Source organism: Thermoflexus sp. (genome assembly GCF_034432235.1).
GTDB lineage: Bacteria > Chloroflexota > Anaerolineae > Thermoflexales > Thermoflexaceae > Thermoflexus.
Window position 1 is genome coordinate 1 of the sequence record NZ_DAOUCJ010000052.1, and the last position, 46,109, is coordinate 46,109.

Genomic DNA, 46,109 nt, shown 5'->3' on the forward strand with positions numbered 1-46,109 from the left:
AATAAAAGGGAAGGGCAGCGAGAGGCTGTCCCAGAGAATAACGGACGAACCAGGATCCGTCCTCACCGATTTGGAGAAAACCCCGCTCCATGAGCGCAGGGAGATGCGGGGAGGGCATCGGCCGAACGGCAGGGTGGCCATGCTCCGCCAGGGCAACCGTCTCCCAGTAAACCATCTCCCCATCGATGGTGCCTGGGAGGGTGCCCGGGGTAAGCGCGAGGAAGAGCGCCGTCAGGAGAAGGGCCATCGCATGGGGAGGCGGCGCGCAGACGAGGTTCCTCCATGTCGATCGGTTCCGGCGATCAGGAGAAAGGGCGCGCATGGCGGGAGGACTGGGGGGAGGATTCCAGGGATCGGGCGGCCTCCAGCGCGGCCAGGGCCACCTCCAGCATGGAGTCATCCGGCTCGCGGGTGGTCAGCCGCTGCAGCCAGAGGTTCGGGGCTGAAAGCGCCGCCACCAGCCCCACGTGCTGATATCGCGCGCTGAGCCACAGCGCCTCATAGGAGAGGGCGGCCAGGACCGGAAGCAGGGCCAGCCGGAGGGCCAGGCGCTCGATCAGCGTAGAGGCCGGCAGGAAGGCGAAGAGGATCGCCGCGACCAGGATCACGGTGAGCAGGAAGGCCGTCCCGCAGCGGGGATGGGCGGTCGGGAAGGGGCGCGCCCCCTCGATCGTCAAGGGGACCCCTGCTTCCAGCGCATGCACCGCCTTGTGCTCCGCCCCGTGATAGGCAAACACCCGTCGGATCTCCGGATGACGCCCCACCGCAACCAGGTAGCCGAGAACCAGCCCCAGACGGAAGAGCCCCTCCAGCCCGGTCCGGATCCACGCGGAGAGCCTGAGCATCCGCTCGATCCCTTCCGCGAGAAGCGCGGGCAGCAACAGGAAGATCCCCAGCGCCAGGGCGAGGGAAGCGGCGATCGTGAGCATGGCGACGGGGCTTTCGCGGACTTCCCGGGCCTCGTTCTCCCCCGCCACGACGGTGGCGGAGAACCAGAGGGCCTCCATGCCCCAGCGCAGGGTCTCCCACAGGATGAACATCCCCCGGATGAAGGGCCAGCGCTGCCATTTCCGCCGGGGCGGAAGGGACATGGAGCGGAGAACGATCCGTCCATCGGGAGCCCGCACCGCGACCGCTATGCCAGCCGGCCCGCGGATCATCACCCCTTCCAGAACCGCCTGCCCACCGTATCGGAGGGCCGCATGAGAGATCGGCTCGCGGTTTCCCATAGCGTTTGCGATCCTCACATCACCACCCGGAGCTGGGATCCGTTTGTGGTTTTACGAACCTCGATCCGAACCGGGAAGGCGTCCTGGAACTCCTCCAGATGGGAGATGACCAGAACCGTGGAGAATTCATCCTTCACCGCGTTCAGCGCCTCGATCAGCCGTTCCCGGCCGGCCTGATCCTGGGAGCCGAATCCTTCATCCACCACCAGCAGCCGCAGCGGGGTCCCGGAGCGCCGGGCGAGCACCCGGGAGAGGGCCAGGCGGATGGCGAAATCGACGCGGAACTTCTCCCCGCCGGAGAAATTCTCATAGGGGCGCTCCTCCCCCTCATCCGAGATCAGGATGTCCAGGGTCTCCTGGACCGCGCCGCTCTTCGTTTCCCGCTGGGAACGGAATCGAACGGTGAGCCGCCCATCCGTTAACCGCTGGAGGATCCGGTTGGCCTCCTCCTCGATCTCCGGGAGGATGGTTTCGATGATCATCGCCGGGATCCCGTTCCGGCCGAAGGCAACCTGCAGATCCCGGTAAAGACCTTTCTCTTCCTCCAGCTGGACTTTTTCTTTCCGCAGCTGAACCAGCTCCTCCTCCAGGCGCTCACAGTTCTCCAGCCGCTGCTTCGCCGCGATCACCCGATCCCGGGCTTCGCGCTCGGCCCGGCGCGCCGCCTCCACCCGCCGCTGCGCCTCCGGCATGATCTTCAACCGCTCCTCCAGGGACTTCCGTTCCTCCTCCAGGCGCCCCCACTCTTCGTGCAGGCGATCCTGGCGCTCGAGCTCCACCCGGTAGATCTCCTCCAGGCGATGGAGAGCCTCTTCTTCCTGAGGGATCCGCTGCTCCGCTTCCTGAAGGCGAGGCCACTCCTGCCCGGCTTCCTCCAGCTCACGGACCCGACGACGAAGCGCATCATGGGTCTCGATGTCGTAGCCCAGGGCAGCCAGGGCGGCCTCGATTTCATGGAGGGCCGCCTGCTCCTCCGGAGCCACCCGGTCCTCCTGGAGCCGCTGCTCGATCTCCCGGAGGGCCTGTCGCTTTTCCTCCAGGCGCTCCAGCTCTCCCCGGATCTCCTGGAGCTCCGCTTCGATCTGCTCCATGCGGAGCTCCAGCCCGGAGAGCTCCTTTAGGACGCGCTCGCGCTCCTTGAGCCGGGCCTCCAGCTGGCCCTGCTCCTGATCGATCGCCTGAAGGCGCGCCTGGTTCTCCCGATAGCGATCGCCCCGACGACGGCCCTCCTGCTCCCATTCCTGCTGAAGGCGCCTTCGCTCCTCTTCCGGAAGCGGACGCCGACAGGTGGGGCATTCGGCGCCGATCTGCGCGATCGCCTGGATCCGGGCCTCGAGATCTTTCATTTCCTGATAGAGCCGTCGGTTTTCGTTCTGACGCTCCCCCCGCTCGGTCTGCAAGGCCTGCTGCTGTTCTTTCAGGGCGCGGATCTCCTCCTCCAGCGCGGGCCGCTCCTCGAGCCGCCTTCGGATGTTCGCGGCTTCTGCCTCCAGCTCCGATCGGCGCGCGGCCCGGGCGGCGATGGCCTCGATCTCCGCCTGCAGCTGCCGTCGCTCTCCCTCCAGCCGCTCCCGGGCCACCGCGATCCGTTTCTCCAGCTCCATGCGGCGTTCCCGGAGCGCATGGGCCTCCCGGGAGGCCTCCTCCATGCGCGCGAGGGCCTCCCGCGCGCGCTGCAGCTCCTCCCACGCAGCGCTGATCGCCTCCCGGCGGCTGGTCAGCTCCCGCCATCGGCCCAGGGATTCCTGAAGCCGAGCAATCTGCTCCTTCAGGCGGGCCAGATGGCCCTCGATTTCCCCCCGCTGCCCCTCCAGCTCCCGGAGCCGCTCTCGTATAGCCCGCGCCCGCTCCTCATCCCGTCGCAACGCCTCCCATTCCCGCTCCGCAGCCTCCCGCTCCTCCTGCCGGGCCAGATGCTCCGTTACGGCCTGCTGGAGGGCCGCTTCATACTCCGGTCGTCGCTGAAGCTCCTGTTCATGTTCCTCGATGCGCCATTTCAGGCCTTCCAGCTGGAGATCGATCTGACGGATCTTCTCCTTCGCCTTCTCCTCCAGCTCTGCCCATTGATCCAGCCGCAGGATCTCGGCCAGGACCTCCTTGCGCTCCGCCGGCGTCTTGGTGGTGAACTCGTCGGCGCGTCCCTGGCGGATGAAAGCCGAGTTGACAAACGTATCGAAATCGATCTGCAGGACCCGGTTGATCTCCTCCTGGGTTTCACGGACCCCGGCGCCGGAGAGGACGCGATGACGAGGCGCCAGCATCTGGAAGTCCAGCACGATGTTCCCCTTCCCCCGTCGTCGGACCCGGGTGACCCGATAGACGGCCTCCCCCAGCCGGAACGTCAGGCTCACCCGGGCCTCCTTCTCCCCCCGGTGGACCAGGTGATCCTGATCCCGATCCAGGCGGGATGTTCTGCCCCACAGCGCCCAGGTGATGGCGTCCAGCAGGCTGCTCTTGCCCGCGCCGTTCGGCCCCACCAGGGCCGCCATATGCAGGCCGGTGAAATCCAGTTCCCCCTCGCGGTAGCTCAGGAAATTCTTCAGCTCCAGCCGCACCAGCTCCATGACGCCCTCCCATACGGATCCAGGAACGGGATCCCCATCGCCCCAGATCACGCCTCGGTTTCTCTTTTCATCAGCTGTTCCGCTGCGCGGAGCAAGCGAGCGCGCCGCTCCGGATCCGGCGGCGGATCCCGGGACTCCAGGTAGCGCTCCAGCAGCTCCAGCGGGGTGAGCCGCTCGACCTCGCCCAGAGCGATACGAGTGCGGCGGGATTCCTCCCTTTCCATCTGGATGGCGGAGACGTAGAACGCGCCCGCCTTCTCCAGCTCCTCCCGCAACCTGATCTCCCGCAGTCTTTCCACCTGCTCCGGGCGGATGTGCAGGCGCACCCGCACCACAGCCTCCCGAAGGGAGGGAGCGTCACGACGGATCTGGGCGATGGCCGCCATCTCGGGATCGGAGGCGCTCCGGAGATCGATCGACAGCGTGATGAACCGACGGGCTGGGAGCTCCACGAAACGCCATTGCGTCTCCCCTCGCCGCACCTCGACCCAGCAGAACCCTTTCGGCTCCCCCTCCTCCGTGAAATCCACCCGCTCCACGCTCCCGCTATATACGATGGGAGGGGAACCGCTGCCCACCGCCTGGTGCTTATGGATGTGGCCCAGGGCCACGTAGTCGATGGCCGGGTGCTGAAACATCGATGGGGGCAAGACCACATCGTGGCCGATCATCACCTGGCGTTCGGATCCATAGACAGCCCCTTCGACGGAGAAATGTCCCGCCACCATCGTCGGCAAAGCGGGATCGATCTCGGTCTCCAGCATGCGTTGCAGGAGAAGGTGGAGGGCTTCGCGGAGTTTGTAATCCAGTTCCTCCGCGGGAAGGTTCCGCCACGCCTCATCCTTCAGGAGCCGCGCCCGCACCGGGAACGGCATGGCGATCAGCTGGAGGAGGCCCCGACGGGTCCGGATCCGATGCACCGCCTCCCGGCGCCCGACCATCAGGCGCTCCCCTTCCCGCAACAGGGGCCGGAACTCCCCGAAGATGTCCAGAGGGGTGGCCCGCTTCTCCATCCCCGGCAGGTCATGGTTGCCCACCAGCAGAAACACCGGGATCCCGGCCTCCAGCAGGCGGCGGAGGCGGGCCGCGAACTCTCTCAAATAGGTCGGGGAGGGATCCCGGTTTTTGAAGGCATCGCCGCAGAAGAGCACCAGGTCAGCCTCCCCCTCGATCGCATGCTCCACCACGCGATCGAAGGCCTGCAGGAAATCGACCACCCGCCGGTTCAGGCCGGTCTGAGGATCGATCTGACCATAGGCCTCCATGCCGATGTGCAGATCCGCGAAGTGAAGCACCCGGATCGGTTCTCCGGCCATAACGGGCTACCTCTGACGGAGCGAATACAGGGCGTGTTCCGCTTTGAAGACCACGCGAGGAATGATGCGGTTGGGCTCAAGCTGGAAAGATGGGACGCCCCCTCCCGCCTTCTTCATGAAAGGGAACACCCGGCGGTGCGGTGTGGAGTGCGGTGCCTAGGCACCGCATTCCAGAAGGCCACTTTCAGATCCGTCCTCCTCGATGACGCCACCGACGCCAGCTCCAACGGAGGACCAGGAGGCTTCCCCAGATCCCAAACAGAATAAACGTCCATCGGACTCCCGCCAGGAAGGATCCCAGGATCGCCTCGAAACCGAGGCGGTTCCTCGTAGGGGCCGATCCAGTCCCCGGAACGGGCGTAGGGGTTGGGCCCGGGGTCGCCGTGGGAGGAAGCTCAACCCGAATCGTCGGGGTCAGAACCAGCGTGCCGGTCGGTTCCGGTTCAATGGTTGGAGCGATGGCAGCGGTCGGAGTCGGAGTGGGCTGGGCGTTCGCGACCCGATATCCCGGGAAGAGGAAATCCCGATGGCCCCCTCCTTGATCCCATACGCGAATCAGGATTACATACTCCCCATCCGGGAAAAGCCGGGTATCCCACGTGGCCAGCACCGTGGGCGCATCCGCGCGGACCGGGCGACCCTGCACCAGCCAGCGCCACTCTTTGGTGAAGTCATGGGCGTCCAGGATGGCCACATCGTATTTGGCGAAACTCGGATGGGTCGCGATCCCCACGATATCCACGGTGCCCCAGAGAGGCTGATTGCGCGGGGGCGAAATCACCTGGGCCTGGAAATCACCCTGGGCCCGGGCCCGATCGAGCCCCCACAACCCCAGGAGGCCGATGAGCATCAGCCCGATCCCCCATCGTGCCGCCTTCTGGAGTGCGGTGCCTAGACACCGCATTCCAGCGCTCTTCCTGCTCCGGATCGCGATCGGATCGGGCTTCTCTGACATCGGGTCCTTCCCCTTTATCCGTGGAGCCCGCAGGTGGCACAGTGATGCGAGGAACAGGCCGCGCACCCGGTGGAGCCGACCACCATCTTCCCATCGCTGATGGCCGCGAAAAGAGAAATCAGACGGCCCGTCCGGGGGCTGCCACACTCCGTGCAGGGGGCCGGATCATCCGCCTGGGCGATCCCGCGCAGGAGCTCAAACTTCGCGCCGCAATCCCGACAGAGATATTCATAAATCGGCATGCCGAACGCCTCCCGAATCCGTTTGTCCGATTCCACTTGGAACCCGGCCACCATTTTAACCCGAACCTGGAACGAAACTGCCCGTCCTTCCCCCCACACCCCTGATCGGTTCAGCGCTCAGGCGCGCGGGGATGGGGCGGGCTCTTCCACGTGAGCCGTCGAGGGGTTGATGAGCCCCAGCGCCCGGCCGACCCGCTCAAAGATCTCCAGGCCGCGCTCCAGCTGCTCATCGGTGTGGGTGGCCATATAGGAGGTGCGCAGGAGCTGTTTCCCGGGGGGGACCGCAGGCCCCACCACGCAGTTCACGTAGACGCCCTCCTCGAATAGGGCCTTCCAGGCCAGGGCGGTCCGGATATCATCGCCGATGATGATCGGGACGATGGGGGTCTGACTGGGCCCGATATCGAAGCCCAGGCGCCGGAGCTCATAGCGCATTTTGGCGCCGATCTCGTTCACCCGCCGGATCCGCTCCGGCTCCTCCAGCATGATCTCAAGTGCCGCCAGCACGGCGGCCACATTGGGGGCAGGCAGGCTGGCACTGAAAATCAGGGAGCGGGCGTGATGCTGGATGTAATGGATCACTGGCTCATCCCCGGCGATGAAGCCGCCGATGGAGGCGAAGGATTTGCTGAAAGTGCCCATAATGAGATCCACCTGCTCCGTGAGCCCGAAATGGGCCGCTGTCCCCCGCCCGTTGGGGCCAAGCACTCCCAGGGAATGGGCATCGTCGACCATCAGCCGCGCCCCATGCTTGCGGCAGACCTCCACCAGCTGCGGCAGGGGGGCAATATCGCCGCCCATCGAATAGACGCCATCCACCACCACCAGTTTGCCAGCCTCCGGGGGCAGGGCGGCCAGCTGTCGCTCCAGGGCGGCGATGTCATTGTGGGAGAACCGTTTGGTGATCCCCATGGACATCCGGGCGCCGTCCACAATGCTGGCGTGATCCTCCTTGTCCAGGATCACGTAATCCCCCCGCCCGACTAACGCGGAGATCGTCCCCAGGTTGGTCTGGTAGCCGGTGGAGAACACCAGCGCCGCCTCCTTTCCGACGAAGGCCGCCAGGCGCTCCTCGAGCTCCCGATGCAGACGCAGCGTTCCGTTCAGGAAGCGAGAGCCAGTGCATGAGGTTCCATACCGCCTCAACGCGTCGATGGCCGCCTCTTTGACCTTCGGGTGGGTGGTCAATCCGAGGTAGTTGTTGGATCCGAACATCAGGATGCGGCGCCCCTGGTAGATCACCTCGGTCCCCTCGGTGTCATCCAGGGGGATAAAATATGGGTAGAAGCCGGCCGCCATCGCCTCTTTGGCCGTGGTGAACCTATAGCACTTCCCAAAGATATCCATCGCTCCCTCCATCCGGGTTCTCCGGTTCATGGCGCCCACCATCGGGATGAACGTTGATCGGGCATTCGGAAGAGGCAGGATACGCTTTCCCCACTCCCCGCGGCTCACAGGGAACCCGGGGCATATCCATGTAGGGCGGGTCTCCCATCCCGCGCGGGTTTTACACCCTTTCATTGTAGGGAGAGCGCTCTTGAAGTCAATCCCCGCGGCCTGTTTCGGAACGCGTCCTCATCCGGTTCACCGCCGGGGAGGGACGCAAGAGCCCGTCGCCCGATTGGAGCCGCTCACCGGGGCCGCTTCAGCGGCGAAAAAAGCCTGGCTTACGCACTTCACGAGGGATGATGCCGTTTTTGGCGTAGCGCAGGCGGTTCGCCGGCATTGTGCAGGCCCCCTCGCGGGGGCTCGGCGCGGCGTGGGGCAACTGCGAGCAGTTGCCCCGCGATATCCGTTGCGGGTCGCAGGCCAGGATTTGCCTCCCTCTCCGCCTCTCGGTTAGGATGATGAGGTAAACGATGGGGAGCACGCGCGGAGGAAAGACGCCGCAGCGTTGCGCCCGGATGGCTGCTCCCCGGACTTCCGGTTGGGGATGAGGCCGGATGCGCGGATTGCTGGATCTATCCCTGGAGGAGCTCACGGAGCTCGTAACGAGCTGGGGGGAGCCCCCTTACCGGGCCCGCCAGATCTGGGGCTGGGTCTACCGGCGTGGCGCCGCCACCTTTGAGGCGATGACCGACCTGCCCAAAGCCCTGCGCGCCCGGCTCACGGAGACCTTCACGCTCCAGACCCTGCGCCCGCTGGCCGAACGGGTCTCCCAAGATGGGTGGACCCGGAAGTGGCTCTTCGCGCTGCCGGATGGAACCGAGGTGGAGGCGGTCCTGATGGAATACACGGACCGGCGCACCGCCTGTGTCTCGACCCAGGCCGGTTGCGCGATGGGTTGCCCCTTCTGCGCCACCGGGCAGATGGGCCTGTTGCGCAACCTCACCCCCGGCGAGATCGTGGAGCAGGTCCTCTGGATCGCCCGCTGGCTGGCCGCTCACGGCGAGCGATTGACCCATGTCGTGTTCATGGGGATGGGCGAGCCTTTCGCCAACTACGCCAGCACTGCGAAAGCGCTGCGCCTGCTGATCCATCCGGACGGCCTTCATCTAGGCCAGCGCCGGATCACCGTTTCCACAGTGGGGATCGTCCCGGGCATCCGGCGGTTTGCGCGGGAAGGATGGCAGATCAACCTGGCCATCTCCCTGCACGCCGCCACCGATGAGCTGCGCAATCGACTGGTTCCCATCAACCGTGTTTATCCCCTTCGCGCATTGATGGAGGCGGTCCGCGATTACATCGAGCGAACCCGCCGACGGGTCACGTTCGAGTGGGTGATGATCCGCGGGGTCAACGACACGCCGGAACAGGCTGAGGCGCTGGTGGAATGGATCCGGGGGATGCTGGCGCATGTGAACCTGATCCCTCTGAATCCCACCCCGGGGTTCCCGGGGGAAGCCTCCCCGCCGGAGCGCGTGGAGGCTTTCCGACGCGTCCTGGAAAAGGCGGGGATCCCCTGCACCGTCCGCGTGCGACGGGGAATCGATGTGGCGGCGGGCTGCGGCCAGCTGCGGGCGGAGATCCGCGGGCGCCGTCCGCAGATCGCTGGCCCCCTTCTCCGGGAGGTGCCCGCATGAAGGAGGTCCGGATCGCGCCTTCGATCCTCTCGGCCGATTTGGCCTGCCTGGCCCGGGCGGTGGCGGAAGTGGTCGAGGCGGGGGCAGACTGGATCCACGTGGACGTGATGGACGGTCACTTCGTCCCGAACCTGACGTTCGGGATGCCGATCGTCGCGGCGCTGCGCCGCGTCACCCGGCTTCCCCTGGATGTGCATTTGATGATCGAAGCGCCGGAGCGTTACCTCGAGGCGTTCGCCCGCGCAGGGGCCGATCGCCTGATTGTGCACGTCGAGGCCTGCCCTCACCTGCACCGGGTGATCCAGGGGATTCGAGGGCTGGGCCTGCGGGCCGGCGTGGCGCTGAACCCGGCCACGCCCCTGAGCGCGCTCGAGGAGATCCTGCCCGATGTTGACCAGGTGCTGATCATGACCGTCAACCCCGGATTTGGCGGTCAGGCTTTCATCGAGCGCATGCTGGAAAAGGTGCGCCGGGCCCGGAGGATGATCGACGCCCTCGGCCGACCCATCGAACTGGAGGTGGACGGCGGGGTGGGGCCGGAGAACGCCCCGGCCCTGGTGGAAGCAGGCGCCACGGTGCTGGTCGCCGGGGCCTCGATCTTCGACGCTCCGGAAGGGCCCGCGGAAGCCCTCCGGCGCCTTCGAGAAGCGACCCAGCGCGTCCACGCTGGATGACCCGGTTCCGGGCGGAAGGCCTCTCTCCAGAACCCGGATCCCCTCGGCCGGGAGAGGACCATGGGGCTTTATGGCGCGATCGAAGCGGGCGGCACGAAATTCCTCTGCGCTGTCGGAACGGGGCCGGAGGATCTGCGAGCGGTGACCCGCATCCCGACCACGACGCCGGAAGAGACGATGGGGCGCGTGGTGGCCTTCTTCCAGGCTTTCGGGCATGAGCTTCGGGCGATCGGGGTTGGCGCTTTCGGCCCCCTCGATCTGAACCCCCGTTCCCCCACCTTCGGCACCATCCCCGCCACCCCCAAGCCGGGATGGTCCGGGGTGAATCTCTTAAAGCCCCTTCAGGAAGCCCTGCGTGTCCCCGTCTACCTGGAAACGGATGTGAACGCCGCCGCTGTCGGAGAAGGGCGATGGGGCGCGGCCCGGGGCCTGAAAACCTTCGTGTATCTGACCGTGGGGACGGGCATCGGAGGCGGCGCAGTGGTCGAGGGGCAGCTGCTGCATGGCGCGCTCCACCCGGAAATGGGGCATATCCGCATCCCGCACGACTGGGGGCGGGATCCCTTCCCCGGGGTCTGTCCGTTCCATGGGGATTGTCTGGAGGGGCTGGCCTCCGGGCCGGCGCTGGAGGCCCGATGGGGGCGACCTCCGGAATCCCTGCCCTGGGATGATCCCGCGTGGGATCTGGAGGCGGAGTATCTGGCCCTGGGCCTGCACAACATCCTCTGCGTCCTGGCCCCGGAGCGGATCATCCTGGGGGGTGGCGTGATGGAGAACCGGAGCCTGTTCCCCCGGATCCGGCAACGGGTCAGGGAGCTGTTAAATCGCTATCTCCCGATCCCGGCGTTGCAGGGAGACCTCGGGGATTACATCGTGCCTCCGGCGCTGGGCGAGCGCGCGGGGTTGCTCGGAGCGCTCGCCCTCGCCATGAGCGAGGGGGAGCCCTGATTTCTCCCCTCGGTGACGCTTTCACGAGGCCATGGCCCTCCCCCCAGCCAGGCTCCGGTCCTTACAATCCCTCGGGCCCTGTCAGCCGGCAACCCCAGATCGAGATCTCCTGGCCAGTGGGGCGAAAGCCGAAGCGCCGATAGAGGGCCTGGGAGATCCGATTCTCGATCTGGGTGTTCAGCGTGATCGGATACGCCCCCAGATCGATCAGATAGCGCAGGCTCTCGGCCAGCAACCGCGCCCCGATGGCCCGCCCCTGGTGCGCCGGGTGAACCGCCAGACGAACGATGTGCCCATGCATGCCATAGAGATCCGTGAACGCATACCCGATGATCTCGCCCTCTTCCTCCGCCACGATGAAATGGGGCACCTGACGCCACGCCCGGGTCAGGATCGTCGGACCATACCACCACATCGGCTCGAAGGCCCGCCGGTCCACTTCCGCAATCCGCGGGATGTCCGTCAGAGCCGCCCGCCGGATGTGAGCTGGGATCGCCGGGATCTCCGGGATCCGCCAGTCATCCTTCCGAAGGGTGATCACCACCGTCCGACGGGCAAAGCCCACCGCCTGATAGACAGACTCCAGCCATTCCCCGTAGGCCATCCCGACCACCTGTTCGGCACCCTGACGGGCCAGCGCGCGCGCGAAATGTGGCCAGAGCTGCCGGAACAGCGCCACGGGGTCCTCCCCATCGGCCACCGCAACGCCTCGCAGCCACGCCACGGGGCTATCGACCTGAACCCCCAGCCAGAAGGCGACGATCTGCCCCATCCGCTCCACCACCCACGCGGTGGGCGCCTCCAGCCACTCTTCCAGGGACCACCAATCCAGGGCCAGCTGCGTCCGTCGATGTCCTCGAATGAGCTGGAGGATGGCGGTTCGATCCGCCCGGGTGGCCGGGCGAGCCAGCGCCCGCAAGGATCACCTCCACGCTTGTGCGAGACCCAGTTCCTGTGGATCCGACCGCTCGCCAAAGGCGCCCTCTCCATGCCCGGGCGGATCGTTCTCCACCCGGAGGCCTGAGGGCCGGGCGTAGCGCTCCCGGCGCTCTGCTTCGATTGCTCGATCTCGGCCACGAATTCGCAGGTCGAGCCCTCCATCGCCGAACAGATCCGTTCGCGAACCCGCACCGGGCGCTGAAAAGCGACCTCCAGGAATCCCGCGACGTGGCCAGCGAGGGGGTGGCAGATCGGCTTCTTTTGCGGCCTCAGGCCCTCCGCAAGGACCGATCCCTCCACCTCGATCACAAGGGCGGGCGCTTCCCGCCGCCATCGGGCCCGCCCCCGGTTCGCGGCTTCGAAGGCGATCCGGGCGGCCTCCAGCAGATCCTCCCCTTGAAGCCCTGAGCGCTGAAGGAGCCGAGCGCCCCGGAGCCCGGCCTGTCGTCCGGCCTGATACAGAACTCCTCCGACGCCCAGCCCGGCCCGATCGATCCGCACGGATTCCCGCCGGATGGTCTCAACCTCCCGGCCGCCCACGAGGATACCGGATGCGCCACCTCCTCCTCCCGCTCCCTGGTATACTTAGGTTACCGGAGTCATGCAACCGGTGGTTGCTTGGCGTCCGGTGGAGCCTTTGCGGGGCCAGGGCGGCTTCAAAAGCCTTCCCCGGGAGGCCAGCGGCGTAGAGGAGGATGTTCCCCGCTGGTTCTGGGGGAAGGACCCCCGGCCTTCCCAAACGGAGCCGGACCGTGCATGCCCTGTTCCCAATCATCAAAAACGGTGTTTTTATGGATGAGCGCTCGACGTTCTCCGGCAGGATCCCTGGAAGACGAGCGAAGGCTGGTGGAGCGGGCCCGGCGGGATCCCGAGGCCTTCGGAGAGCTGTATCTTCGCTACGTCCGCTCGATTTACAACTACATCTTTTATCGGACCGGCGATCCCGAGGAAGCGGAGGATCTGACCAGCCGGGTCTTCCTGCAGGCGCTGCAGCATCTGCCCCGGTTCCGGGAAAGAGGCCTCCCCTTCGCGGCATGGTTGTTTCGCATCGCCCATAACCTGGTGGCCAACTGGCATCGGGATCGCCAGCGCCATCCCGTTTTCCCCCTCTCGGAGAACGGACACGAGCGGAGCGCCGAACGGGTGGAAGCCGCCCTGGAACGCCAGGAGGAACGGGAACAGCTGCTGAAGGCCATCCGACGCCTGCCGCCGGACCGGCAGCAGTTGCTGATCCTGAAGTTCGTGGAGGGGCTTTCCAACGCGGAAATCGCCCGGATCATGGGGCGAACCGAAGGGGCGATCCGGGTGCTGTATCATCGCACGCTGGAAGCGCTCCGAAAGGAGCTGACCCGGGAACGTTAGGCCATCGCAAGATCACGCCTTTCGATCGCGCTGGCCGGGTCGCTTTTCAGACACCCTCTTCCCAATGGACCGGTCATCCCCATAGAACTCTACCGGAGGATCCCATGCCGGATCTGGCCTGCTGGCTGGAGCTTCACGCCGCGCGGTTGCGGCAGGGATTTCGAGGAGAAGCGGCTTACCCGCTGCCTCCCCTGGCGTTTTCCCCTCCGGAGCGGGAGCTGTTCCAGCTCGCCGAGCGGCTGGCGGAAGCCCTGCGCCCGGTGGAGCCCCGACCGGTCTGGGTGGCCTCTCTCTATGAGCGCCTGATGGGAGAGGCCGATCGGCGGCACCGGATTCCGGACCCATCTCCATTGCGCTCCAGGTGGTGGCTGGGGGTGATGGTGGGCACCGCAGCCCTGGGCGTATGGGCCTATCGCCGGCTTCACGCCGCGCGGCCCTGACGGGATCTTCTCCCTTCATCCCCGTGGCCCGATGGACTACGGCGATCCCTTTTTCTCGCCCTCTCCCCATCAAGAGGGGTGGGGAGCGGAAACCCCGGACAGGAGGACGGAAATGTATAGCCGGATCGCGGGGTGGGGAATGGCGGTTCCCCAGCGGGTGTTAACCAGCCGGGAGCTGGCTCAGCAGTTGCACACCACCGAGGAATGGATCCTCACGCGAACAGGGATCCGGGAGCGGCGGGTGGCGGGGCCGGGCGAGACCATGTCGGACCTCTCGGTGGCCGCGGCCCGGGAGGCGATGGCCCGCGCGGGCATCCTTCCTCAGGATCTCGATCTGATCATTGTGGCGACCTCCACTCCAGATTATGTGATCCCTCCGGTCTCATCCATCATTCAGCATAAACTGAACGCCCGCTGTGGGGCCTTCACCCTGGGCGCCGGGTGCACCGGCTTCATGTATGGCCTGGCGGTGGCCCACGCCTTCATCGCCGCCGGGCTGATGCGCAACATCCTGGTCATCGGCGCGGAGATCATCAGCCGCAACATCGACTGGTCCGATCGGAACACCGCGGTGCTGTTCGGAGATGGGGCCGGGGCGATGGTCCTGCAGGCCAGTGAACTGCCCACCGGGGTGCTCTCCTTCGTTCTCGGATCCGATGGCTCGGGGGCGGAGCACCTGATCGTGCCCGGCATCTCCACCAACCACGTCATCACCGAGGAGACCATCCGGCGGAAGGGCCATCTGCTGCGCATGAACGGGCGGGAGGTGTTCAAATTCGCCACCCGGGTGCTGGGCAGGGTCGCCATCGAGGCCATCGCCCGCAGCGGTCTGGCCCCTGATGAGATCGACCTGATGATCCCCCACCAGGCCAACGAGCGCATCATCGAAGCGGCCTGCCGCGAGCTGGGGTTCCCGATGGAGAAAGTCTTCCTCAACCTGGATCGCTACGGGAACACCTCGGCGGCTTCGATCCCGATCGCCTTCGCGGAAGCCATGGCCCAGGGCCGCATCCGGGAGGGAGACAACCTCCTCCTCATCGGCTTCGGGGCCGGCCTGACATGGGCGGGGGCGGTGGTCCGTTATGGCGTGCGGCCGGAGGACCGACCGATCGCGGTGGAGAACTGGCCGGTGCGGCTGCCGGTCTCGCTCCCCGACCTCAACCGGCTGGAGCCGGTGCGCCAGGCCAAGGTGATGGCCCTGCGGGCCCGCCGCCAGATCCTGCAGACGGCGATGAGCCTCCTGTTGCCGTTCTATGCCCGAGCGCGGCGGCGACGGTGAACGCTGGCAAACAGCCAGTGCTGATCTCCTCACACGAACACCGGGGGCAGGCGCTGAATACCTGCCCCCGGTTTTTTAGAGAGTGTCTGAAAATTTAGCCTGGTGAACTATGCGCATGAAGGCGAGCCAAGCGTCTGACCATCAGGTGTATCCTGGCCGCATAAATCATCGCCTCACTGGTTTCGGGTAGGAACTCATAATCCTTGCTTAATCGACGATACTTACCCAACCAAGCAAAGGTGCGTTCAACCATCCAACGATGAGGGAGCCCATGGAACCCCTTGCTCTTCCCCGGACGGCGCACAATTTCAATCGAACAGCCACCATGTCGCTGGGCCCATTCCACCAGCGAGACGGTGTAGCCTCCATCGGCCCATATCCGGCGCAGCCGGGGCAACACCCCCCGGGCCTTCTCCAGAACCCGCCGGGCGCCCTCCCGATCCGGGATATCGGAGTGCGGTGCCTAGGCACCGCACTCCAACCACCACAACCAGGACCAGGCCCAGCGTGTCAACCAGCAAATGCCGCTTCCGTCCTTTCACCTTCTTGCCGGCGTCATAGCCTCGAGGCCCCCTTTTTCCGTCGTCTTGACCGATGGGCGATCCAGAATGGCGGCTTCCGGCTCTTACTGGCGACCTGATGCCACCCGGACTTAACGACGCAGGGCGTCATGAATCCGTTGTTAGATGCCATCCCGCCGCCATTGTGCGGTGCCTAGGCACCGCACTCCAACCGTTTGCCAAGGTGGGAAGCCGTGGGGGAGCATCCGCCACGCGCCGCCGGTGCGCAGGACGTATCAGAATCTCGCGATAGGAATGCACCCGAGGCCTTCCCCGCGGGTGGAGGGCTGAGGCAGGAGCGGCTCAATGATCCGCCACGCCGCATCCGAGAGATCCGTGGGATAGGGTTTGCGTGCCCTTTGGGCCATCATAACTGGAAGTTTATTGGATGCCTTCGCTTCAGTTAAATATTCAGACACCCTCTTAGGAGTTACGCAGTTGAGGCGAAATCCAACCCCTGTAATGGACATATATGGAGGTGATGATGAATTACCCGCCATATATTGGGGGACACACCTGCCAACTGCGTAAGTCCTAACCCTATGCTTCAGCAACACTCAAGAGGGAGACGACCGCGGCTTCTGCACCTCGCCCTCACAAAGATGGAGGAGTCCATCAACGATTGCTCCTTAATGGTAATCTGATATAAACCTGCGTTCCCCATAGCAATATGATCAAAATGGTTGTCACCACTCTGTCTATCCAGATGCGGTGATAATCAGAAGGCAGATTGCTCACCACGTGGATTAGAGACAAAGCCACAAACAGGAAGCCGAAATTTGTAACCATGAAAGCGATCGGCAGATTTTCTCGGGTGTCTCGTTCTCGTAACAATCGGAGGGAGAAGATCCCCATGCTGATTCCCGTCAGCCAAGCACCAGCCAAGTAGGCGTGGGTAGGGTTTTTGAAGAAATCATTGAGATACCGTTCCCATGTTCCAGGCGGAGGGGCAACCTGTTCCCATTGATCCCAGGGGGCGAGCACGCGCATCACCGTTAGGACGAAATACCAGAAGAGGAAGTACCAACTGATACCAGCTGACAGCAACCATAAGGGGGTCCATCGTGTTTTCCATGCCCAGTTCTTGTGATAAACGATCGCCCCTGCAATTACGATCCCTACCACTAACAGTAATATTGTTAGCAGTTGATAAGATTGCTGGACGATCATGTCTCCTTTTCCCTTCTTAAGGATAGCCTACTCGATTTTGGGCAGTGTGCATCGGGCAGCAGTAGAGCAGCTACCCGATGCACACTATTTTTCATCGAAGCTAATGATTAGGGGATAGAAACGTGGTCTGCTTTACATAATCAGGCCCTCCTGCAACATCTACAGCAGTAGTCCCCAAACATAACCTGGCTTCCTGCCAGCTATACGCGTAGCCATTTAAATTACCACCGTATGCGGCCATGAAAGTCAAGTAGACCCGCGCTGAGGTTGTAGTCCAGCGCAGTCCATCCGGATTGCGGGAATACCATTCGTACGATTGCCAGAACCAGAAGACCCAATCTGGGTCGCTGGGATCATTGTCACAAAGTGGGCTATTCCAATACGAGGATGCGAAGGTTGTGCCCGGAGGGTATCCCCAGGTTCAGATATTTTCAATATACTGGCGCCACAATTCCCCTTGAATTGCCAGGAAGGCTTCCTTTATTATTGCCAGCCTCGATTGGAGAGATTCGCGGCGAACAAATTCCAGCCAATGATGAGGCTGGGTGCCCGCTTTTAGAGCTAACAATACACCTACCTCCTGTTTCTGTCTCTCATCAAGGCGATTCCAGATCTTCTCTACCTGCGGCACGCTCAATTGCTCTTTAAAGGCAGATTCAACAAAGCGCTCTAATTCTCTCTCCGTCCACTGCTCTGGCGAAAGCGAATCCGTTGACTCTATCAGGACTGCTGCTTTGCTCGTTCGTGCGCTAATCACAAGCAGCACCACAGATAGTAAGCTGGTAAAGAGCAACTTGACCTGCATATTTCACACCTCCTATCTGAGATCCTCCCCGGCCTTTAGCCGGTGGTATCTTCACGATAACCAATTCCGTGCCCGCTGTCTACTGTAGAAATTACCAGGTTCGGACCTGTAGATTCCTACAGGTCACAGGAACCCGTGCTCCTTCGCCCAGAGCACGGCCTCCAGCCGCGAGACCACCCCCAATTTCTGCAAAATGTTCCCTACGTGGAAATCCACTGTCCGGACAGTCAGGCCGAGCTCCCGAGCGATCTCTTTGTTGCTTAACCCCTGGGCCATCCACTTCAACACCTCCCGTTCCCGCTCCGTGAGCTGGCTCCAGCGGGCCTCGGTCTCCCGGTAGCGTTGGATCCGCTGGATCTGAGACGCGGTCCAGAGGGATTCGCCACGGGCCACCTGTTGGATGGCCGAGGCGATATGCTCGAGGGGTTCTTCTTTGAGGAGGTAGCCGCAGGCTCCGGCCTCCCACATTTCGGCCAGGTAGCGGTCGCAGTCGTAAGCACTGAGGGCCAGCACGTGCACAGGCAGGCCCCGGCGTTGGATCTCCTGGGCCACCGCCGGCCCCGAGAGGCCCGGCAGCCGGCAATCCAGCACCGCCACATCGGGCTGAAGGGCCAGAATCTTCTCCAGGGCCTCTTCCCCATTTTCGGCCTCGGCGACCACGGCGATATCGGGCTGCCGGTCCAGCAGGACCCGCAGCCCGAGCCGCAGGGGGGGATGGTCATCGGCGAGAAGGACACGAACGGCCTGGGTCATAGCTCCTCCCTCCACCCCCCAGGTGACGGTCACCTCGAAGGTGACCGTCACCTGGTGTCACTTGGTCAGCAAATCCTCCAACTCCTACGCGGCGTCCACCAGACGGCCCCGACGGCGGGTCAGGCTGAAGTTCTCCCACTGGGTGTCCCCGTGAAGGTCGTTCAGGAACCAGCATAGTGCCTGAATCTGGGGCTCGCTGTTCACCATGCTCAGGGCTGAGCTCAACCAGCCTCGAGGGTAGTTCTGAGCCGGCGGGACGCCTACCGCCGGAATGAAGGTGTTGGCCGAGGTGATGTAAACGGGAAGCCCCCGGGTGGATGGATAGGCATTGATGATGTCCAGCCACTCCCGATAGATACGGAAGCCCGCCTGAGCGTCCCTCTATTCCGGCCGCGGGAGGTCGATTCGAGGTTCTAAGTGACCTCGCCCGCCCAGTTCATGGGCCTCGGGCCGGCCTGGAGCCTGAACAGCGAAGCCATCCGGGGCCACGAGGGGAATCCCAGGCGCCGCTTTCAATCGCGCCGTCTCGTCGATATATCGCACCAAGGTGTTCATGCAGTTGAGCCAAGGCACATCCAGCCGGTAAGGATAAACGCCGTTCTGGTCTATGTTCCAAGGCCGGACCGGTCCCACCAACACCCGGACGTGGGGGTTTGCAGCCCGGATCACCTGGACGCCGTTATCGGTGTGAAGGATTGGCTCGCCGTAGCCGTTGAAGATGCGGGCTACCACTCGGGGGTCACCGGACGGTCTGGGGCCATCGCGTTCTGATCCAGGCCGTTGTAGCTGCTACCCAGGATATAGGGGAAGGACCAGCCCCAGTTTGGTCGGAAGGGGAGGGGGAGTGGGAGGTAGCGGCTCGCCGACCCTCATCCGTCCCCGTTCCTGACAGCCGATGTGGCAGCTGTGATAGAAGACGATTTCCACAGGGCCGGTGGGAAGGGTGAAGCAAAAGGTCCAGGTCCACTGCTTGCCCAAGCCCGCCTTCCAGGTTTTCAGATAAATCGGAGCGCCGTTGACCGTTAAGAGGACATAGGCCCAGGGGGTGTGATCGGTGACGTGGAGGCGGACTTCGTCGCCGGGGCGGGCGAAAGGCGGGTCCAGCTGCATGCGGGGGGCCAGCAGGGCGGGAAGTAAGGGGCCGTCTCCCTCCAGCACAACGATTATGTAGCCGGAAATCGGGAGCAGGGCGCCAGCGATCGACACCAGCACCAATCCCAGAAGCCACCCCCAACGGCGTAGCCATCCCCCTACGGTCGCGAGGGCATGATCGGCAGGACGAATCGCACGCATGTCCCTGTTTCTCCCTCCGTTCGGCTGATGATCTCCAGACGGCTCCCGTGACGGCGCAGGATTTCCTCCACCAGCGCTAAGCCCAACCCGCTCCCCTCCACCTCCTGCTTGGCCGCCCGATAGAACCGACGGGTGATGTATGGCAGGTGTTCCGCCGGGATGCCCGGCCCGGTGTCCTGAACCGCGCAAAGGACCCCCTCTTCTGTCCGTCGAAGGACGATGGTGGCGCGATCGCCCGGACGGCAGTGCTTGAGGACGTTATCCAGCAGGTTCAGGAAGACCTGCAGCAGCCAGTCCGGGTCTCCCCAGACCGTGGGGAGTGGGGAGTCGGCCTCCAGGGCGAAGCGAATGTTCCGTTTCTCCGCCCGACTGGTCAGGGACAGGAGGGCCTGCTCCGCCAGGTCCACCAGGTGGATCGGGCGCCAATCGATTTCGGGAGAGGCCTCCAGGCGACCCAATTCCAGCATCAGGTGGATCATGCGGGCCAGCCTCTGAGCCTCCGCCCGAAGCAGCTGCAGGGATTGCGCTTTGGTCTCTTCGGGGATGTCGGGGAGGGAGAGGATCTCCAGGTGGGTGAGGATGGCGCCCACGGGGGTGCGCAATTCGTGGGAGAGGCCAGCAAAAAGTTGGGTTCGGGCTTCCTCGGCTTCGTACTGGGAAGTGACATCCAGCAGGAAGAGGTAATCCCACCGTCGGCCCGACATCAGCCACCAGCGGACGGCCCGGCCGGAGGGGAGGGGGAGGACCCGGTAGCGGCCCTCAGGGGCCCGGCCCCGCCGGACATCGGCGCGGTCGTCATCCAGAAGGAAATCCCACTCCACAGCGGGGATCGAACCGGAAGAGGTCCTCAGCTCCAACAGGCGGCGGGCGTACTCGTTGGCGTAGACGTATCGCTCAGCGCTCTCTAAGACGATCCATCCGAAGGGGGCGTGCTCCAGGACGGCGTTGAGGATGGCGTCAACGAAGGTTTCCGCCGCGCGCCGCCCCGCGCGACAGCGGTCCAGCCAGAGAGCCATGAGGATGAGGGCGACGAGGATCAGCAGCAAGGCCAGAAGGAGCTCGCGCAGGGGAAGAACCAGCACGCTTCCAGCTCCAGGTTGAGGTGCCCATCATCGCTGGAGGCCATTGGAACAGGGGTTAGTATATTGAAAGGGGCAGAGAGGAGCAAGTCCGCCCCGTATCCGGTGTGGCCTGATCATACCGGTTCGTGGTGGACCGCCAGGGCCACCATCCACCCCAACCTCGAGGGGAGAGCAAACCCACCAAACGAGCGACCGATGGTGAACGGACAAGTTCCACCAGAAGATGGTTACGTCCTGGCCAATCACTCCGGGCCTCAGCAATTCAAGTCGAGCCGTCGATGCTTCTCGGAAGTCATTGTGGCAACACGGCACGGGATGAGGATTATCCCGGGTTGAGATTAGGAGGTGTAGTCGTTCGGCGGCCAGGTAGGCCTCGGCCAGCGCATGGGCCGCCTCTGTATATATGGCCCGCAGCCGCTCCTGATGGGGGATGAGCCAGAGCTCATACGGGGTGCCCGGCAGCAGGGCGACCGCTCGGCGAGGCGTCGAGCGAGCGCCTCCAGGGCCTCTAAATGGAGAGGCTGTTTCGTCAGCCACCGCCGCACGGTTTCTTCAAAGACCTCGACGTCCACCCGAACGGTGTCCGCGGGATCAAAACAAAGGGCCTCACCGGCGGTGGCGAAATGGCGGAACGGCCCGCGGGGAGACATGTAGGGTTCCAAGCTCTGGCGCAACCACGAGAACAGCCGTTGGAAAATGCCTTTCGATTCCTCCGGATCCCGGTCGGGCCAAAGATTCTCTAGGATCCGCTCCCGCGGGAGCCACCGTACGCCCGAGCGCGGCGGCGACGGTGAACGCTGGCAAACAGCCAGTGCTGATCTCCTCACACGAACACCGGGGGCAGGCGCTGGATACCTGCCCCCGGTTTTTTATGCCTGAGCCGCCCTCCCAACCTTCAGGCTGCGGGGTGGGTATATAGGGTGGAAAAATCTTTCCACGGGAGGTGTGCGATGCGTGGGCTATCTCTGTTGCGATTCCGAAGGCTCCTCCTGAGCTTGGGAATATTGGGGGCCCTGCTCGGGCTGGGGGCGGCCCCGACGCCGGAGGCCCCGCCCTCCGAGGGGGTGCAGGTCCCCGTGGTCTTAGATGGCGTGCGCTACGAGCCGGAGGAGTTCAATCGGATGGAGGCAGACCTCCGCCGACGCGGGATCGTTCTCTGCTTCACAGTAGCCCGAGATGGAACGTTGCATGCGTTCTCCAGCTATTTGCCGGGGTGCCACGAATTCCTCGAGAGGGAATGGAGATTGTCAGGGCCGCTGGTTTATCCACCGCCGGTCTATCCTCTCCGTATTCGAACGGGAGAGGGGAAGGTTAAGGGGGTTGGAGTTTGGGTTGAGCCGATCATAGGGCCTTCTTCATCGGATAGCTAAGGTGCAGCTTTTGAGATCCCTGGGGGCTGGACGGCACCGGATTTGCGAGTGTTTAACTGGAACGATCGGGCCTCTTCCCTCTACGCCCAGCCTTAGTGCAGGGGATGGACGAGCGCGAGGCGATCGAGCGGTGGCGGAGGGGTGATCCGGAGGGGATGGCGGCGCTGGTGCGCTGGTATCAGGGCCGCGCCCTCCGGATTGCTGCTCTCATCCTGCCAGACCCGATGCAGGCGGAGGATGCTGTCCAGGCGGCCTTCATCCGCGCCTGGATGAAACGGAAATCTTTTCATCCTGATGCCCCGTTCTGGCCGTGGTTCCGCCGCCTGGTGGCGAACGAGGCATGGCGCCTGGCCCGCCGAGAGGGTCGGGAGGCACCGGCGGAATCCGGCCCGGTGGAGGAGGGTGGCCCGGATCCCGCATCAGACCCGGCGGATGGCTGGGCTCAAAGGGAAACCCTGGAGCGGCTGGTCCAGGCCCTGGAGGCCCTCTCGCCGATGCAACGGGCCGTTCTGACCCTTCGCTACTATGAGGCGATGAGCGAGGCGGAGATCGCGGAGACGTTGGGCTGTGCGATCGGCACGGTGAAGTGGCATCTGTATCAGGCAAGAGAACGGCTGCGCGCCTGGCTGAAGACGGGAGAAGAATGATGAGCGGGTTCCCCTGCACGCCGGAGGAAGAGCAGCAGTTGCAAGAGGCCCTGGATCGGCTGGCCCGGATGCGGATCCCGGAGGAGCGGGATTTGTGGCCAGCCCTCCAGGCCCAGCTGTTCACGCCCCACCGCCGTGGTTGGCGATGGGTGGTCCAGAGGAATTGGGCCTGGATGGCGGCTGGGCTGCTGTTGGCGCTGGCCCTTATCGGGATGACGGTCGCCCCCAGGCTGTGGGAGGCCTTCTTCCTCACCCAACCTCTGGAGCGGGATCGAAAGCTCCGAATCCTTTCCCTGACCCAGACCCGGGGGGGCGTGACGGTGACCATCGAACGAGCTTATGCGGACGCCAACCGCATCCTGATCAGTTACCGGGTCCGCGGGCTCCCGGAATCCCCCGCCGCTCACTGGATCCCCGTCCTGACCTTGGAGGACACGTCCGGGCGCCCGATCCCGAGCTTGATCGGGGAAGGCCTGGTAGGAGCCTCGGAGGTCCTCGGGCTGTCGCTCCCACCCGGGGGACTGGCCGGCGTGGTCGGTTTTGACCCCTGGGCGTTGCCGGGCTGGCCCATCCACCGACCGGAATCCCTCTCCTTGCGGTTGCACGTGGTATTCCAGGCGATTCCCTACCCCGCTCCAACGCCGGGCATCCGTTGGACGCAGATCCATCCCGAATCCGGGCCCGTGCGGGAGGGTTCTGTCCCAGTCACGCCGCATCCTGCGGAGGGCCCCACGCCGGCGGCGGGATGGCGCTTCACCTTCGATCTCACCGTTCCGGTTGAACCGGAGGCAGCGGGTTACGGCCCTCGAACTGAAGTTGCCCACGGACTGGAGCTCACCTTGGAGCAATGGGTATGGGCTCCCTCAGGCGCGCGGGCGCGGGTGTGCTTCATCCCGCCGGACCCTCAGTTGAGCTGGACGATGCATGAGGAGCTGATGCTGGAGGCGCAGGACGAAGTCTCTCCATCGGCTCCCTCCAGCGAGATCGCAGGGGGAGAGGCGCTCACCATCACGACGCCGATCCTCCAGAGCCCACCGCGGCAGCAGGGGGAGCAGGTCTGCCTGGATCGGTTCTTCGCGGCTCCGCAGCTGAAACGCGCGCGCCCGGTAGTCTTCCAGGTCCTGGAGCTTGTGGGGTGGTCTCCCGCGACCCTGAAGCCTGTGCGCCGCTGGCAGGGACCATGGGTGTTTCAGATCCCTTAAATAAAATGATCGCGCCTTGCAGCCGTCTTAATTCCGCACCCGGTGAAATAGTGCGGCACCGGAGATACGAGGATGCCTGTGGAAAGCGCTCCCCACGGGCTCCGCGCTCCTGGCACACGGCCCCCAAAGATGACTGTTCACAGGATCGGGGCGCCCTGGTTGGGATGAGGACAGGAAACCCAGGTGAGCATGAAGACCTCACCTTTCCAGGGATTACCTTCACAATCCGGCTGTCCCTTCCAGGGCCTGCAGCACCGCTTCATCGGGCACATCGGAATGGACGCGCACCTGGCCGGGCCGATGGATCAGGATCAGGCGGAGGCGCCCACTCCGCCGCTTTTTGTCCGTGCCCATCGCCGCGAGGACCTCCTCCGGCGTGGCCTCGATCCCATACCCGGCCAGCCAGGTCCGCCAGCGGGTGGGGAGCCCCAACCCGCAAAGCACCCCTTCCAGGTCCTGGAGGAGATGGGGGTCCTTGAGAAGGCCCCGGCGGGCGGAGAGCGCGGCCGCCGCCATCATGCCGGCCGCAACAGCCTCCCCATGCGGAACCCGATAGCCGCTGATCCGCTCGAAGGCGTGGCCGAAGGTGTGGCCCAGGTTTAACACCTCCCGCTCCCCCCGGGTCTCCAGGGGATCCCGTTCCACGATACGAACCTTGACCGCGATGGCCCGGATCAGCAGGTCGATCAGGGACTCCATCTCCGGCATCGCTGCCCAGCGGGCCGGATCCTCCCGGAATCGCGCCCACAGCTCGGGATCCCCAATCAGAGCCGCCTTCACCACCTCCGCCATGCCGTTTCGCCATTCGGCGGGCGGGAGGGTGCTCAGCGCCGTGGGGTCGATCAGGAGAAGGCGCGGGGGATAAAAGGCGCCGACCAGGTTTTTCCCCTCCGGCAGATCCACCCCGGTTTTCCCTCCGATGGAGGCATCCACCATGGCCAGCAGCGTGGTCGGGATGCTCACCAGCGCGATCCCCCGCATATAGGTCGCCGCCACAAAGCCCGCCAGGTCCAGCACCACCCCGCCCCCCAGGCCGATCAGGAGGCCATCCCGCCCGATCCCGCCCTGGGCGAGACGCCGATAAAGCCCTGCGGCCGTATCCATGGTCTTGGTCTTTTCCCCGGGGGGCAGGAGGATCTCCAGGACCGGGAACCCCGCCTCCTCCAGGGATCGCCGCACCCGCGCGCCGTGATAGGCCGCCACGGTGGTGTCGCTCACCAGGGCGATCGGTCCTTCCAGGCCGGCCTCCCGCAGGGCCGCCCCGCAACGATCCAGCAGGCCCGGCGTGAGCAGGATGGGATGGGAACGCTCCGCTTCCGGAAACCGCAGATGAAGCGTGATCATGGTTTTATGACGGGCGCGGGATGCCAATTCCGGCAGGATTCACGCCTGGGAGAGGTGGAAGGCCATCTTCAGCGGCCGCCACCCCTCTGAAAATCCTTCATGTGGATCAAGCGGAACAAACAGAGCTCGAACAACGCGGGCTATATGGATCCTCCCCGATAGATCCGGGGGACCCGGGGGGAGATCCGGGTCGTGATCTCATAGTTGATGGTGCCGGCCCACGCCGCCAACTCCTCCGCGCGGATCTCCGCTTCCCCCTGTCGGCCCAGGATCACCACCTCGTCCCCCACCTCGACGCCCGAGATCCCGGTGACGTCCACGACGATCTGGTCCATGCTCACCCGGCCGCGCACCGGAGCCCGCTGGCCCCGGATCAGAACATACCCCCGATTGGAAAGCGCCCGCGGATAGCCGTCGCCGTAGCCGATGGGCACCAGCGCCATCCGGGATTCCCGTTCCGCGACGAACGTCCGGCCATACCCCACCGATTCCCCCGGGGCCAGGGTCCACACCCGGGTCACCCGGCTTTTGATGGTCATGGCCGGATGCAGGGGGAAGGGAGGTTCCCACTCCGTCGAAGGGCGCATCCCATAGAGGGCCAGCCCGGGGCGCACGGCCTCGAAGTGAGCGGAGCGGAAGCGCATCGTCGCCGCGCTGTTCGCGGCATGGTGGAGGGGAACCCGGATCCCGATGGATTCCAGGACGGCGATGACCTCTTCGAATCGGCGGAGCTGACGCATCGTGAAAGAGGGATCGCTCTCATCGGCGGTCGCAAAGTGCGTATAGAGGCCCTCCACCATGAGGCCATCCATCGTCCGCAGCGCGCGAAGGAAATCCACCGTGTCCTCCGGGGAAATCCCCGCCCGCCCCATCCCGGTATCGACCTCCACGTGGACCGGGACGACCCGCCCGGCTCCCCGGGCGATCGCGTCCAGGGCCTGGGCGGCCTCGAGGGTGGAGAGCGTGGGGGTTAACTGCCAGCGAACGGCCTCGGAAGCTTCCTCGGGCATCAGGGGAGCCATCACCAGAATGGGCGCCTCGATGCCCGCCTGACGGAGGGCGATCCCCTCGCCGAGGCGGTGGACGGCCAGGCGGGACGCGCCGGCGGCCAGGACCGTCCGGGCGACGGGGATCGCGCCGTGGCCATAGGCATCGGCTTTGACCACCGCGATGATCTCCACCCGCTCGCCCACCCATCGTTTCAACGCCCGCGTGTTCGCCCCAATCGCGTCCAGATCCACCTCCGCCCAGGTCAGGGGAGACGCCTTCATGGTCACCACCGTCCCTCGAGAAGCTGCACCACATCCTCCCGATAGGAGCGGGAGGCCAGGGAGAAGGCATCCGCCAGTGCCATCACCTGGTCTACAGATGGAGACCACCGGGCCCGCTCTTTCGCATGGGCTGTTCGTCCGATCAGATCAGGAGGCTCGCAGACTCGCAAAGCGATCACCAGAAAGACCATGGCCTGGAATCCCACCGCCCGCTGTCGGTGGCGGATCTCAATCTCAATCCTCACTCCGTCTTCAACCTCTCGGATGAATACCGGATGCTTCCGCCATGAAATTATAAAATCCGCAAACCGAGACGAGGTATACTCTCTTTCGATAGAGAATTTTTCATCGCAAAACTCGCTGTAAGATTTGATCCGATGGACCAATCTCTGCATGGTCAATAAGTCGAGCAGATGCTCCTGATGGATGATTCGCCACATCTCTCCCATTTCTACAGGGTTACCCTGATGATCCCGATAGGCGATTTGCCACTCGATCACATCCTCTGCATGCAAAGGAACCTGGCGAGCTGGAATGGGTTTTTCCCCTCGCCGGAGGCGGACTCGGCCCGTGGGTCGGGTGAGGGGAAGGTCACAGAGAATGCGCTTCGTTGCTGGATCCCAGTGAACCGGAACGAACTCCTGGGGCATCGTCGGAACCCTCCAGCATGGCCTCCAGACGGGCGATTATGGCCTGGAGCTCTTCCATTCCGGCCAGTCCTTCCCGGGCACGACGGTGAAGGGCCCGATACGCTGCCACAAAAGGCTCCTGCGCCGGAAGGGGAGGCACCGGAATCCAGAGCTCTCGAAGCAGACGTTGCGGCACCGTCACGGTGCCGGTTCCCCGCCAGATCCGCCGCAGCGCCTGCTGGAAGAAGGCGGTTTGCGTCAGCAGGGCGAAAAACTCGGGCCGCATCATGTCCGTTCGAAGTCGGATGATATAGATGTAATCATCCGCAAGGCCTTCCTCGTCCTCTTCCAGCACGGCCGCCGCCCGTCCGATGCATCCCACGCCGACGCGCACGAACAGCACGTCCCCTTTTCGAACCCGCGCGCCGGGGTGATCCATCGGGCTGCCAGGAGCGATGTAGCGGCCATCGCGACGCGGATCGATCCCGAACGGGGTCACGGTTTTAGCGGAGAGAAAAGGAATTCCAGATCCGGCGAACCGCCGCTGCGCGCCATATTTCGCATGCCCCCCCCGGATCTCCCACAGCAGCTCCTTCAGGGGACGCAGGGGGAATACGGTGGGCCACGCGAGGGGAGTCAGATGATGTAGCGGCGCCATATCGTCGATGAGGGCCTCGACAGGCTTCCAGAGCCCGCTGCCTTCCTGGAGCTGTCGGGAAACCCGGCTCAGATCCTCCTCGTCCTCCACGTGAGCCAGGAACACGGCCCTGGAGGGATCGGCAGGTTCCTTACAAGCAATGAGAACGCAGCTTTTGGCCGGAAAGAACCGCCGGGAGAGGCTGATCACGGCCAGCGGGCGAACATGGCGGAGCAGCCATTCCCGGACCCGCCGGTAGGGCAGATTGGCGAAGAGGCCCTCGGGCAGCACAACGGCCAGCACGCCCCCCTCTCGCAGCGCCCGCACACAGAGCTCTAAAAACAATGCTTCCACCGCCTCACTTCGCCGCCCGGCCCCGAGGGTGAAGCGCTGAAGTTTGGATGCTTCCTTCACCCGACCGTATTTTGCAGAGAAAGGGGGATTGGTGGCGACCAGATCGAACCGGCCTTCCAGCTCTTCCACCCAATCCAGGGCATCCCCCAGGCGAAGCGATACACCGGGGGTCCCTTCCAGACGGCGCCCCGCCGCCGCCCACACCTCGGGGTCCACTTCAATGCCGACGATCTCCCGGAACCCCAGCGAGCACGCCGGTTCCAGGAATGCCCCATCGCCGCATGCGGGGTCCAGCATCGATTCCCGCCGGCGAAGCAGGGGCAGAGCTGTTTCCACCACCCATGTGGCGAGCCGGGGAGGCGTGAAAAACTGACCGAACACCTTCCTGCGCCGGCGGAAATGGCGATCCCTCTGGCGTTCAGAGGACCCCTCAAGGTACAGAGGCAAGGGAAGCATCCTTATCCCCCCGAATATGGAGCATGCCCCTCGTTAAACAGGAACCAGGCAGCGGGCTTCCCCTCCGTGCTTTTCGACGATTTCCCAGGGTGTTTGAAGGCCCGTTCACTGGTATTATAGCGTTGGATCCGATGGCGATCGTCGCCTTGACCCGAAGTCCCCAATCGTTTCGATGGAATGGGAGCCTCCAGAGGCGACTCGCACGTCGCGAAGGATCGGAACGGACCTGTTAACTCCCCCAGGGGTTACGCAGCCGGGCTCTTCCTGGGGGGTTAGGGCCATCCCGCCGCCCAGGGCTGGAGCCTGGGGGCGCAGGCCTGAACTCCTGGAAACATCGGAGGAACCGATGGGGCCAGGGGTTGCGAACTCGGTGGCTTCTCCCCGCACAGCGGATCTGGTGATCATCGGCGGAGGGATCGCTGGGGCAGCGGCCGCCTTCTACGCGGCCCGCGCGGGCTTTCGAACGGTGGTGGTGGAAGGCAAGCCGTGGCTGGGGGCGTTGACGACCGCCGCGGCTGTGGCCTGCTTCCGCGCCCAATGGGACGACCCGGACTTCGCGTACCTGATGGTCCCGAGCATCGCCACGTATGAGCGGTTCGCCGAGGAGATCGGTATCCCCGACTACGATATCGGCCTGCGCCAGCAGGGATGGCTGTTCGCCACGACGGATCCTCAAGGCCTCGATCGTTTTCAGCGATGGATCGAAGGCCAGCGACGCCTGGGGATCACCGACACCGAACTCTGGACCGGCGACGAGGCCCGACGGCGCTTCCCATGGCTTTCCCCCGATGTGACGGCCGCCACGTTCCGGGCCCGGGACGGCTGGCTCTCGCCGCACGAGGTGGTCTACGGCTACGCGCGGGCCAGCGGGGCGACCTTCCTACTGGAGACGGAGGCGTTCCGGATCCACACCGCCGGCGGGCGGGTCATCGGCGTGGAAACCTCCCGCGGGTTCCTCGCCGCGCCCCGCGTGGTCATCGCCGCAGGGCCGTTCTCCCGGCACCTAACGGCCACCGCCGGGGTGGACCTCCCGCTGTTCCTGCTCCGGCGCCAGCGGGCCTTCGTGGCCGATCCGGCCATCCCCTCCGATGCCCCGATGGTGGCGGACGACGACACCGGGGTGTACTGGCGACCGGAGGCCGGGGGGGCTTTTCTGGGATGGGGCCTGCCGGAGCCGCCAGGCGAGCCTCAGGATCCGGTCCCTGCTGATCCCCTGTTCCCGGCACGAGCGCTGGAGGGCGCCGCCCGGCTCACACCCTTCTTCCGGGAGGTTGCGGCCCGGCTGACCCGGGATCGGGTTTCCGTCGCTGCGGGTCAATACACATGCACGCCCGATGGAAAACCGCTTATCGGGGGCTGTCCGCCGGTGGATGGCCTGTATGTGCTGGCCGGAGATAACGGCTACGGGATTGAGAGCGCGCCCCAGGCCGCGCGGCACCTCATCGCCGTCATGACCGGTCAGCTCCCTGAAGCGGAGAACCCCTTTCGAGTCCATCGGACCTTCCGCCCAACCGGAAAGAAGGTCCTGTGAGAGGCTGCCCATTCCGCATCCTGCTCCGCGGAGGCGGGGATGTCCGAGCTGCCCATGCCCACGTTCACCGATGTGCTGCGCGCCCGGCAGGTTGTGGGACGCTTCCTGCCGCGCACCCCCCTCTACCGCTATCCGACCCTGGACGCGCTGCTCAGGGCGCGGGTCTATGTGAAGCACGAGAACTTCCAGCCCATCGGCGCCTTTAAGGTTCGGGGCGGCGTGTATCTCATGTCCCGGCTCTCGCCGGAGGAGCGATCCCGGGGAGTGATCACCGCCTCCACCGGCAACCACGGCCAGTCGATCGCCTATGCCGCGGCCCTCTTCCATGCCCGCGCCGTGATCGTGGTGCCCCAGAACGCCAATCCGGTCAAGGTGGAAGCGATCCGCGCCTACGGCGCCGAGATCCGCGTGCACGGCCGGGATTTCGATGACGCCCGCTCTTACTGTGAACGGGCCGCCGCTGAGGAAGGCCTCCGGTATATCTCCTCCGGCGACGAGCCGGATCTGATCGCCGGGGTCGCCACCGAGACCCTGGAGATCCTGGAAGAGCAGCCGGAGGTGGAGATGATCTTCGTGCCGGTAGGCGGAGGGAGCGGCGCGGCGGGGGCGTGCCTGGTGGCGAAGACCCTGAACCCTCAGATCCGGGTGATCGGCGTGCAGTCCGCCCGCGCGCCCGCCGCCTATCTCACCTGGCGTCATCGACGCTGGATGGAGGCGCCAATGGAGACGCTGGCGGAGGGCCTGGCCACGCGGCGGCCGTTCATGCTGCCCCAGCGGATCCTGTGGGAGAAGCTGGATGACTTCGTCCTGGTGGAGGATGAGGAGCTGGTGGAAGGCGTGCGGATCTATCTGGAAAAAGCGAAGACGCTGGCGGAGCCCGCAGGGGCCGCCCCCCTGGCCGCCGCCCTCCGGCTGCGGGAACAGATCCGGGGGAAGACCATCGCTCTGATCCTGAGCGGGGGAAACATATCCCCCGAGCAGCTTCGCCGTTTCCTGTAAAACACTGCGCGCGGGGCCTCCAGATCGAGACCCGGAGGGCCAGACGGCCCATGCGGCCAGCCCGGCCATCCTCCGTTTTCCATCACCCGCCTGCGCTCGTATAGTGGCGGAGCGCGTAACGCCAGAAGGAGCGGCTGATCCCGAAGAGGGCCGCGGCGATCAGGAGGCCGGCCAGAACCCCTTCCGGCCGCAGCCAGCCCAGGACCGCCTGGGCCGGCACTGTGGTGATGAACGCAATCGGAACGATAAAGGTCAAGACGATCCGCACCCAGGTGGGGAAAGCCGTCACGGGGAAACGGCCGGCCTCGAAGAAGGTATAGATCAGCTCCATAATATTCCCCACCTCCACAAACCAGAAAGCCAGGGTGATGAGAACCATCAGCAGCGAGTAGAAGATCACCAGGCCGGCGATGAGCATCACCCCGAACAGAAGCAGGCGATCCGGCGAAGGCCACCCCAGCCGGCTCAAGGCCCAGGCCACCACCCCCAGGCCCAGCAGGATATCCGTGAGATGCCAGATCTGCATCCGCTGGAAGGAGACCAGGAACTGGCTGTCCAGGGGGCGCAGCAGGGTGAAATCCAGGGTGCCCTGACGGATTGCCTCTGGGATCTCCTCCAGGTTCGGGCGGAAGAGGGCGGCCATCACCCCTTCGAAGGCGATGAAAAGCCCGGCCACGATCATGGCTTCCTCATAGCGCCAGCCGCCCAGCCGGGGGCGATGCATGAAGAACACCTGGAGCGCCGCCAGCGTCCACAGGGAGGAGGCGACCGCCACCAGGGCGTTGGCCAGGAAATCGGCCCGATATTCCATGGCGGCCATCAGGTTGGCTTTGAAGAACCGAAGGAGAACCCGCACGTAGGTCATCCCAGGCGCCACTCCACCCGGTAGCCGAATCCTTTGGTATTGTCGATCCAGCGCACCCAGCGCGGGGTGATCCGATACAGCCGGGCATGGGCCAGGGCCTGGGGGAGCTCTTCGATGAACGGGAACTTCTCCCGATATCGGGCCATCACCCGTTCCCGCTCCGCTGGATCCTCCACGGTCTCCGCGATCCCGGTCAGCTGAAGGCCCTGGATGTTCTTCCAGTCCCACGGCTCCCCATGGACGGTCACGGCGACTTCCGGTCGGGCGGTGAGATGGCGAACGTGCCGGCTTTCCGGGGAAGAGAGGAAATAGAGCCGCAGCCGTTCGTCGTGGACGAAATAGAGCGAAGCCACGTAAGGATGGCCGCTCTCATCCACGGTTGCCAGGGTCAAGGTCGAGCGACGGCTCAGGAAACGGAGAGCCGCTTCCCAGGCCTCTCCCGTATGAGGCGGAACGGACTCGGCCATGCAGGACCGCCCTGTGGGTGGCGGGGAGGTTTCCCTTCGAATCCAGATCCTGCCCGCAGATGGGCCGGGCGGGAGTCGAACCCGCACGCCCCTTCCGGGGCAGCAGATTTTAAGTCTGCCGCGTCTGCCGTTTCCGCCACCGGCCCGTTTTCCCATATTATTTTAATCGAACTCACCGACCCCTGCGGTGTCGGGCGACAGGCGCGCATCCGTACGGCGTGATGGGTATGTCCCTCCAGCATCCCGAACAGGAGATCGCCATGGAACTCGGGGAATGGCTTTCGCGAGGACTTCAGCTGACCTGGCGGTATAAAACCCTCTGGCTCTTCGGTTTCCTGACGGCCCTGGGCGCAGGGGTTCCTCCCCGCATCCAGGGCCGTCTGAACCTCGGGCGGCCGCCTTTCTCTCCTCTATCCCCAGGCTTCGAACGGATGCTCCAGCGATGGGTGGAACAGAACTGGCCGCTCCTCCTTGTGGCCCTCCTGGGCTTTCTCGTTCTGGTCCTGCTGATTCAGCTAACATCCCTCTGGGGCCAGGGGGCCCTGATCCTGGGAAGCGGCGAGGCGATGGCGGGTCGCTCCCCGGCGCTGGGTGCTCTGGCACGGCGGGCCGCGGCGCGATTGCTGCGCATGATCGGGATCATGGCGCTGCTGGGCGCCCCCGGCTTCCTGGTCGCCCTGGTGTTCCTCGCGGCCATCCTCGGCGGCTTCCTGCTGGCTTTCGCCCAGCGGGTGGAAGCGGCCCGGATCGCCATCCTGCTCATGGTCGTTCCGGCCATGCTGGCTCTCCTGGGCTGTCTGCTGATCCTCGCCGGGGCCCTGCATCTCTGGTCCCGCCTGGCCCTGCGAGCGGCGCTGCTGGAGGATCTCCCGTGGATCGCAGCGCTCCGCCGGGGCCTTCAAATCGGCCTGCGACGGATAGGGTCCCTGCTCCTGGTGTGGCTGGTGCTGGATGTCGGGGTGCTGGGCGTGATCACCTTCATTCTCTCCCTCCTCGTCGCCGTGCCCCTCGCAGCCATCGTGGGTATCGCATTCCTGGCCTTCTTCCGGAGCGGCGGGCCTGCGGATCTTTCCACGATGGTTCGATTCCTCCGCGTCATCGCCCTGACCGGGTTCTGCATCGGCGTTCTAACCTCGCTCCTGCTGGCACCGGTCATGACCTTTGCGGAAACGGTGTGGACCCTGGCGTATCGCTCCTGGACTGGGGAGGAGATTCCCCAGACCACCTGAGCGCCTTTCTTTGCTGGTGGTATCCACCTGGGGTGGGGAGCGCTCCCTTCGTGCGACAACCATAGCTCGCCGAACGGGTTCTCCCACTCATCATCAGACGAAGCAACAAGGGTCACTCTGAATCGGACAGGGGATGCCATGCGCGCGCTGATCACAGGAGGGACAGGCTTTCTGGGCGCCAACCTGGCCGTCTATCTCCGACAACAAGGGTGGAAGGTCCGGATCCTCCGCCGCCCCACCTCCTCCCTGGAAGCCGTGAAGGACCTGGACGTAGAGCATGCGATCGGGGATGTGCTGGATCCGGACAGCCTGCGCCCGGCGATGGTGGGATGCGATGTGGTCTTTCACGCCGCGGCGATCTCCGCCTACTGGCGCACCCCGGCGGAACAGATCCTCCGGGTAAACGTGGAAGGCACACGCAATGTCCTCACTGCGGCTCGGGATCTGGGAGTCCATCGGGTCGTCCTGACCAGCTCCCTGGCGGCCCTGGGGGTGCCGGAGCCCGGCACCTTGCTGACCGAGGATCATCCTTACAATCTGCCCCCCGGCTGCTTTCTCTACGGATACAGCAAGGCCATCGCGGAAGCGATCGCCCGGGTTTTCGTGGAACAGGGGCTGGAGGTGGTGATCGTGAACCCCTCCGTGATCCTGGGCCCCCGGGATATCCATCGCATCTCGGGGAGCTTGATCCTGGAAATGGCCCGGAGGAGGGTGCCCGCCCTCCCACCCGGTGGGGTCAACGTGGTGGCGGTCGAGGATGTGGCCCGCGGGCATGCCCTGGCCCTGGAGCGCGGGCGACCCGGGGAGCGATACATCCTCGGTGGGGAGAACCTGACCTATCGGGAGCTCGCCGAGCGGATCGCGGAAGTCATCGGCGTCCCTCCCCCCCGCTGGGTGATCCCTCCACGAGGGGTGAAAGGGCTCGCCGCGCTGGCCCGGATCGCGCAGGCGCTGGGCCTTCCCCTGCCCGTGGGGGCGGATCAGCTGTGGCTGAGCGCCCACTTCATCTGGTGTGATGGCCGCAAAGCGGAGGCGGAGCTGGGTTACCGCCCGGAGGTCCCGGTGCGCGAGGCGATCCGGCGTGCATGGGAATGGTATCAGGGATCCTGCCCCGGATCCCCTCGAACGGGGGAGGGGGCGGACCAGCCCTCCATGAGGAGGACCCTAACGGAACGCTGATATTTTGTTCACGTTTCGTTTACATGGAGGCAATACATTAAGCAAATGAGAGCAGCCCGAACGAGGCGCCGGAAGGGAGGTGAGGGCATATGGTGCGCCTGGATCTCGGCCTGGCGATCCTGCGTGCTTTGATTGGGTTGCTCTTTGCGGGCCATGGGGTTCAGAAGCTGTTCGGATGGCTCGGCGGCCATGGGCTGAACGGAACGGCCGCGTGGCTGGAGAGCCTGAACATCCGGCCGGGACGGCCGTGGGCGCTGCTGCTGGGCCTGGGGGAGTTCGTGGGCGGCCTGCTCCTCGCCCTGGGCCTGGCCACGCCGTGGGCGACCCTGCCGCTGCTCGCTTCCCAGCTGGTAGCCCTCATCCGGGTCCACGCGCCGAAGGGGTTGTGGATCGATCGGGGCGGCTTTGAGTATAACCTGGTCCTGATCGCTCTGAGCGCTTTCTTCGGATTCTATGGGGCGGGCGCCTACAGCGTGGATGCCTGGCTGGGGTGGGTATGGCCGCAGCCCATGACCTTCGGGCTCGTCCTGATCCTGGCACTGCTCATCGCCCTCCTGGCCCTGGCGGCTCCGGTCTGGGCGCCGCGGCTCTCCCGGCGGGCCGCCTGATCCCCATGGCCCCGGCCGGAGGATCGGGCGGCCGCAAAACGGCCGCCCGATCCCCTGATTTCCCACGTCCTGGAACGCCTGCGAAGATCGTTGCCGGCGATGTGCCCCACCTCCATCGACGTGTTTCGCCCCACTCCAGACAACGACTCCAGACGACGATGAATCGTTCCCATTTCCATGGTGACCGCCACCCCGGCACGGGGATTGGAAGCAATCCCGCAAGGTCCTCGCTTTCATCCATGGGGCCCCAGGCCTTGCCCGGGTTTCCCACCGCCTGTGGATTCCGGCTTCACGCTCTAAGCACTCCCCCCATCGGATGGTAATATAATCCGGTAGGTTGCGATGGCTGGGCCTCTTCAATGCCCAGCCTGGCCACAGAAGCCTATGGGGGGCAGGAGATCCGATGCGGATTCTCATCACCGGCGGCGCGGGCTTCCTGGGCGCCGCCCTGGCGAACCGGCTGGTTCGTGAGGGCCATACGGTGCTGGCCCTCGATGACCTCAGCGCAGGAGATCCCCAACGTCTGGATTCCCGGGTGGTCCTCGCCCGGGGGGATGTGCGGGATGTCCCCCGGCTCTGGACCCTGCTGCAAGGGGTGGATTTGGTCTATCATCTGGCCGCCCGGGTTTCGGTGCCTGAATCCATTCTCTACCCTCGGATCTACCAGGATGTGAACGTGGGCGGCACGGTGGCCCTGCTGGAGGCCATGCGGGACGCCGGGGTGAGGCGCCTGGTGCTGGCCTCCTCCGGCGCCGTCTACGGCGATCAGCCGGTCCAGCCGGTCCACGAGGAGCTCCTTCCCCGCCCCCGTTCCGTCTATGCGGTGACCAAGCTGGCGGCCGAGCATTTCGTTCTGACCCTGGGCCGGCTGTGGGGGTTTGAAGTGGTCGTCCTGCGGATTTTCAACGCATACGGCCCTGGCCAGCCGCTCCCCGCTGCCCACGCGCCGGTGATTTCCCGGTTTCTCAAACAGGCCATCGAGGGCGGAACCCTGGTGATCTTCGGGGATGGGACTCAAACCCGGGATTTCGTGTATCTGGATGATGTGGTGGAAGCCTTAGTAGCGGCCGGGGAGCGGACAGGCCTGAACGGGGAGCTCATCAATGTGGGGAGCGGCCGGGAGATCTCCATCAACGAGCTGGCCGATATCGTCATGCGCGTGGTCGGCCGGCGGGTCCCGGTGATCCACAGCCCCGCTCAGGACGGCGGGGTGGCCCGGCTGTGCGCCGATCTCCGGAAAGCGGAGCGGCTCCTGGGATACCGGCCGCGGGTCTTCCTGGAAGAGGGCCTGCGTCGGATGCTCCGGGAAGATCCCCGGTTCCGGGGGTGAGCGGAGGATCGTTCCCCGATGGCGGCTCCCTCCCTCCTGTCCAAACTCAGCGAGCGCCTGGCCTCGAGCCTGTGGACCCTGGTGGTCCTGGTCTACCTGGCATATGGGGCGATCTTCGGGATCTACGCGGTCTCCCTCTTTCAGTTCCCCTTCGATTATGATCAGGGAGAGGGATTCGAGCTGCTCGATGCGATTTACTTCGCCCGGGGGGAGTGGCCGTATCGCGACATTGAGACGTATCCTTTCTATGCCTCGAATTATCCCCCGCTTTTTCATCTCCTGGCAGTCCCCCTGGTCTGGATCTTCGGCCCGCGCCTGATCGCGGGCCGGCTGCTCTCCGCGGCCGCAACGATCGCCCTGGCCGTGGCGGTGGGTCTCGCCGTCGGGCACTGGACCCGGAGGTGGGGGCCCGGCATCTGGGCAGGGGGGATGGTCCTGGCCTCGAATTATGTTTACCACATCGGCCCCCTCTCCCGCAGCCATATGATGATGGTCCTCTTCGAAACCCTGGCCGTGCTGGCGCTGGCCCGAGAGGAGAGTTTCCCTTCCCGGCGATCCCTGCTGCTGGGGTCGCTGGCGCTGACGGCAGCGGGCTGGACCAAACAACATGCCATCGTCACCGTGCTGGCGGTTCTCGCTTATCTCTTCCTGCGCCGTCCCCGGGTGGCGCTGGCCTGGGGGGTTTCCTTCGCGGCGGCGAATCTGGCCCTGTTCGCCCTGCTGAACCTTGCCACCGGCGGCTACTGGTTCCTGCACATCATCGAGGCCAACATCAACGAGTATGACTACCGCCAGGCGTTCTTCCTCTACAGCCAGTGGTTCCGCCTCCATGCGGTCGTCCTCCTTCTGACGGCAGCGCTGGTCCTGTATGAGCTGTACGCCGATCGCCTCTCCATGTTCAGCGTGTGGGCCGTCTTCGCCGCGGCCGGCGGAGCGCTGGCGGGCAAGTGGGGAGCTGGGGAATCGTATTTCATCACTGCGGTGGTGGCCGCGATCCTGGCGGCCGGCCGGCTCCTGGCGCGTATCGAGGGATGGACCGCGGGGCGGCCCGCGGGGCGGGCGATTGCGGCGGTATTGATCCCCCTCGCTTTGCTTCATCAGGCAGGACGGGTCTTCCATCTGCCCACCGATCATCCGTGGACCGCGCCAGTGGCTCGCTGGCTGGGGCTGGAGGGGGTCCGATACGTGGACACGGTCGAATACACCCAGCTGGGCCATCTGCCCACCGCGGAGGACATCCGCAACGGGTGGCGGATCGTGGAGATGGTGCGGGAGGCACCAGGCCCCGCTTTCACGGAAGAAGCCTCATGGGCGCTCTGGGCCGGGAAGGAACCGGTGACCAACCCCACGCAGCTGTTGAATCTTTACAAGAACCGGAAGTTGAACCCGGAGCCGCTGATCCGGATGATCCGGGCCCAGGCCTTCGGGATCGTGGTGCTGCGGGCCCAATTCTACCCCCAGCCGGTGCTGGACGCGATCGGCCAGGCTTACCGGCCGATCGCCGATATCCCGATGAACGGATTCATCTATCGCATTCTGATCCCCCGACATCTCCCATAAGCGCCGGGTTCGACCTCAGCTCGGAGGCCGAAGGCCATAAGGAGATTTCGGAGGAGCCCCCGAAGGCCCTCCACCCTTCCTCCGGACCGGGGAGGGGGACTTCAGCCCCGACCCTCCCATCCCCGCCGGACAAGAAGATCCCCCGGCCGGATTTGACAGGCCCGCCCAGTCGGGATACAATGGTCGTGACTCCCCTCCCCCCGGGGGAGGGATATCCGCCCGGAGGGACTATGGAAGCCCGAACGAAAGCGGAGGTCCTGCGGCGGCTGCGCAGCATCGCCGGGCATGTGGAGGGGATCGCCCGGATGGTGGAGGAGGACGCCTATTGCATTGACATCATCCGGCAGGTGCAGGCGGTGCAGCGGGCTCTGGCCAAGGTGAACGATATGGTCCTGGCCCAGCACCTGCGCACGTGCGTAACGACCGCCATTCGGGGTGAGGACCCGGGCGAACGGGAGCGGGTGCTGGAGGAGATCGTGGAAGTTTTTGAGACCGCGCAGAAGCTTTGACCCACCCAGGACCAGGGATCATACATAGGCGGCCGTTCCCCGGATCGATCCGAGCTACGGGCGATTTCCGGTTTCCAGAGAACCCTGTATGGAGGGAAGCGATGATGGAGACGCGAACCTTCGTTGCGCCGAACATCTCGTGCCATCACTGCATCCACACCATCACCCGAGAGCTGAAGGCGCTGGAAGGGGTGAAGGAGGTGCGCGGGGATGTGACCACCAAGCAGGTGACGGTGGCCTTCGAGCCCCCCGCCACCTGGGAGCGGATCGTGGCGGTGCTCCACGAGATCGGCTACCCCCCCGCCTCGGCATGAGGCGGTCCATCCCCTCTGGGGGTCTCCGCCCGCCTTCCGGCTGCGTAAGGGATCGAGAAAGGGGGACAGGATGCGAAGGATCTGGACGCTGGGGCTGGCGTGGATCGGTCTGGTCGGATGCCTGAGCGGGGGTGGGGGAACGCCTGCCCCTATCCCCACGCGCCCGACGGAGACACCGACCGCTTCGCCGGTGGCGATCGGAACGCCGGCCCCCCCACCGACATGGACCTCCACGCCGGCCCCAACTCCGACGGCGACCGGGACGTCGACGCCGCGCCCGCGGGCGGCGCTCTATAACTTCGTCCTGCCGGGCTGACCGGTGTGCGCCCGCAACACGCGCCTCGTGCAGGCGCTGCGACCACGGTATGAGAGCGATGTGGATTTCTTCGAGGTGCGGGCGGACACGCGGGAAGGTCAGGCCCTCCTGGCCCGGTTCGGGATGCCCGGCACCCATGGCCTGGTGGTCCTGGACCGCCAGGGACAGGTGATCTGGCGCAGCTTCGGCCACGATGCGACGCCGGAAACGGTGGAGGCCATTCTGCAGCAGGCGATCCGGTAGGCGTAGGGGACCAGGGCGATCGGTCGGTCTTCCCGATGCGCTGCAGTGGCACCAAGGAGGTGAACATTCCATGACCACTTCGACGCGGGAAGTAGTGCTTCCCATTATCGGCATGACCTGTGCGAACTGCGCCCGGACGGTGGAGCGGGCCCTGAAGCGCATGCCCGGGGTGCTGGAGGCTTCGGTGAATTTCGCCGCCGAACAGGCGGTCGTGCTGCTGGATCCCTCGGCCGCGGATATCCGCCAGGCCGTCCAGCAGGTCCGGGCGGCCGGCTACGATGTGGCCACCGCCACAGTGGAGCTGCCGATCCTGGGGATGACCTGTGCGAACTGCGCCCGCACCATCGAGCGCGCCCTCCATCGGGTTCCGGGGGTGCTGGAGGCCACGGTTAACCTGGCGGCGGAACGCGCCCGCATCACTTATGTGGTGGGCGTGGCCTCGATCCGCGATCTGATCCAGGCGGTTCGGGAGGCCGGTTACGATGTGGTGGAGGCGGCCGGAGGGCTGGAAGAGGCCGGGATGGATGCGGAGCAGGCGGCCCGCGAGGCGGAGCTGGCCCGTCAGCGCCGTCGCTTCCTGTGGGGGTTGATCTTCACGCTCCCCACGTTCTGGCTGAGCATGCAGTTCGATCTGCTCCACAACGTGATGCCCGGGATGGCCCGGCCGCTCCTTCTGGACTGGCTGCTCCTCTTCCTCAGCACGCCGGTGCAGTTCGGAGTGGGATGGGATTTCTATCGAGGGGCTTATCGGGCTCTGCGGCTGGGAACCGCCAACATGGACGTGCTGGTCGCCCTGGGCACTTCGGCGGCCTATTTCTACAGCCTGGCGGTTACCCTGGCCCTCACCCTGGGCAGCACGGCGCTGGGCCGTTACACCTATTTCGAAACCGCCGCGGTCATCATCACCCTGATCGTTCTGGGGAAGTATCTGGAGGCGCGAGCCAAAGGGCGGGCCGGCGAGGCGATCCGCGCCCTGATGGCATTGCAGCCGGAACGGGCCCGCGTGCTGCGGGACGGCCGGGAGATCGAGATCCCGGCCGCCGAGGTCCGGGTGGGAGATCTCCTCATCGTTCGACCGGGGGAGCGCATCCCGGCGGATGGGATCGTCCTGGAAGGACGATCGGCAGTCGATGAGTCCATGATGACCGGGGAGTCCCTTCCGGTGGAGAAGGGCCCGGGCGATCGGGTGCTGGGTGGGACGGTGAACCAGCACGGTCTGCTGAAGATCGAGGCCACTCACGTGGGGCGGGATACCGTGCTGGCCGGGATCATCCGGCTGGTCCGGGAGGCCCAGGGGAGCAAAGCCCCAATCCAGCGGCTGGCCGACCAGGTCTCGGCGGTCTTCGTTCCTCTGGTGATCGCCATCGCCGCCCTGACCTTCCTGGGCTGGCTCCTCATCGGCGGGGCCGGCTTCACCCGGGCCATGGTCAATGCCATCGCCGTCCTGGTGGTGGCCTGCCCGTGCGCCATGGGGCTGGCCACGCCCACCGCGATTATGGTGGGAACAGGCCGGGGGGCGACGATGGGGATCCTCTTCCGCAGCGCCCGGGCCCTGGAGCAGCTGGGGAGGGTCACCATGGTCGCTCTGGATAAGACCGGCACCCTCACCCAGGGCCGGCCGGTGGTGACCGAAGTGATCCCCCGCGCGGGCTGGACCCCCGAGGATGTCCTGGCCCTGGCCGCCAGTGTGGAGCAGGGGAGCGAGCATCCGCTGGCCGTGGCCGTGGTGGAAGCCGCCCGAGCCCGAGGGCTCGCCCTGGAGAAGCTGGCCGGGTTCTCGGCGTTGCCCGGCCGGGGAGTGGTGGCCCACCGGAATGGAAACGTGGTCCGGGTGGGTAAGGTCTCGTGGCTCCAGGCGGAGGGGGTGACGCTGGAGGAACTGGGCGAAGCGGCGCGCGCCCTTCAGGAGAAGGGCCGGACGACCATGCTGGTCGCCCAGGATGGAGAGGCGATCGGATTGATCGCCCTGGCGGATACGTTAAAGCCGGAAGCGGCGGAGGCCATCGCGGCGCTGCATCGGCTGGGCGTGCAAACCGCGATGATCACCGGGGATAACCGGCGAACCGCGGAGGCGATCGCCCAGCAGGTCGGCATCGACCGGGTCTTCGCGGAGGTCCTGCCCGCCGATAAGGCCGAGATCGTCCGCCAGCTGCAGGGGGAAGGCCATCGGGTCGCCATGGTCGGGGATGGGATCAATGATGCCCCGGCCCTCGCCCAGGCGGATGTGGGGATCGCGATGGGAACCGGCACGGCGGTGGCGATGGAGACGGCGGACGTCACGCTGATGCGGGGGGATCTGCGCCTGCTGCCTCAGGCGATCCGGCTCTCGCGGGGGACGATGCGGACGATCCGCCAGAATCTGTTCTGGGCGTTCTTCTACAATGTGATCCTGATCCCCGTGGCAGCGCTGGGCCTGCTGCATCCGATGATGGCGGCCGGGGCCATGGCGTTCTCTTCCATCTTCGTCGTAACCAACTCGCTGCGCCTGCGCGGGTTCCGGGTGTAGAGGCTGCCCCCGAGGAGGCCGCGAATCCGCGAATGGGGAGGATGCAGCGCGTCGAGGAGTGGGCGCTCTCCGATTCGGTGCGCTCCGTGGCATAGTTCTGAGCAACGCTTCCCTGGAGGCAGCGATGAGGCCTGGGCGAAAAGCGTTCCTGGGGATGCTGGCGATCATGTTCCTGATGGGCTGCCAGGGGTCCTTCTCATCGGCCCAGCGGGACAGCCCTCTGGCGAAGGAAGGGGTGACGGTTTATCGCACCCCGAGTTGTGGATGCTGCGGCGAATACGTTCGGTATCTCCGGGATCACGGAGTGACCGTCCATGTGATCGAACAGGATGATCTGACACGGCTGAAGCGACAGTGGGGGATCCCGGAGCCCATGTGGAGTTGCCACACCGCGCGGGTGGGCCCCTATGTGGTCGAGGGCCATGTGCCGCTGGAGGCGATCGCTCGCCTGTTGAGGGAACGCCCCGACGCCCGGGGGATCGCGCTCCCCGGCATGCCGTCCGGATCTCCCGGAATGGGGGGCGCCCGATCCGGTCCGCTGACGATCGATCTCCTCACCGTCGACGGCCAGGCCCATCCGTGGATGGAGTGGTGAGACCCACACAGCCCATGCGCAGGGTCTCCTCGGAGAGACCGAGGGATTTCCCCTTCCCCATGCGGCCTTTGGGGCCATGGGGGAGAAGCCACCCGCCCTCCCCGATGCGAGCGGAACGGCGCAGTCCCTTCTTTTTCCCCTCTCCCCGGAAAAGGGGATTAAAATGTTAATAGAAGGGTCCGTGGAGGCTCTGGTCCCCGGTTGTTTCTCTATCTCTCCAGCTCTCCCCGCACCGGGAAGACGCGGAGCGGTGAGCGACTCCTCCCCCTCTCCTGCGCCGCTTTGCGGCCTGGGGGGAGGACCATCATTTCCATAGGGAATCGAGAGGGTCCCTATCTGGAACTCCTCAATGAAGAGCGGTGGCCGGCCGGATGAGGGGAAAGGGGGAATGGCGATGGCGGAGGTTCGAACGCTGGCGGAGGTGCTGGATGCGCTGACACGGCCGGGCGAGCTCTATGAGCGGCTTCCGGATGGATCCGTGCGCTGTTACGCCTGCGGTCACCGCTGTCTGATCCGTCCGGGCCGCCGGGGGATCTGCCAGGTGCGCTTCAACCGGGACGGCACCCTCTACGTCCCGTGGGGGTATGTGGCCGCCCTCCAGGTGGACCCCACGGAGAAGAAGCCTTTCTTCCACATCCTTCCCGGCTCCTATACCCTGACCTTCGGGATGCTGGGTTGCGATCTGCATTGCAGTTACTGTCAAAACTGGCTAACCTCGCAGGCTCTTCGTGATCCAGCCGCGGGAGTGATGCCGGAGGAGGTCACCCCTGCTCAGCTGGTGGCGCTGGCGAAGCGGTATGGGGCGCAGCTGGTAGGGAGCTCCTATAACGAGCCGCTGATCACCTCGGAATGGGCAGTGGCGATCTTCCGGGAGGCCATCGCCCATGGCCTGCGCTGCGTCTACGTCTCGAACGGCAACCTCACCCGGGAGGTCCTGGAATATCTCCGGCCCTACCTGGTGGGCTACAAGATCGATCTCAAGAGCATGCGCGATAAGAACTACCGGGCCCTGGGGATGCCCCTCAAGAACGTCCTGGAGGGCATCCGCATGGTCTATGAGAGCGGCCTGTGGCTGGAGGTGGTCACCCTGGTGGTGCCGGGCTTTAACGATTCCGATGAAGAGCTGCGGGACGCGGCGGAGTTCCTGGCTTCCATCTCCCCGGATATCCCCTGGCATGTGACGGCCTTCCATCCAGATTACAAGATGACCGATCGGGACTGGACCCCGGCGAAGACGCTGATCCGGGCGGCGGAGATCGGGAAGGCCGCCGGCCTGCGCTATGTTTACGCCGGCAACCTCCCGGGCCAGGTGGGGCCCTTCGAGAACACCTACTGCCCGAATTGCGATGCCCTCCTTATCGCCCGCCACGGGTTCCGGATCCTGGTGGATCATCTCAGCGGGCGAGGGACCTGCTACCGGTGTGGGACAGCGATCCCGGGCATCTGGCAGTGAGAACGCCTCCGATGAAAGGGGCCCATGGCCCGTCGACCAGCGGGCAGGCGGTTGCCTGAATTCTTCATGGAGACCAGGGGAGCGCGGACCGTGAGCCGTTCGAAGAAGCGTGCCGTTGCGGAGCGTCGGCGGACGAAAGGAGGGGCCCGGGAGAGAACATCTGGCGCCCGCCGGACGACCTCCTCAAAAGGTCCTCTGCGCTGGAGGCCTGCCCTCACGCTGGATCAGCAACTGGACCTGCTGGGCCTGATCCTGTTCCTGGGCGGGATCCTGGTGGCCTTCGGTTTGCTCGCCCCCCAGCGAATGCCCGGTCTGAGCTCCTTCCTTCTGGGTCTGATCCACGGGTTCGGGGGTGGGGTCTTCGCGTTCCCTCTGGGGCTGATCGCGGGCGGCGCCTGGCTGCTGGTTCGACGCTTTGAGCAGGTCCCCCAACCCCGCATGTCGCTCCTTTTGGGGCTGCTCCTGCTCTATGGATCGCTGTTGATGATCCTGGATGGACTGGGAGGGATGGGCGGGGCGGTGGGAGCGGCGCTGGTCCGGGGTCTGACGGAAAATCTGGGCCCCATCGGGGCATGGCTGGTCTGGCTGGGGATGATCGGGGCGGGCCTGATGGGAACCTTCCGGCTTTCGCCCGAACGCCCGCTGGAGTGGGGGATTCGAGGGCTGCGCCGGCTTCGAGACCTTCCGCCCGGCCGCTCCGCGGGCGAGGATCTCCCGATCCCCCTTCCCCAGCGGGCGGAACCCGCAGCTTCCTTCCCTCCTTCCGATCGATCCCCGCGCATCCTGGGGGAAACCGAGATCTCCGAGCATGCCCCGGAGGCCGTGCAGACCCCAGAGCTCCCCGGGGACCAGGAGGCGCCGTTGCAGATCGCCCCGGCGGGACCGAAATGGACCCTTCCCCGCCTGGAGGAAATCCTGGATCCCGAAGAAGAAGTGGAAATCGACGAAGCGGATCTCCGGGAGAAGGCCCATATCATCGAAGAGACATTGCGCAGCCTGGGGGTCGAAGCCCGGGTAGTGGAGGTCCAGCGCGGGCCCACGGTGACCCTCTTCGGCCTGGAACCCGGCCAGATCTCCCGGGGAGGCCGCTCCACCCGGGTGAAGGTGGGGCAGATCGCGGCGCTGGCGGACGACCTGGCGCTGGCCCTCTCCGCCCGCGCGGTCCGGGTCCTGGCCCCTATCCCGGGCCGGGGCCTGGTGGGGATCGAGGTTCCCAACGAGCGGGCGGCCCTGGTTCGGTTGCGGGAAGTGATGGAAAGCGAAGCCTATCGCGCGATGGCCTCCCCGCTGCGGCTGCCCCTCGGGCAAACGGTCTCCGGCGAGCCCCTGGTGGCCGATCTCACCGCTATGCCGCACCTTCTGATCGCGGGAGCGACCGGCTCCGGGAAATCCGTGGCCCTGAATGCGATCCTGGTCTCGCTGCTGTGCACGTGCACGCCGGATGATCTGCGACTGATCCTCATCGATCCCAAGCGGGTCGAGCTGACACCCTATAACGGCATCCCGCATCTCTGGACCCCGGTGGTGGTGGAGATCGAGAAAGTGCCCCGGGTGCTCCAGGAGGCCATGCGGGAGATGGAGCGTCGATACCGTGTGTTCGCCGCCGTCGGCGCGCGCCACATCGCGGATTACAACCGGCGGGCGGAAGAGCGGGGCGAGCCCCGCATGCCGTATCTGGTCATCGTGGTGGATGAGCTGGCAGATCTGATGATCACCGCGCCGGAGGAAACCGAGCGGCGGATCACCCGGCTGGCGCAGATGGCGCGGGCGACGGGGATCCATCTGGTGATCGCCACCCAGCGCCCCAGCGTGGATGTGGTGACCGGATTGATCAAGGCCAACTTCCCGGCCCGCATCGCCT

General features: G+C 65.3%; 43 protein-coding genes, 1 tRNA gene and 3 pseudogenes. 23 read left to right on the top strand and 24 right to left on the bottom strand.

The features are described 5' to 3' along the window. The 7 genes and pseudogenes from VAE54_RS06255 to VAE54_RS06285 all read right to left on the bottom strand — a co-directional run. Positions 1-247 (bottom strand): annotated as a pseudogene (locus VAE54_RS06255) (hypothetical protein); the annotation flags it as partial. Between the two features lie 55 nt (positions 248-302). Continuing rightward, positions 303-1,229: a DUF1385 domain-containing protein gene (locus tag VAE54_RS06260; protein ID WP_322801088.1), complete on the bottom strand. Its 927-nt coding sequence runs from the start codon at positions 1,227-1,229 to the stop codon at positions 303-305. A gap of 14 nt (positions 1,230-1,243) precedes the next feature. Further along, a complete protein-coding gene (locus VAE54_RS06265; RefSeq protein WP_322801089.1) occupies positions 1,244-3,793 on the bottom strand; it encodes an SMC family ATPase in 2,550 nt (849 codons plus the stop codon). 47 nt (positions 3,794-3,840) lie between these two features. Continuing rightward, positions 3,841-5,109, bottom strand: a complete 1,269-nt coding sequence (locus tag VAE54_RS06270) for an exonuclease SbcCD subunit D (RefSeq protein ID WP_322801090.1) — start codon at positions 5,107-5,109, stop codon at positions 3,841-3,843. Between the two features lie 184 nt (positions 5,110-5,293). Then, the gene (locus tag VAE54_RS06275) at positions 5,294-6,013 is read right to left on the bottom strand and encodes a hypothetical protein (RefSeq protein WP_322801091.1); all 720 of its coding nucleotides are present in this window, start codon (positions 6,011-6,013) and stop codon (positions 5,294-5,296) included. Between the two features lie 65 nt (positions 6,014-6,078). Continuing rightward, positions 6,079-6,306 (bottom strand): zinc ribbon domain-containing protein, encoded by a 228-nt coding sequence (locus VAE54_RS06280; RefSeq protein WP_322801092.1) that lies wholly within the window; start codon positions 6,304-6,306, stop codon positions 6,079-6,081. A 117-nt stretch (positions 6,307-6,423) separates the two neighbouring features. Then, a complete protein-coding gene (locus VAE54_RS06285; RefSeq protein WP_322801093.1) occupies positions 6,424-7,653 on the bottom strand; it encodes a pyridoxal phosphate-dependent aminotransferase family protein in 1,230 nt (409 codons plus the stop codon). Between the two features lie 596 nt (positions 7,654-8,249). On the opposite strand from VAE54_RS06285, the gene rlmN reads away from it, so the two are divergent. The 3 genes from rlmN to VAE54_RS06300 are packed head-to-tail and all read left to right on the top strand — an operon-like array spanning position 8,250 to position 10,951. Continuing rightward, the gene (gene rlmN, locus VAE54_RS06290; RefSeq protein ID WP_322801094.1) at positions 8,250-9,329 is read left to right on the top strand and encodes a 23S rRNA (adenine(2503)-C(2))-methyltransferase RlmN; all 1,080 of its coding nucleotides are present in this window, start codon (positions 8,250-8,252) and stop codon (positions 9,327-9,329) included. Next, positions 9,326-10,003: a ribulose-phosphate 3-epimerase gene (gene rpe / locus VAE54_RS06295; RefSeq protein WP_322801095.1), complete on the top strand. Its 678-nt coding sequence runs from the start codon at positions 9,326-9,328 to the stop codon at positions 10,001-10,003. The genes rlmN and rpe overlap by 4 nt, the downstream gene beginning before the upstream one ends. Positions 10,004-10,063: 60 nt before the next feature. Then, positions 10,064-10,951 (top strand): ROK family protein, encoded by an 888-nt coding sequence (locus VAE54_RS06300; protein WP_322801096.1) that lies wholly within the window; start codon positions 10,064-10,066, stop codon positions 10,949-10,951. A 61-nt stretch (positions 10,952-11,012) separates the two neighbouring features. Here VAE54_RS06300 and VAE54_RS06305 read toward each other — a convergent pair whose 3' ends face one another. Then, a complete protein-coding gene (locus VAE54_RS06305; RefSeq protein WP_322801097.1) occupies positions 11,013-11,870 on the bottom strand; it encodes a GNAT family N-acetyltransferase in 858 nt (285 codons plus the stop codon). 161 nt (positions 11,871-12,031) lie between these two features. Continuing rightward, positions 12,032-12,430 (bottom strand): annotated as a pseudogene (locus VAE54_RS14580) (V4R domain-containing protein); the annotation flags it as partial. A gap of 255 nt (positions 12,431-12,685) precedes the next feature. Between VAE54_RS14580 and VAE54_RS06310 the strand changes: the two are divergent. The 3 genes from VAE54_RS06310 (at position 12,686) to VAE54_RS06320 (ending at position 14,971) form a co-directional block, all read left to right on the top strand. Next, complete coding sequence (locus VAE54_RS06310; RefSeq protein WP_322801098.1) at positions 12,686-13,252, top strand: sigma-70 family RNA polymerase sigma factor; 567 nt, start codon at positions 12,686-12,688, stop codon at positions 13,250-13,252. Between the two features lie 104 nt (positions 13,253-13,356). Next, positions 13,357-13,692, top strand: a complete 336-nt coding sequence (locus VAE54_RS06315) for a hypothetical protein (protein ID WP_322801099.1) — start codon at positions 13,357-13,359, stop codon at positions 13,690-13,692. A gap of 112 nt (positions 13,693-13,804) precedes the next feature. Further along, positions 13,805-14,971: a beta-ketoacyl-ACP synthase III gene (locus VAE54_RS06320; protein WP_322801100.1), complete on the top strand. Its 1,167-nt coding sequence runs from the start codon at positions 13,805-13,807 to the stop codon at positions 14,969-14,971. 94 nt (positions 14,972-15,065) lie between these two features. On the opposite strand, the pseudogene VAE54_RS06325 reads toward VAE54_RS06320, so the two are convergent. The 8 genes and pseudogenes from VAE54_RS06325 to VAE54_RS06360 all read right to left on the bottom strand — a co-directional run bounded on the left by VAE54_RS06325 (position 15,066) and on the right by VAE54_RS06360 (position 20,634). Continuing rightward, positions 15,066-15,902, bottom strand: a pseudogene (locus VAE54_RS06325) (IS5 family transposase). Positions 15,903-16,146: 244 nt separating this feature from the next. Beyond that, positions 16,147-16,701 carry a hypothetical protein gene (locus VAE54_RS06330; protein WP_322801101.1) on the bottom strand — a complete coding sequence of 185 codons (555 nt, stop codon included), beginning with the start codon at positions 16,699-16,701 and terminating at the stop codon, positions 16,147-16,149. Positions 16,702-17,122: 421 nt separating this feature from the next. Further along, complete coding sequence (locus tag VAE54_RS06335; protein ID WP_322801102.1) at positions 17,123-17,506, bottom strand: hypothetical protein; 384 nt, start codon at positions 17,504-17,506, stop codon at positions 17,123-17,125. A gap of 123 nt (positions 17,507-17,629) precedes the next feature. After that, positions 17,630-18,310, bottom strand: a complete 681-nt coding sequence (locus tag VAE54_RS06340; RefSeq protein ID WP_322801103.1) for a response regulator transcription factor — start codon at positions 18,308-18,310, stop codon at positions 17,630-17,632. Positions 18,311-18,343: 33 nt separating this feature from the next. Continuing rightward, entirely contained in the window at positions 18,344-18,484 is a 141-nt protein-coding gene (locus tag VAE54_RS06345) for a hypothetical protein (protein ID WP_322801104.1), read from the bottom strand. A gap of 156 nt (positions 18,485-18,640) precedes the next feature. After that, a complete protein-coding gene (locus VAE54_RS06350) occupies positions 18,641-18,991 on the bottom strand; it encodes a hypothetical protein (RefSeq protein WP_322801105.1) in 351 nt (116 codons plus the stop codon). A gap of 57 nt (positions 18,992-19,048) precedes the next feature. Further along, positions 19,049-19,552, bottom strand: a complete 504-nt coding sequence (locus tag VAE54_RS06355) for a hypothetical protein (protein ID WP_322801106.1) — start codon at positions 19,550-19,552, stop codon at positions 19,049-19,051. After that, positions 19,510-20,634 carry a sensor histidine kinase gene (locus VAE54_RS06360; RefSeq protein ID WP_322801107.1) on the bottom strand — a complete coding sequence of 375 codons (1,125 nt, stop codon included), beginning with the start codon at positions 20,632-20,634 and terminating at the stop codon, positions 19,510-19,512. Before VAE54_RS06360 ends, VAE54_RS06355 begins: the two co-directional genes overlap by 43 nt. A 1,474-nt stretch (positions 20,635-22,108) precedes the next feature. Here VAE54_RS06360 and VAE54_RS06365 point away from each other — a divergent pair. Beyond that, complete coding sequence (locus tag VAE54_RS06365) at positions 22,109-22,651, top strand: sigma-70 family RNA polymerase sigma factor (protein WP_322801108.1); 543 nt, start codon at positions 22,109-22,111, stop codon at positions 22,649-22,651. Next, entirely contained in the window at positions 22,651-23,853 is a 1,203-nt protein-coding gene (locus tag VAE54_RS06370; RefSeq protein ID WP_322801109.1) for a DUF4179 domain-containing protein, read from the top strand. Before VAE54_RS06365 ends, VAE54_RS06370 begins: the two co-directional genes overlap by 1 nt. 219 nt (positions 23,854-24,072) lie before the next feature. Here VAE54_RS06370 and aroB read toward each other — a convergent pair whose 3' ends face one another. The 4 genes from aroB to VAE54_RS06390 form a co-directional block, all read right to left on the bottom strand. After that, positions 24,073-25,197, bottom strand: a complete 1,125-nt coding sequence (gene aroB / locus VAE54_RS06375; protein ID WP_322801110.1) for a 3-dehydroquinate synthase — start codon at positions 25,195-25,197, stop codon at positions 24,073-24,075. 140 nt (positions 25,198-25,337) lie between these two features. Further along, on the bottom strand, positions 25,338-26,468 hold the full coding sequence (alr, locus tag VAE54_RS06380) for an alanine racemase (RefSeq protein ID WP_322801111.1): 1,131 nt from the start codon (positions 26,466-26,468) through the stop codon (positions 25,338-25,340). 2 nt (positions 26,469-26,470) lie between these two features. Further along, entirely contained in the window at positions 26,471-27,118 is a 648-nt protein-coding gene (locus VAE54_RS06385) for a R.Pab1 family restriction endonuclease (protein WP_322801112.1), read from the bottom strand. Next, the gene (locus VAE54_RS06390) at positions 27,060-28,535 is read right to left on the bottom strand and encodes an N-6 DNA methylase (protein ID WP_322801113.1); all 1,476 of its coding nucleotides are present in this window, start codon (positions 28,533-28,535) and stop codon (positions 27,060-27,062) included. Before VAE54_RS06390 ends, VAE54_RS06385 begins: the two co-directional genes overlap by 59 nt. A gap of 355 nt (positions 28,536-28,890) precedes the next feature. Here VAE54_RS06390 and VAE54_RS06395 point away from each other — a divergent pair, with 355 nt between their 5' ends. Then, positions 28,891-30,075 carry an FAD-dependent oxidoreductase gene (locus tag VAE54_RS06395; RefSeq protein WP_322801114.1) on the top strand — a complete coding sequence of 395 codons (1,185 nt, stop codon included), beginning with the start codon at positions 28,891-28,893 and terminating at the stop codon, positions 30,073-30,075. 39 nt (positions 30,076-30,114) lie between these two features. After that, on the top strand, positions 30,115-31,074 hold the full coding sequence (locus tag VAE54_RS06400) for a threonine/serine dehydratase (RefSeq protein WP_322801115.1): 960 nt from the start codon (positions 30,115-30,117) through the stop codon (positions 31,072-31,074). 82 nt (positions 31,075-31,156) lie between these two features. Here VAE54_RS06400 and VAE54_RS06405 read toward each other — a convergent pair whose 3' ends face one another. The 3 genes from VAE54_RS06405 to VAE54_RS06415 all read right to left on the bottom strand — a co-directional run bounded on the left by VAE54_RS06405 (position 31,157) and on the right by VAE54_RS06415 (position 32,552). Further along, positions 31,157-31,939: an ABC transporter permease gene (locus VAE54_RS06405; RefSeq protein WP_322801116.1), complete on the bottom strand. Its 783-nt coding sequence runs from the start codon at positions 31,937-31,939 to the stop codon at positions 31,157-31,159. Next, positions 31,936-32,406 (bottom strand): pyridoxamine 5'-phosphate oxidase family protein, encoded by a 471-nt coding sequence (locus tag VAE54_RS06410; protein ID WP_322801117.1) that lies wholly within the window; start codon positions 32,404-32,406, stop codon positions 31,936-31,938. Before VAE54_RS06410 ends, VAE54_RS06405 begins: the two co-directional genes overlap by 4 nt. A 60-nt stretch (positions 32,407-32,466) precedes the next feature. Continuing rightward, positions 32,467-32,552: transfer RNA gene (locus VAE54_RS06415), tRNA-Leu, on the bottom strand. A gap of 114 nt (positions 32,553-32,666) precedes the next feature. Here VAE54_RS06415 and VAE54_RS06420 point away from each other — a divergent pair. The 13 genes from VAE54_RS06420 to VAE54_RS06480 form a co-directional block, all read left to right on the top strand. Next, positions 32,667-33,635, top strand: a complete 969-nt coding sequence (locus VAE54_RS06420; RefSeq protein WP_322801118.1) for a hypothetical protein — start codon at positions 32,667-32,669, stop codon at positions 33,633-33,635. A 138-nt stretch (positions 33,636-33,773) separates the two neighbouring features. Next, on the top strand, positions 33,774-34,814 hold the full coding sequence (locus VAE54_RS06425) for an SDR family oxidoreductase (RefSeq protein WP_322801119.1): 1,041 nt from the start codon (positions 33,774-33,776) through the stop codon (positions 34,812-34,814). 89 nt (positions 34,815-34,903) lie between these two features. Further along, a complete protein-coding gene (locus VAE54_RS06430) occupies positions 34,904-35,422 on the top strand; it encodes a DoxX family protein (protein ID WP_322801120.1) in 519 nt (172 codons plus the stop codon). Between the two features lie 403 nt (positions 35,423-35,825). Further along, entirely contained in the window at positions 35,826-36,752 is a 927-nt protein-coding gene (locus VAE54_RS06435; protein WP_322801121.1) for an NAD-dependent epimerase/dehydratase family protein, read from the top strand. A gap of 18 nt (positions 36,753-36,770) precedes the next feature. Beyond that, entirely contained in the window at positions 36,771-38,312 is a 1,542-nt protein-coding gene (locus tag VAE54_RS06440; RefSeq protein ID WP_322801122.1) for a hypothetical protein, read from the top strand. Between the two features lie 230 nt (positions 38,313-38,542). Next, entirely contained in the window at positions 38,543-38,821 is a 279-nt protein-coding gene (locus VAE54_RS06445) for a metal-sensitive transcriptional regulator (protein ID WP_322801123.1), read from the top strand. 101 nt (positions 38,822-38,922) lie between these two features. Beyond that, positions 38,923-39,135 carry a heavy-metal-associated domain-containing protein gene (locus VAE54_RS06450; RefSeq protein WP_322801124.1) on the top strand — a complete coding sequence of 71 codons (213 nt, stop codon included), beginning with the start codon at positions 38,923-38,925 and terminating at the stop codon, positions 39,133-39,135. Positions 39,136-39,205: 70 nt separating this feature from the next. Next, positions 39,206-39,451 carry a hypothetical protein gene (locus VAE54_RS06455; protein WP_322801125.1) on the top strand — a complete coding sequence of 82 codons (246 nt, stop codon included), beginning with the start codon at positions 39,206-39,208 and terminating at the stop codon, positions 39,449-39,451. Between the two features lie 3 nt (positions 39,452-39,454). Continuing rightward, on the top strand, positions 39,455-39,694 hold the full coding sequence (locus VAE54_RS06460; protein WP_322801126.1) for a hypothetical protein: 240 nt from the start codon (positions 39,455-39,457) through the stop codon (positions 39,692-39,694). A 70-nt stretch (positions 39,695-39,764) separates the two neighbouring features. After that, entirely contained in the window at positions 39,765-42,200 is a 2,436-nt protein-coding gene (locus VAE54_RS06465; protein WP_322801127.1) for a heavy metal translocating P-type ATPase, read from the top strand. Positions 42,201-42,324: 124 nt separating this feature from the next. Beyond that, positions 42,325-42,795 carry a DUF411 domain-containing protein gene (locus VAE54_RS06470; RefSeq protein WP_322801128.1) on the top strand — a complete coding sequence of 157 codons (471 nt, stop codon included), beginning with the start codon at positions 42,325-42,327 and terminating at the stop codon, positions 42,793-42,795. Between the two features lie 394 nt (positions 42,796-43,189). Continuing rightward, on the top strand, positions 43,190-44,248 hold the full coding sequence (amrS, locus tag VAE54_RS06475; RefSeq protein WP_322801129.1) for an AmmeMemoRadiSam system radical SAM enzyme: 1,059 nt from the start codon (positions 43,190-43,192) through the stop codon (positions 44,246-44,248). Positions 44,249-44,338: 90 nt separating this feature from the next. Further along, a partial coding sequence (locus VAE54_RS06480; protein WP_322801130.1) for a DNA translocase FtsK occupies positions 44,339-46,109 on the top strand: 1,771 nt, incomplete at its 3' end.

Bases quoted from the DNA above. Each gene is read 5' to 3' on its own strand.
- VAE54_RS06260 (WP_322801088.1), bottom strand. From the start codon at position 1,229: ATGGGAAACCGCGAGCCGATCTCTCATGCGGCCCTCCGATACGGTGGG.
- VAE54_RS06265 (WP_322801089.1), bottom strand. From the start codon at position 3,793: ATGGAGCTGGTGCGGCTGGAGCTGAAGAATTTCCTGAGCTACCGCGAG.
- VAE54_RS06270 (WP_322801090.1), bottom strand. From the start codon at position 5,109: ATGGCCGGAGAACCGATCCGGGTGCTTCACTTCGCGGATCTGCACATC.
- VAE54_RS06275 (WP_322801091.1), bottom strand. From the start codon at position 6,013: ATGCGGTGTCTAGGCACCGCACTCCAGAAGGCGGCACGATGGGGGATC.
- VAE54_RS06280 (WP_322801092.1), bottom strand. From the start codon at position 6,306: ATGCCGATTTATGAATATCTCTGTCGGGATTGCGGCGCGAAGTTTGAG.
- VAE54_RS06285 (WP_322801093.1), bottom strand. From the start codon at position 7,653: ATGGATATCTTTGGGAAGTGCTATAGGTTCACCACGGCCAAAGAGGCG.
- rlmN (WP_322801094.1), top strand. From the start codon at position 8,250: ATGCGCGGATTGCTGGATCTATCCCTGGAGGAGCTCACGGAGCTCGTA.
- rpe (WP_322801095.1), top strand. From the start codon at position 9,326: ATGAAGGAGGTCCGGATCGCGCCTTCGATCCTCTCGGCCGATTTGGCC.
- VAE54_RS06300 (WP_322801096.1), top strand. From the start codon at position 10,064: ATGGGGCTTTATGGCGCGATCGAAGCGGGCGGCACGAAATTCCTCTGC.
- VAE54_RS06310 (WP_322801098.1), top strand. From the start codon at position 12,686: ATGAGCGCTCGACGTTCTCCGGCAGGATCCCTGGAAGACGAGCGAAGG.
- VAE54_RS06315 (WP_322801099.1), top strand. From the start codon at position 13,357: ATGCCGGATCTGGCCTGCTGGCTGGAGCTTCACGCCGCGCGGTTGCGG.
- VAE54_RS06320 (WP_322801100.1), top strand. From the start codon at position 13,805: ATGTATAGCCGGATCGCGGGGTGGGGAATGGCGGTTCCCCAGCGGGTG.
- VAE54_RS06330 (WP_322801101.1), bottom strand. From the start codon at position 16,701: ATGATCGTCCAGCAATCTTATCAACTGCTAACAATATTACTGTTAGTG.
- VAE54_RS06335 (WP_322801102.1), bottom strand. From the start codon at position 17,506: ATGCAGGTCAAGTTGCTCTTTACCAGCTTACTATCTGTGGTGCTGCTT.
- VAE54_RS06355 (WP_322801106.1), bottom strand. From the start codon at position 19,552: ATGCGTGCGATTCGTCCTGCCGATCATGCCCTCGCGACCGTAGGGGGA.
- VAE54_RS06365 (WP_322801108.1), top strand. From the start codon at position 22,109: ATGGACGAGCGCGAGGCGATCGAGCGGTGGCGGAGGGGTGATCCGGAG.
- VAE54_RS06370 (WP_322801109.1), top strand. From the start codon at position 22,651: ATGAGCGGGTTCCCCTGCACGCCGGAGGAAGAGCAGCAGTTGCAAGAG.
- aroB (WP_322801110.1), bottom strand. From the start codon at position 25,197: ATGATCACGCTTCATCTGCGGTTTCCGGAAGCGGAGCGTTCCCATCCC.
- alr (WP_322801111.1), bottom strand. From the start codon at position 26,468: ATGAAGGCGTCTCCCCTGACCTGGGCGGAGGTGGATCTGGACGCGATT.
- VAE54_RS06385 (WP_322801112.1), bottom strand. From the start codon at position 27,118: ATGCCCCAGGAGTTCGTTCCGGTTCACTGGGATCCAGCAACGAAGCGC.
- VAE54_RS06395 (WP_322801114.1), top strand. From the start codon at position 28,891: ATGGGGCCAGGGGTTGCGAACTCGGTGGCTTCTCCCCGCACAGCGGAT.
- VAE54_RS06400 (WP_322801115.1), top strand. From the start codon at position 30,115: ATGTCCGAGCTGCCCATGCCCACGTTCACCGATGTGCTGCGCGCCCGG.
- VAE54_RS06405 (WP_322801116.1), bottom strand. From the start codon at position 31,939: ATGACCTACGTGCGGGTTCTCCTTCGGTTCTTCAAAGCCAACCTGATG.
- VAE54_RS06410 (WP_322801117.1), bottom strand. From the start codon at position 32,406: ATGGCCGAGTCCGTTCCGCCTCATACGGGAGAGGCCTGGGAAGCGGCT.
- VAE54_RS06420 (WP_322801118.1), top strand. From the start codon at position 32,667: ATGGAACTCGGGGAATGGCTTTCGCGAGGACTTCAGCTGACCTGGCGG.
- VAE54_RS06425 (WP_322801119.1), top strand. From the start codon at position 33,774: ATGCGCGCGCTGATCACAGGAGGGACAGGCTTTCTGGGCGCCAACCTG.
- VAE54_RS06430 (WP_322801120.1), top strand. From the start codon at position 34,904: ATGGTGCGCCTGGATCTCGGCCTGGCGATCCTGCGTGCTTTGATTGGG.
- VAE54_RS06435 (WP_322801121.1), top strand. From the start codon at position 35,826: ATGCGGATTCTCATCACCGGCGGCGCGGGCTTCCTGGGCGCCGCCCTG.
- VAE54_RS06440 (WP_322801122.1), top strand. From the start codon at position 36,771: ATGGCGGCTCCCTCCCTCCTGTCCAAACTCAGCGAGCGCCTGGCCTCG.
- VAE54_RS06445 (WP_322801123.1), top strand. From the start codon at position 38,543: ATGGAAGCCCGAACGAAAGCGGAGGTCCTGCGGCGGCTGCGCAGCATC.
- VAE54_RS06450 (WP_322801124.1), top strand. From the start codon at position 38,923: ATGATGGAGACGCGAACCTTCGTTGCGCCGAACATCTCGTGCCATCAC.
- VAE54_RS06455 (WP_322801125.1), top strand. From the start codon at position 39,206: ATGCGAAGGATCTGGACGCTGGGGCTGGCGTGGATCGGTCTGGTCGGA.
- VAE54_RS06465 (WP_322801127.1), top strand. From the start codon at position 39,765: ATGACCACTTCGACGCGGGAAGTAGTGCTTCCCATTATCGGCATGACC.
- VAE54_RS06470 (WP_322801128.1), top strand. From the start codon at position 42,325: ATGAGGCCTGGGCGAAAAGCGTTCCTGGGGATGCTGGCGATCATGTTC.
- amrS (WP_322801129.1), top strand. From the start codon at position 43,190: ATGGCGGAGGTTCGAACGCTGGCGGAGGTGCTGGATGCGCTGACACGG.